This window comes from Frankia sp. EI5c (assembly GCF_001636565.1).
In the GTDB taxonomy this organism is placed as follows: domain Bacteria; phylum Actinomycetota; class Actinomycetes; order Frankiales; family Frankiaceae; genus Parafrankia.
Genome location: NZ_LRTK01000031.1, coordinates 56875 through 114545, shown reverse-complemented (window position 1 = coordinate 114545; position 57671 = coordinate 56875). Strand labels below are relative to the sequence as shown.

The window sequence follows — 57671 nt, the reverse complement described above, 5'->3', positions numbered from 1 at the left end:
AAGCCGGCGAGCCCCGCCCCGGAGGCGGGGAAATGAGCCGTCCGCCGCTGCCGCCGACCGCGCCGTCCACCGGCGGCGGCGTGGACGGGCGGCCCGGCGTGGACCGGGTGGCCGGCACGGACCAGGGCCACGGCCTTGGTCTCGGCCCCGAGACCGAGGTTGTACGTCGGCAGCTCGGGCGGGAGCCGCGGGCGGTCCTCGGGGTGGCCCACCGCTGTTCCTGTGGGCTGCCCGACGTCGTCGAGACAGCGCCGCGGCTTGCCGACGGTACCCCGTTCCCGACGCTGTTCTACCTCACCTGCCCGCGGGCGGCAGCCGCGATCTCGCGGCTTGAGGGCGCCGGGGTGATGCGTGAGATGACCGCGCGGCTGAGTACCGACCCCGAGCTCGCCCGGGCCTACATGGAGGCGCACCGCGACTACCTGGCCCGGCGGGACGCGCACGGTGTCCTCACCGGGCATCCGAGCGCGGGCGGGATGCCGGACCGGGTCAAGTGCCTGCACGTACTGGTCGCGCACAGCCTGGCGACCGGGCCCGGGACGAACCCGTTCGGTGACGAGGCTCTCGCGGCGCTCGGGGACTGGGGGGCCCGCGGGCCCTGCGTCGAGGTTGGCGGCGCATCCTGTGCGGAGGAACCTGGTACTTCGCGCGGCCGTGCGGCGGGCGCCGGCCTGGGACGAGAGGAGACCGCCGGATGAGCCGTGTCGCCGCGATCGACTGTGGCACCAACTCGATCCGTCTGCTGGTTGCGGAGATCGACGAAGGCTCCGGGGGGTCGGGAGGGCGGCTGCGCGAGCTGACCCGCCGGATGGAGATCGTGCGACTGGGCGCCGGCGTGGACCGCACCGGCGAACTGGCGCCGGATGCCCTGGCCAGGACGCTCGGCGCGCTGCNGGACTATGCGGACGAGATCGACCGGCTGGGCGCGACCCGGGTGCGCATGGTCGCGACGAGCGCCACCCGGGACGCCCGCAACCGATCGGAGCTGGTGGACGGCGTCCGGGCGATCCTCGGAGTCGACCCCGAGGTGATCACCGGCGACGAGGAGGCGGCGCTGTCCTTCGCCGGCGCGATCGGGGATCTCGGCACGGTGGCCACCNCGATTCTGCTGGCGGACATCGGTGGCGGCTCCACGGAGCTGGTGCTGGGGGACGCCGGCGGGGTGCGTGAGTCGATCTCGGTGAACGTCGGCTGTGTGCGGATGGCCGAGCGGCACCTCCACGACGACCCGCCCACTCCAGCCCAGGTCGCGGCGATCGTGGCCGATGTCAACGCCGCCTTCGACCATGCCGAGCGGACGGTGCCCATCACCACCGCGGCCACCCTGGTGGGTGTGGCCGGCACGGTGACCACCGTCGCGGCGCTCGCGGCCGACCTGCCCGCCTATGACGCCGACCGCCTCCATCTGATGGTCACCTCCGCGGACGACGTGGCAGCGGTGACCGCCCGGCTGGTCGGGATGACGCATGCCCAGCGCGCGGCGCTGCCGGTGATGCATCCGGGCCGGGTCGATGTCATCGCGGCGGGTGCGCTCGTTCTGCGGACCCTCGTTGAACGGTGCGGAACCTCGGCTGTGATCGCGAGTGAACGGGACATCCTGGACGGCATCGCGCTTTCCCTCGGCGGTGTGGTCGGGTCGGGCGCGCGGTGACCAGGGTCTGCCGGTGGGCGCGATACCGGACCCGGTGACGCCGAGCGGCGCGTGAGCGCGGCGGGTGGCGCGTGAGCGCGGGCGGCGCGTGAGCGCGGGGCGCGCCGGTCCGGCTTCCCCGGGCGCCGGGTGGCCGGCGGATCCGGCGACGGCCAGCACTCCGGTGGCCCGCACCGCGCCGGAGGTCCACCAGCTGGCCGTCGCGGCGGCGGACTGCGCCGAGCTCGACGCACGGGTTTCGGTCTGCCGGGCCTGCCCGCGGCTGGTCGCGTGGCGGGAGGAGACCGCCGCCGTCCGGCGCGCCGCCTTCGCCGACCAGCCTTACTGGGGCCGGCCGGTGCCCTCGTTCGGTCCGCCGGACGCGCGGCTGCTGATCGTCGGGCTGGCCCCGGCGGCCCACGGCGGGAACCGCACCGGCCGGATCTTCACGGGCGACCGCAGCGGCGACTGGCTGTTCGCCGCGCTGAACCGCGCGGGACTCGCCCGGCTTCCGACCTCGGTCGCGGCGGACGACGGCCAGCACCTGATCGACACCCGGCTGGTGGCCGCGGTCCGGTGTGCCCCGCCGGCGAACCGGCCGACGCCGCAGGAGCGTGACACCTGCCGGCCCTGGCTGGTTCGGGATCTGCACCTGCTGCGACCGGGGCTGCGGGTGATCGTCGTGCTGGGCGGGTTCGCCTGGACGGCACTGTGGCCGGCGCTGGGCGCGGCGGGCTACCCGCTGCCGCCGCGCCGCACGCCCTTCGGGCATGGCGCGACGGTGGACCTGGCCGGACTGAGCATCATCGGGTGCTACCACCCGAGCCAGCAGAACACCTTCACGGGCCGGCTGACGGCCCCGATGCTCGATCAGGTCTTCGCCGAGGCAGTCGAGCGGCTACGCGAGAGCCACTGAAAGCGGCGTCGGCCGCGGGGCGACGGTGCGCGGATTCGTCGCCGGTTTGTTCCGTCTTCGGATGTTCCGGTACTCGAAAGACAGTGGGATAGGTCACGTTCGTGTCGGCCGCGTCCGTGCGACGGAGCGGCGGTCCGTGTGACTGTCCGCCGGGTTCGGGGCGGTCCCGGCCCTTTCGGCTGGATGCTTCGCCGCGGGTGTGGCGCGCGTTTTTCTCGGTCCGGCGAACGGTTGACGTCTGATTTCATTGTTCAGACGGATTGCGACCAATGAAGTCTTCGGGCGCGGATCCATGTTCGGCCTGGTGGGGGTGCTGTCCGCCGGCAGGCTCCGGGGCGCCCGCCCCGGGTGCCCCGGAGCCTGCCGGCGGCGGTGGAGGAGGGCTGGCCGGGCTGCCTCTGGCGACGGCGTCCCCGGCGTTCACGTTGTGGCCGGGTAGTTGTCCAGTTGACTTCGTGTTCATGTGTGGTCGACGTCACCTGGGTGACGAACCCGAGGATCCTCCCCAGGTCACCTCGGGGCCCCGCGCGGGCCGTCGGCGCGGGCTCGGCCCGACTCGGGTGTCGCCGTCCGGCGGGCTCCGGTCGGCCCGGTCGGCCCGGTCGGTCAGAAGGCTGCACCTCCGCCGGCCGCCGCCGGCCGGCCCGGGAAACGGCCGGGCCGGCGGCGCCGCCGGCTGAGTGGACCGTTCGTCCGTATGGTGCCGGTCGGACGCCTACATACGGTTGGAAGGCGCCTGGAAGGAATCACCGGCCCGAATTCTCCGATTCCGGTTTCCGGTGCGATCCCAGCCTTTTCCGGTTTCTCGTGGAGCTCGCTCCGGGACGTCGTCCCGGTGGGGATCCCGGCACGTCGGTTGATACGGCCCGGCGGCGTGGCCGACGAATTCCGTTGCCGCCGGGACGGTTTCTGTTGTTTGCCCGGGCGGTGACGGGGCGCTCCGCTCGAGTGCCGGCTCCGGCGGCCGGCGGACCCGTTCCGTCACCGGCCGGTCGCCGGTGGCGGAGCCGGCCCCGGCCTCCCGGTGAGCCGGACGGGCCGCGGCGCGTCCCGATGCCGGGCGGCGGTGCCGCGGGCGCCCGCGGTGTGGCATCGCCCACCGCGCCGGCCGCCGGGCCGTCGCCCGCGTCGGGGCTGAGGTGGCCCCGGGCCGGCGGGCGCCGCGGGCATCCCGCCGCGACCGGCGGCTCCGAGAGTGGTTCCCGGTGGGTACGGGGGGGTGGTGACGTCGGGCAGATCCGTCGGTCGGGCGTGGGTTCCGGCAGGTGAAGGGCCTGTAACCGTAGCCGTCGCAGTGGTTGTGCGGCCGGCCCGCGACCCGGCCGCCGATGTTGGCCTCGACCGCTGCGACGTGCGGGTCCGCTCGCCCGAGTGATCCAGGTGACACCGGTCGGCCCGCGGCCGGGCACCTCGGGCGATTCGGTATTCTTGATCGTTGGTCGTCCGGGAGGGTGAGATCCGCGCGCTACCTTGCGCACCGCCGGGCCCGACCGGCCCCCCTCGGATTCGAACCGGCAGGTGACCGCTCGGCGCGAGACGACGGCAAGTGCGTCGCTGTCGTCACCAGGAGTCACGAATTCGTCCGGCTCGGCCGGTCCGTACGACTTTTCCTGCGGTGCGTTATTCCCAGACCCTACGTAGCGTGGTAGAAACATCAGCGATGTGCACGAGCCGGTGTATCCCAACAGGTAGAGGAGGCTGTCCTAAAAACAGCTCGAGTGTCGGTTCGACTCCGACCACCGGCACCTATCAATGTCGGCCGTCCGCCTCGTATTGCCCCTGAGGCTGGCGGCCGCTGGGCGGTCGACGGCGCCAAAGGTCGCTTTGTCGGAACGTTGATCGCCTGTTCTCGTATGCGACGAGGCGGATCTGCGGCTCGGTTGGATCCCCGCCCGCCCCGTATGCCCCTTTTTGCGCTCTGGGTCGATCACTGAACAGCTCGTCGTGGCCAGGTGGGCACCNCGTGCACCCGGGGCGAGCAGTCCGTGCATTCGAGGCGGGCACCCGGCGTGCCTGCGCGGAACGGTGCGGTGGCGGCGGGCGTTGTACTGTGCGATCACCACGCGGGGCGGTTCCCGTGGGCAGGCTGGGGAGGTCCAGGTCGATGGCGGAACTGCATTCGTCCAACCCGGCGTTCACCCGGAGCGGCTTCGGGCAGACCCGTCCGCCCGCGCCGCCCGCCCCGCCGGCGGGTTCGTGGCAGCCCGGAGCGTGGCCCCAGGGGCCCGGATACCCGCCGCCACCGCCGCCCATTCCGGTGCGGGACAGGCTGACCTACGACGACGTCGTCATGCACACGCTCGGCGTGTTCGCGGTGATGTTGGTCGGTGCGGGCGTCGGCTGGTACCTCTCGCCTGACTCGCCGGGCATCGCCCTCGGCGCCGGGGTCGCCGCGCTCGCGCTGAGCTTCGTGATCTCCTTCCGGGCGCGCATCAGCCCGCCGCTGGTGGTGGTGTTCGCCGGGCTGGAAGGCCTGCTGGTCGGCGGAGTCTCCCGCTTCTACGAGTCCGCCTTCTCCGGAATCGTGTTGCAGGCCCTGCTCGGAACCGCGCTGGTCTTCGTCGCGATGCTGGTCGCCTACCGCAGCCGGCGTCTGCGGGCGACCCCCCGCATGGCCAGGATCGTCACCGGGGCGCTGCTCGGCGTCGTCCTGCTCGGCATCACCGATCTCGTCGTCAGGGCCGTCTCCGGCAGCCATCTTCCGGTGATGAACGACCCGTCGCCGCTCGGCATCCTGTTCAGTGTCGCCGTGCTGGCGGTGGCCAGCCTGCAGTTCATCCTCGACTTCGACTTCATCGAGCGTGCCGTCGCCGCGGGAGCCCCGCGTGAGGAGGCCTGGCGGGCCGCGTTCGGCCTGCTCGTCGGCTTCGTGTGGGTGTACCTGGAGCTGCTGCGGCTGCTGTCCAAACTCCGCCAGTAGCCCGGGTCCACGCCCCGGCGGTCCGCCCCTGGGTCACCCTGGCCCGCGGGTCACCCGGAGCGGTCCGGGCCGGCGGCCGTGGGCGTCACCCTGATCACGCACCGCCGTTCCCGCTCCATCGCGGCGCGGTAGCCGTCCCAGTCCGGATGTTCGCCCGAGATCTGCCGGTAGTAGGCGATGAGCAGGTCAAGGGCCTCGGGCAACCGGACGATCTCGGCGGTACCGGCGATCTGGACCCAGGGCCCGAAGAAGCCGTCCGGCAGGACGCAGAGGTGGACGCGTGGCTCGCGGGCGATGTTGGCCACCTTCAGCGCGGTGGTGCGGGTGCTGATCAGCAGCGCGTCGTCCTGGCCGGCGCCGACCAGCACCGGTGACATCTGCGGCGTGCCGTCGCGGCGGGTGGTGGCCAGCACCGCGTGGTGATGGTCTCGGACGAAGGCACGGGCGGCTGCGAGGTCCACCGGTCCATTCTCGTCCGCGACCGACCTGCCGGCGGGCGGTCAGACTTGGATCGCGTGCCGGCGCAGGTCCGCCTCCTGCACCACGGCGGCGGCGAACCGGTGGGGTAGCCCGTGCATGTCCCGCAGCCAGCCGACCCGCTCCGAGAACCGGAGCAGCCCCGGGCCCTCGTTGAGCCGGGCCAGCCAGTGGCCCAGATCGTGCCCCGTCGCCTTGGGGATGCGCTCGATGAGGCTCTGGTGGGTCTGCGGAGAGAGATACGGCGACATGCGCGCCTCCAGACGACTGGGCGGTGACGTCAGCGGGACATGAGGCAAGCGTGCGCCNCACCGCGGACCGGAGCAAGGCGTGGCGTGGCGGACCGCAGGTATCCTTACCGGATGTCGGATTCGCTCCGCGAGGTCGCCCGGCAGACCAGCCTCCTGGTCTCCAGGGCCCGAGGCTGGACGGGTTCGGCCTGGGATGTGCGGGTCACCACGGGTGGGACGAGAGCCGACCGCCTCCGCGCGCTGATCGACGAGCTGGCCCTGCTGGGCGGGCAGGCCGGCAGTGGCGCGCCACCCGGGGTCCGTCCGCCGCGGGTCGCCGATCACGCGTTGCCCGATCAGCTCATCGTGCTGGCGGACGACTTCCTCGCCGCGATCGCGGCCGAGCCGGCGGCCAGCCCGGCCGCGGGGCGCACCGGTGCCGGCAGGCATGCGGCGGGGCTGACTGCGCGGGCGCACGCGGCGGTGACCGCCGCCAGGGCCGATCTCGACGGACCCGGTTTCGGATTCCGGCCGCACTAGGCGGCTTTTCGTGGATCAAGGTCAGGCGTTCGGGGCAGGATGCCGGGGCTTGACCCGAGGCCGGGTGCCAGTGGGGCGCCAGGCCGAGTTTCGGGCGCCTGGCCGGCGCGGTGCCAGGCCGGGCTGCGGGGCCGCGTCGAGCGTTTCGGTGACATGGCTGTCTGATCGGCGTGATTTCGCGGTTGTTGGGGTGGCCGTGGGGTGCGGTGGGTGGCGGCTCCGGGCTGGTGCGGGGACCGCGTCGTGCCGGCTGTTCGATGTCCACGATCCCGTCGGTGGACGTCTGGGCTGGTGAAGATCCCGCCGCGGTGCGGTCATGGGGCTGCGGGCATGGCGCGGGACAGCGCGGTAATGGGGCTGCCTGGGCTTTCAGCGCGCCGGCAGGCGCCGCGGCAGCCGTCGCCCACCCGTGTGGCGCGGGTCCGGGAGGATTCGCCGACGGCGACTGAAGGGCTCCTTGTGTCCTTCGTTCGCAGGGGTTGCGGTGCCTGCGTCGCCGTGGTTGTCAAGGCGTCTCGGTGGGAGACACAAGAAGCTCTTCAGGTGCGGGATCGGCACTGCCGCGCTCGTGCTCGAAATGCTGACCAGCATCGTCAGATCACCGAACGCACCCTCCGCGCCTCCGCCCGCGCTCCCGCCGGGAACCCGCCCGCACCTCCGCCCGCGCTCCCGCCGGGAACCCCCCCGCACCTCCGCCGAGCGCACTCGCCTGCGCCGCTCCCGCTCCCGCGCCCACGCACGCCTGCGCCCGCGCCTGCGCACGCCTGCGCCTGCGCATCAGCGCAGGTGCCAGTCCTCCTCCAGGGTACCGAGCACGGGACCGGCGGCGATCCGGGCTCCGTCCAGGGTCAGGTGCACACCGTCACGAGTGCGGATCAGTACGGAATGACCGCCGGCGTCCGTGAGGTAGTCGGTGTACTGGCCGCCGTTCGACAGCGCCGGGGCCAGGTCGAGGAACCGAGCCCCCGGGATCTGCCCGACCGCCGCCCGGGTCGACTCGTTCATCCGCGCGAAGTAGCCGTTCAGGGTGGTGGACCGGGCGGGTGGCAGACCTAGCCAGTAGACCCGGCGGTTGCCGCCGTCCGACCAGATGCGCATCAGGACGATGGCCCGCCGGCGGTACTCCGCCGCCCATTCGTCCGTGCCCGGGGGCAGTATCTTGCCGTCCGGGAGGGTGATGCCCTGCCCGTCGTTGCCGCCCNTGATGGCCACCACCGCCTCGGGGTTGCGGTCAGTGATCTGCTGGCGGGCGTGGGTCGCCCNGTCGAAGAAGTCGGGGCGCACGAGCCCGGTGCCGAAGCGGGTGTCGGTCTCGGCGTGGATCGCGGCCGGAGCGGTGTTGGTGATCGTCGGGCCCAGTGACTCGGTCAGCGAGTCACCAGTGACCAGCAGCCGCAGCGGCGCGGCCGCGGTCGGTGTTCGTAGCGGGGCGGCCTGGACGGCGGGGGCCGGCTTGGCGTCCCGGCTGCCGCCGCTCGCGGCCGACGGTTCGGCCAGTGCCGCCGCGGCGGCGAGTTCGGAGCTGTCCGCCTTCGCGGCGCCGGGATCCGGGTGCCCGAACGCCCGGGTCAGCATCCGGTCGGGCCGGTCGAGGAACAGCGTGGACGTGATCCGGTCGAGCGGGCGGGCCACACCCAGCACCAGATCTCGGGTGGTGCCAGGAGGCATGCCCTCTCCGGCGTGCACCATCGCGGACGTGCGCAGGACCGCCAACAACCCGAGGCAGGCGGCCACCAGCACCAGCGCGCGCCGGGCCGACATGGTCGGCGTCCGCCGCGCCGGCGCGGCCCCTTCTTCGGCGGTGCCCGCTGCCTGTTCCGCGGAGGGAACAGACAGCGCATGCGGGCGGAGCTGGCTGGTCTCGGCGCCCGCCTCCGCTGCCCGCCGTGTCTCCTGCCGGGGTGGTGTCTCCTGCCGGGGTGGTGTCTTCGCCGGCCCGTCGGCATCTCGGCGTGGAGCAGGCGCGGAAGGCGCCGAAGCCGTCGGCTCGTCGCGCTGCGTCATGACCTCTCTCCGCCGTCCTCGGGATTCTGCGCTCGGGTCATTACTTTAAGTGATGATCCTGAATGGTGCTCCCCGAACTGGGACCGAACCCGGTTCGGGGCGATTGTCACTGCTGCCGAGCCAATCCCCACCGGCCACTGGAGTGGGGTTGCCCGAAGTGGTGGCTGTCGGGTTCAAGGTCCGGGAATCACCAGCTGATCTGTTTCGTCTCGTCACCGGCCGGTGAGCCGAACACGTGCGTGTTCGGACCTGAAATCCGTTCAGAACCGGAAGTATATGAAGGGCGCGACGTCCTGTTGGCCGACGAATGCGTACATGACCAGCAGGAACGCGACCACGGCGACGATCTGCGCCCCCAGTCGACGGGCCGCGAACACGTCCTGGGCGCGAATCCACCACCAGCGCGGGACGGCACTCGCCCCCAGGCCGACNGCGATCGCCACCAGGACCGTGGTGGTGACCAGCGGCGACGGCCCGCCCGCGGTGAACAGGCGGGTGAATATTTCGGTGGCCGTTCCGAGGTCGGGGGATCGGAACAGGACCCAGGCCACGCAGACGAAGTGAAAGACGATGATCCGGGAGATCCAGGTCCGAGGACTCCAGGCCGGGACAGGTATCGGTGCGGGAGCCGGTGCGAGGGTTGTCGCCGTTTTCACGCCCGCTGGTTCGGCGATCTGGGCGGCCAGCCCGGCACCGAGGGGGTCCGCCTCTCCCGACGGAAAGGCCGGGCCGGTCAGTGTCGCCGGAGCGGACGGATTCCCGGATCCCGGCTGGCTGCCCGGAGCCCGTGGGGATTCCCGCGAGGGCGTGGGCAGCGGTACCTGGGGCACGACCGCGGGCCCGGTGGCGCCGGCCGGCCCGGCGCCTTTCGGTGGGCCGGTGCGGCGACGTGCCCGCCAGGCGCGTTCGGCCGCGAGCCCGCCGCCGTGCAGCGCGCCCCAGATGACGAACGTCCAGGCCGCGCCATGCCACAGACCACCGAGAACCATGGTGATCAGCAGGTTGACGTATGTCCGCCGGCGACCCCGGCGGTTGCCGCCCAGCGGCAGGTAGACGTAGTCCCGAAGCCAGCGGGACAGCGTCATGTGCCAGCGGCGCCAGAAGTCCTGCAGGCTGACGGCGGCGTAGGGCCGGTCGAAGTTGTCGGGGAACCGGAAGCCGAGCAGCAGTGCGACCCCGATCGCTATGTCCGAGTAGGCGGAGAAGTCGCAGTAGATCTGCACGGCATATCCGTAGACGGCGACCGCGATCTCCCCGGACGAATGCTGGCCGGGCGCGTCGAAGACCGGGTCGACGATCCTGGTGGCGAGCAGATCGGCCAGGACGACCTTCTTCACCAGGCCGCCACCGATGAGAAATATCGCCCTGGTCACCTGGACCTGGCTCGGGTCGCGCGGGCTGGCGAGCTGGGGAGTGAACTCNCTGGCCCGCACGATCGGCCCGGCGACCAGATGCNGGAAGAACGCCTCGTACACCGCGAAGTCGACAAGTGATACGGGACGGATGTCCCCGCGCCACACGTCGATCACATAGGAGATGGCCTGGAAGGTGAAGAAGGAGATTCCGATGGGCAGCGCCACCTGTAGCAGCGGCAGCGGGGCGGGAAGTCCCACGTCCTGTAGCGCGCGGTCCACGGACAGGGCGAAGAAACCGTAGTACTTGAACCAGCCCAGCAGGCCGAGATCGCACACGATGGCGGCGATCAGGATCCGCCGGTCCCGCCAGCGGTGGATCGCGACGGCGGCGGTCTGGTTGATCAGAGTCGATGCGATGATCAGCAGTACGAACCGGGCGTCCGCGTAGGAGTAGAAGAAATAGGAAGCGCCCAGGATGAACGGTTTCCACAGTGCTGGTATCGGCATCAGAAGCCAGGAGACGGCCATGACGATCACCAGGAACGCGGCGAACTCGATCGTTGGAAATACCACGCGTAACCGTCCCGCGTCTGCTACGGAGAGAGGATCGTCGACTACTGAAAGTAGTTGAAGGGCGGCCGGCGCGCTTCCCGACGTGCCTTCGACACACGTCCTGCCCCGGAATCGGTACGAGACGACCGGGACGACCCCTCGCGGGCCGGGGCCAGCCGGGCGTCCCGCCCCGGCCGCCCACCGGCCGGGGTTACCGATGGGGGTGACCTGAAGCCGAATGCGTGGCCGTGTACTGACGAGACGGCCATGGGGTCGCTACCGTCCCGGTCATGAGAATCGTTCCGGCCAACGGCATCGAGCTGGCCGTCGAGACGCACGGTGATCCTGACGGCCGGCCGCTGCTGTTGGTGGGCGGGCTCGGGCAGCACCTGGTCGGGTGGCACCCCGACCTGGTGGCGAGCATGGTCCGGCGCGGCTACCACGTGATCGCCTTCGACAACCGTGACGTGGGACATTCGACCCACCTGGACTGGCACGGGCCGCCCGATCTGGTCGGGATCGTGTCGGGCCGGACCGAGCTCGCGCCCTACGGCCTGGAGGACATGGCCGCCGACACCCTCGGGCTCCTGGACGCGCTCGGCCTCGACTCGGCCCATGTGCTGGGGGTCTCCCTCGGTGGCATGATCGCCCAGCTGCTGGCGCTGAACAGCCCGGAGCGCGTGCGCAGCCTGACCTCCGTGATGTCGCACCCCGGCGACCACAGCGTGAAGCCGTCGGAGGAGGCCGTCGCGCTGCTGCTGCGGCCCAGCCCGAGCAGCCTGGAGGAGTTCATCGGCCGCGCGGAGGAGTCCGCGAGGGTGATCGGCTCACCCGAGTTCGCGGTGGACGTCCCCTGGCTGCAAAGCCGTTCAAGGGTGCTCTGGGAGCGACGGCAGAACCCGGCCGGGGTCGCCCGGCAGCTGGCGGCGATCCTGGTAGCCGCGGACCGCTCGGAGGCACTGCGGGGGCTGCGGGTGCCGACACTCGTCGTGCACGGCAGTCACGACCCGCTGATCCCCGTGCGCGGTGGGCGCCTCACGGCGGCCGCCGTCCCGTCCGCGGAGCTGCTGGAGATCGACGGGATGGCGCACGATCTGCCGCGCGAGATCTGGGCGCGCCTGCTGGACCGGCTCGACGACATCGCCCACCACGGCGAATCGCTGCGCTCGGCGCTCAGGACCCCGGTTTCACCACCATGAGGACGATCACCAGCACCCAGCAGGTGACCGCGGTGGCGGCGCCGATCGTGATCAGTGGGAGGTGGCGGTGCGCGTCGCCGCCGCCCTCGATCTCCTCGATGGCTCGCCGCAGCCGCGGGGACACCACGGCCAGGCTGACCGCCACCGCGACGAGCCACAGCGTGATGGAGGCGGTGAGCCAGGGATCGCTGATCCGGCGGACGCTGCCGAAGGATCCCTCCCGCAGGATCACCAGCCCGAACAGGGCCACCAGAACGGTCGCGGGCGGGTAGTACCGGGTCGAGCGGGCCGCCGCCCGCAACCGGGGCAGGCCGGCGGGCCCGGCCAGTACCAGCCGGGGCGCCGCGGCCGTCGTCACGCAAAGCGGACCGACCAGCAGGACGGCAGACAGGACATGCAGTGTCAGGACGAGTCCGTAGCTGCCCGAATGAGGCATGACCAGACCGTATCGACCGCGCGGCGCGGTGCGGAGACGGGGCCGTGCCGGGTGGGCCGGCCGAGTTCGGCTGCCTGTCAGAGTTCGGCTGCCTGTCAGAGTTCGGCTGCCTGTCAGAGTTCGGCCGCCTGTCAGAGTTCGGCCGACTGGTAGTAGAGGAGTTCGATCGCGCGGCCGAAGTAGGTGCCGTAGATCGTCTCCGCGTCCCCGGCGTAGGCGTAGCTGACGACGCTGTCGACCCAGCCGACACCCGGCCCGGCCCGGCCGAGCCCGACCATCAGCGGGCCGCCGCTGGCCCCGCCGGTCATGTCGCAGGCCAGGCCCAGCGAGGCGGTGCCGTAGGGGTCGGCCGAGGGCGAGCCGGCGCAGTAGATCAGCCGCTCGCCGTCGTACTGCCCGATCCGCGGGTAGCCGAAGGCGTACTGGGCCGAGGTCCGCGGCTGGTTGAAGGCGATCCGCTGGGCGCCGACGACGTCCTGGATGTGGCGCCCGCCGCGCGTGTTGAACAGGATGAACCCGGCGTCGTAGTCGAAGTCGCCGCGCAGGCCCCAGGCCGGGGTGACCGTGATGCGGCGGGCCGTCCACAGTCCGTAGGGCAGCGAGCCGTCGGCGTAGCCGGGCATGAAGGCCACGTTGGTCGAGAAGACCCCGCCCGCGCCCTCGTGCAGGCAGTGACCCGCGGTCACCGCGAGATCACCTCCGAGGCTGGACACCACGGTCGCGGAGCAGGCGTAGTCGATGCCGCGGATCGTGGTGAACAGGCGGCCCACCGTCCGGGTCACCAGACCGCCGTGGGTGTACGGGGCTCCGGTGCTCGCCGGTGGGGGGCCGGTCGGCCGCTGGGCCCGGTCCGTCGCGGTCGGGCCGTCCAGCCGGGAGGGGCGCGGTTTGTCGTCCCGTCCGGCCGGGACGGCGGCCTGGGCGCGGGTGCGCCGTTCATAGGACCAGTACGCGTGGATCCGGGCCTGCTCCTCGTCGGTCGAGGCGACCGGGGCGGACAGCGGCTCCGCGTACGGGGGCGCCAGGGGCACGGAGTAGCGGCCCGAGAAGGGCCCGGGCAGTTCCCGGGTGAGTACGGATCCGGTCCTCGGCTGCGTCGTGGGCTGGCCGCTTCCGGTGGCAGCGGCCGCCAGCGAGGGGATCGACGCGAGGGTGCAGAGGATGACGGCGGCCGCGGCGGTGCGGCCGCGGCGGCCGGGACTTCTCCCCGGCCGCAGCCTGCCGCCCGGCGGCCGCCGGTGCCTGCCGGGCCGGCCTCGATCAGCTTCATGATCGTCAGTGTGCTCGCACTCTGCCACCACGAGCGCGCACAGTAGCACCTCTATAACTGATAGTGCTGGCCTCGGTGGCTCAGCGAGCCACCCTCCCGGCACCGCGGGAACGCAGGTAGTCCCGGATGACGTAGTTGCCGAGCGCGTCCGGATCCGGCGAGAGCACGCGGCCGCCGTTGCGCCGGGCCATCTCCTCGACGAACCGCACGAGCCGCGGCTCGTCGTCGAGCATGAAGACGTTGATCGTGACTCCGCGCCGGGTCAGCCGGTCGACCTCCGCGAGCGTCAGCTCCAGGGTCTCGGGCATCGGCGGCCAGGAGAAGGACGTCGTACCGTCGCGTTGCAGATGCGCTGTGGGCTCACCGTCCGTCACGACCATGACCACGGGCTCGGCGTCCGGGTAACGGCGCAGCAGGCGGCCCGCGATCAGCAGCGCGTGCTGCAGGTTCGTGCCCTGCACCATCTCGGAGTCCAGACCGGCGAGCTCGACCGGGCGAAGCTCCCGGGCGTAGTCGGAGAAACCGATGATGTGCACCTTGTCCTGGGGGAAACGCGTGGTGACGAGCGAGTGCAGCGCGAGCGCCGTCGACTTCGCCACCCCCCAGCTGCCCCGCAGCGCCATGGAGTAGGACAGGTCCACGAGCAGGCAGACGGCGGCGCTGGTGCGCCGCTCCGTCTCGGCGACCTCGAAGTCGTCGACGGTCAGCCGGATCCGCCGGCCCGGGCCGGGCGGGCCGGCCCGCAGCAGCGAGTTGCGCACCGTGCGGACCACGTCGATCGGCTGGGTGTCGCCGAACTGCCAGCGCCGCGAGGTGCCGAGGAGGTCTCCGGCGGAACCCGCGTCGGTGTCGGTGTGATCGCCGCGCCCGCGGGCGGTCGTGTCGCGGAAGATGCGGGCCAGCGCCGTCTCGCCGATCCGCCGCACCGCCCGGGGGGTGAGCTCCAGGGCGCCGGCGCGCCGGGTGATGAAGCCCTGCCGCTCCAGCTCCCGCTCGACCTGCTGAAGCTGGCGCAGGTCGTCGACGGCCGTCCGGCCGAGAGCCCGCGCGACGGCCTCGGGGTCGACGTCGTCCAGTGAGGCACCGGGGTAGTCCTGGCCGAGCGCGGCGGCGAGCTCGTCGAGTTCCGCGAGCTCCTCCAGGGCGCTGGTCGCGTCGCCGAGGCCGAGCGGCTCACCGCCGTTCATCGCGTCGGAGAAGCGCCCGCGGCCGCGGCCGCGCCCGCGCCCGCCCCAGTCCAGCCCCGGGCGGGCGGAGCGCAGCGCCTGGGACAGCCGGGACATCTCCCCGGCCAGGCCCAGGTCCTCCATCGCGGTGGCCATCAGGTCGGCGAGCTCCTGGCGCTGGGCGGGGGTCAGCCCGGCCAGCAGCCGCTGGGCGGCGGCCGCCCGGCGGGCCAGCGCGTCGATCAGCTCCTCCAGGTCCCGCGGGTTCTCCGGGAAGAACTCGCCGTGCCGGCGCATGAACTCCTCGAAGCGGGCCTGGGTGTCCTCACCCCGGCCCCGCGCCTCCAGCAGATCGTTCAGGTCACCGACCATCTCGCGGACCCGGGCCAGGTCCCGCGGCGAGGCGCCCTGCAGCGCCTGCTTCATCCCGCGGAACTGCGCGTCGAGCACCTCGCGGCGCAGCAGGTCGGAGATCTGCTCGTAGGTCTCCCGGGCCTGCGGCGAGCGCCAGTCGTAGTCGGCCAGCTCCCGGACCGCGCGGGCCGCGTCGGACGGCAGCGCGTCCAGCTCCGCCTCGCGCATCCGGGCCTCGTCCCCGGGGTCGGGGAACAGGGCCGCCCGCTCCTGCCCGACCGCGGTGTCGAGCAGCCGGCGGACCTCCTCCAGTGTGCCGTCGAGCCGGCCGCGGGAACGGGCCTCCCGGCGACGCCGCTCGACGGCGCGGCGCAGGTCGTCCAGCCCGCGGCGGCCCGACATGCCGCGGCGCAGCAGGGCGTCCAGCGCCTCCCGTGGCGTGCGGCCCTCCAGGATCTGGTGGGACATCTCGTCGACGGCATCCGTCGCGGAGAAGGGAGACGCCAGCGGGTCGGCCCCCCCGTCCCACGGGCCGTATCGGAACAGTCCGGAACTCACCGGTGCCTCCTGCGTGGCCTACCGCTTGCTGGATGTCCTCTGGCGGGGTGGCGGCTGCTCGTCCGGGACCGGTGCCGACTGGTCAGCCTCCGTACACCGTCCGGCCGGGCAGCTCCTCCTTGGCGAGCCGGCGGTCGAGGTAAAGGCCCTCCATCGCCAGCTCCAGGGCGGCGGCGGCCAGGCCCGGGGACTCGGCGCCGTCGACGTCCAGGCGGGTGAGGATCGCCGCCAGGCCGGGCACCGGCCCGACCCGGCGCAGCAGCTCGGCGGCCGGCACGAGATCACCGGTCTCCACCGTGCCGCGCTCGAAGCGCTGCTGCAGGCCCGACAGGTCGGTGCCGGCCAGCCTGGCGCGGAAGGTCTCCGCGAGCGCCCGGCGCAGCATCAGCGCCAGGATCTCGTCCTCGCGGCCCTCCTCCAGCTGGTCGAACTCGACCTTGCCCCGGACGGCCGGGACGATGGCGGCCAGGTCGACGACCCGCGCGGTCGCGGTGTCCTCACCGGTCAGCGCCGCCCGCCGGACGGCGGAGGCGGCGACCGTCTCGGCCGCGGCCACCGCGAGCCGGGCCGAGACCCCGGAGCGTTGGTCGACCTGCGGGGCGTCGCGGACCAGGCGGGTGAAGCGGGCCACCACCTCGACCAGGTGGTCGGGCAGCTCGGGGGCACCCAGCGGCGAACCGGCCCAGGAGATCACGGCCTCCTGGCGGATGAGCCGCAGCTCGTCGTCCAGCCGGAGCGGGTAGTGGGTGCGGACCTCGGCGCCGAAGCGGTCCTTGAGCGGGGTGATGATGCGGCCGCGGTTGGTGTAGTCCTCCGGGTTCGCCGAGGCGACCAGAAGCAGGTCCAGCGGCAGCCGAAGCAGGTAGCCGCGAACCTGGATGTCCCGCTCCTCCAGCACGTTGAGCAACGCCACCTGGATGCGTTCCGCCAGGTCAGGCAGCTCGTTCACGCTGAAGATGCCGCGGTTGGTGCGGGGCACGAGCCCGTAGTGCACCGTCTCGGGGTCGCCGAGCGTGCGGCCCTCGGCGACCTTGACCGGGTCGACGTCACCGATCAGGTCGCCGACGCTGGTGTCGGGGGTGGCGAGCTTCTCCCCGAACCGCTCGGCACGGTGCCGCCAGGTGATGGGCAGCCGGTCGCCCACCTCGGCGAGCAGGAGTCGGCACCGGCCGCAGACCGGGGCGTACGGATGGTCGTTGATCTCGCAGCCGGCCACGGCCGGCGACCACTCGTCGAGCAACCCGACCAGGGTCCGGATCAGGCGGGTCTTGCCCTGGCCCCGCTCGCCCAGGAACACGATGTCGTGCCCCGCGAGCAGGGCCCGTTCCACCTGCGGGAGGACGGTGTCGTCGAAGCCGACGATGCCGGGGAAGCGAGGCTCGTCGGCCCGCATCCTGGCAAGGAGGTTCTCGCGCAGCTCGGCCCGTACCGAGCGGTGACGATGGCCGGATAGGCGCAAATCAGCGAGGGTTGTCGCGCTCGGCGGAGAGCTGGGCGCGGACAGCGCGGACGCGGTGGGAACCGCCGCGCCGGCGGCGGGGGACTGCGTCGAGGGCGTGGACGGACTGTGCGGAGCCGGCGGATCTGCCACCAGCAGACGGTACGTCGACACCGGCCGCCGCGCAGCGGACCGGAGTGTCGTCCGCTTATGGCGTAGTGGTCCGGTTTGCCGGGCGCGCCGCCCGCGCGGGGGTTATCGGGCGCCCGCGCGGGGCCTGTCGCCGGCCGTCGGGCCGTCGGGCCTTGCGGCGCTTACGGCACGTAGGGCGCGATCGCGACGATCTCCACCTTGGCCGAGCGCCCGTTCGGCAGCGTGTAGCTGACCGTCTCGCCGGCCTTGTGGCCGGTGACGGCGCCGCCCAGGGGAGAGGCGGGGGAGAACACCTCGATGCTCGCGCTGTGGTCCTCGCGGGAGCCGATGAGGAACTTCTCCGTCTCCCGCTCGCCGGGGAACCTGATCTCGACGATCATCCCGGGCCCGGCCTCGCCGGAGACGGGGGCGGAGGCCTCGCCGACCTGCGCGTCCCGGAGCAGGTCCATCAGCTGGCGGATGCGGGCCTCCTGCTTGCCCTGCTCCTCCTTGGCAGCGTGGTAGCCACCGTTCTCCCGCAGGTCGCCTTCCTCACGGGCGGCCTCGATCTTCGCGGCGATCTCGGTACGCCACGTGCCCGTGAGGTAGTCGAGCTCGGAGCGAAGTCGGTCGTAGGCCTCCTGGGTGAGCCAGGTCTGCTGCGTCAACGCGTCACGCTCCTCGAGGGATACCAAAGTTCTTACTTTATCGGAGGGGAGCATTGCTCCCGGTGGTTCGACCACGACGGCCCTCAGCCCGTGGAGCACCCGAGCGGGGCAGCCCAGGCCGCGCCAGCCGGCCCGAATCGGGCCGAGCGGGGATCGGGCCACCCCGACACCGTTCCACAGCGCGCGGGGCCGTCGTGGTTGACAAGCGCCGCGACCGTGAGCGATGGCCGCCCTGGCCGGACCGACGACGATGTCGGTCTGCCAACGATGTCAGTCCGTCAAACGCCTGGCTGCCCGGTTGCGATCTTGGGTCTGCAGGTGTACGCGGACGGTGTATTGTGCCACGGCGCAGGGTAACTTTTCCAGATCGAAAGTGAACTGGGTCTCGTTCGTCGCATCCCGCCGCCGCGTGCTCTCGCCGGAGTCGGCCGCGGCGCTTCCCGCGTCCGCCGCAACGCTCCCGGCGTCCGCCACAATGGGCTGCATGCTCCCGGCCGAACAGGAGCGTGGCCTACGGCTCATGGCCGTCCACGCGCATCCCGACGACGAGTCCAGCAAGGGCGCGGCGACGATGGCCCGCTACGCCCATGAGGGCATCGAGGTGCTGGTGGCGACATGTACCGGGGGCGAGGCGGGCAGCATCCTCAACCCGGCCATGGACTCGCCCGAGGTCCTCGCCCGCATGCCGGAGGTCCGGCGTGAGGAGATGGAACGGGCGCGGCGGATCCTCGGTGTGGGCCACGAGTGGCTCGGCTTCGTCGACTCGGGACTACCCGAAGGTGACCCGCTGCCGCCGCTGCCGGAGGGGAGCTTCGCCACCCTCCCACTCGCCGACGCGGCCCGCCCGCTGGTGCGCCTGATCCGCCAGTTCCGCCCGCAGGTCGTGACGACCTATGACGAGAACGGCGGGTACCCGCACCCGGATCACATCATGACCCACCGGATCACCGTGGAGGCGTTCGAGGCCGCGGGTGATCCGGCGCGCTATCCGGAGGTCGGCGTCGAGGCGGGGCTGGAACCCTGGCAGCCGCTGAAGCTCTACTACCACCTCACCTTTCACAAGGAGCGCATCCTCGCGCTGCACCAGGGCATGCGCGCCGCCGGCCTGGAGTCGCCCTACGCCAAGCGGCTGGACGAGTGGATCGACCGCGCCGAGGACGCCGGCCGGCTGACCACCCGGGTGCGCTGCGAGGAGTGGTTCGAGGTCCGCGACCGGGCGCTGCTGGCGCACGCGACCCAGGTCGACCCGGATGGTCCGTGGTTCCGGGTGCCGCTCGAGCTGCAGCGGGAGTCCTGGCCGACCGAGGACTACCAGCTCGCCCGTTCACTGATCGAGGTGGGCACGCTGCCCGAGGACGATCTGTTCAACGGGATCCGTTGAGGATCGGGCGCGCCGCGTANGGTCGAACGAGACCGGGTACGGGCCGGCGGAACAACTGGCGGAACAACTGGCGGAACGGCCGGTGGAACAGCCGGAAACGGACAGCCGGAACGGATGGGAGGTGTCGGTCGGTGGATGACAGGTCAGGCGGACTGCGGCTGGCCGCGGAGATCGGCACCGGTACCAGTGGTGCCCTCGTGGTCTTCGCGCTGATCCTGGCGTCGGCCGGGCTCTTCGTGTTCCTCTCGAAGAGCCTGCGCCGGATGCGGATGAACGTCGCCAGTGGCGAGTTCGGCGCGGCCCACGGGGTGAAGGCCTCCCGCGGGGCCTCGCCCGACGCGCCGGTGGGGGGCGCCGGCGCCGTGCGTTCGACCGCCGGTGCGGCGGGCGCCGCGGAGCAGGGCGGGCCCGGCACCGAGGCGGGCGGGAAGCTCCCCCGGCAGCGGGCCGGGAAGAAGACCGAGCAGGACGCGGGGCCCGACCCGGCCTGACCGGATCAGGCCAGCGCAGGTCGGTCGTCGGTTCGACGCGCCCCGGTCGGTAGTCGGCCGGGGCGTGTCTCGGTCACGTGTCTCGGTCACGCGCCGCGGTCAGTCGTCGGCGCCCGGGTGCCGGCCGCCGCGCCCGCGTTTGACCTGCCCGCGGAGCTTCTTTCCGGCCAGGCGCCGCTCCACCGAGCCGCGGCTCGGCCGGGTCGGCCGCCGCGGCCGCGGCGGTGGGGCGGTGGCCTCCCGCAGGAGGGCGGCCAGTCGTTCCAGCGCCGCCTCCCGGTTCCGGAGCTGGGAGCGATGCTCGGACGCGGCGAGGGTCAGCACCCCGCCCACCAGCCGCCCCTCGAGGCGAGCCAGCGCCCGGGCGCGCAACTGCTCGGGCACGGAGGGTGCCCCGGCCACATCGAAGGACAGCTCCACCCGGCTGTCCGAGGTGTTCACCGACTGCCCGCCGGGGCCCGTCGAGCGGGAGTAACGCCAGCCGAGCTCCCCGGCCGGGATCTGAAAACCCGGCCGGATCACCAGTACCTCCGGCAGCATCGTCACATCGTTTCAGCGCTTCGGACGGCCGTCAGCCCAACGCGATGTTGACGATCCGGCCCGGGACGACGATCAGACGCTTCACCGTCCTGCCGGCGGTGTGCCGGGAGTAGTCGGGGTGGGCTTCCAGCACCTGGCGCACGGCCGCCTCGTCCGCGTCGGGCACGACATCGATCGTGAAGCGGACCTTGCCGTTGACCTGCACCGGCAGCCGAACGGTGGAGGCGGCGGCCAGGGACTCGTCGCCCTCGGGGAAGGGCACGGTGGAGACCGAGCCGGTGTGGCCGAGCCGGGCCCACAGCTCCTCGGTGATGTGCGGTGCCAGCGGCGCCGTCATCAGCACCATCGCCTCGGCCAGCTCCCGCGGCGGCCCGGCGAGGCCGGCGCCGAAGTGCTTGCTGGCCAGGTTCGTCAGCTCGATCATGCGGGCGACCGCGGTGTTGAACCGCAGCTCGGCGTAGTCGGCCCGCACGGTCAGGATCGTCCGGTGCAGGGCTTGGGCGNCCTCGTCGTCCAGCGCGACGTCCCGCACCCGGGGCTCGCCGGTCTCCTCGTCGATGATGTTGCGCCAGAGCCGCTGCAGGAAGCGGTAGGAGCCGACGATGTCGTCGGTGCGCCAGGGGCGGTGGGCATCCAGGGGCCCCATCGCCATCTCGTAGACCCGCAGCGTGTCGGCCCCGTAGCTGTCGTACATCTCGTCCGGGCTGACGCTGTTCTTCAGGCTCTTGCCCATCTTGCCGGAGCGCCGGTTCACCGGAACTCCGTCGTGGGTGTACGTCCCGTCCTCGCCGCGGACGACCTCGGCGGCGGCGACGTACATGCCGCGGGAGTCGGTGAACGCGTCGGCCTGGATGTAGCCCTGGTTGTACAGGCGCTTGAACGGCTCCCTGGTCGAGACGAGGCCCAGGTCGTAGAGCACCTTGTGCCAGAAGCGGGCGTAGAGCAGGTGCAGCACGGCGTGCTCGACGCCGCCGACGTACAGGTCGACGCCGCCGTCGCCGGCGGGCCCGCGGTCGGAGTGCATCCAGTAGCGCTCGACGGCCGGGTCGACGAAGCGCTCCGAGTTCGTCGGGTCCAGGTAGCGCAGGTAGTACCAGCAGGAGCCGGCCCACTGCGGCATCGTGTTCGTCTCGCGTCGGTACTGGCGCGGGCCGTCACCGAGGTCGAGGGTCACCGTGGTCCACTCCGTGGCTCTCGCCAGCGGCGGGACGGGCTCGCTCTCGTCGTCGTCGGCCATCGCCCGTGGCCGGAAGTCGGTCATCTCGGGCAGTTCGACCGGCAGCAGGTCCTCGGGCACCGCGACCGGCAGGCCCTCGTCGTCGAAGAGGATCGGGAACGGCTCGCCCCAGTACCGCTGGCGGGAGAACAGCCAGTCGCGCAGCCGGTAGGAGCGGGTCGCCCGGCCGCGGCCGGCATCCTCCAGCCAGCCTACGGTCGTCTTGATCGCCTCGTCCTTCGACAGGCCGGCCAGCACCGGCCGGTCCGGCGGGCCGGGCAGGTAGGCGCCCTCGCCGGCGAAGGACTCGGGCCAGGACGAGGCGGGTGCCCCGGCGGGCAGCCCATGCTCGGCCAGCCAGGCCTCGCCGGGCTCCAGCACCGCGGTGACGGGGAGGCCGAACTCGCGGGCGAAGGAGAAGTCCCGCTCGTCGTGCGCCGGCACCGCCATGATCGCCCCGGTGCCGTAGCCGAGCAGGACGTAGTCGGCCAGGAAGACCGGGATCTCGCCGCCGCCGACGGGGTTGGTCACGTACGTCCCGGTGAACACGCCGGTGCGGTCGATCTCGGCGCCGCCGCGCTGGCGGTCGCTGCGCCGGCCGGCGAAGACCCGGTAGGCGTCGACGGCGGCCCGCGGGTTCCACTCACCGTCGGGCGTGCCGGCCGGGCGCTCCTGCTCGAACCGCCAGGTGGCCGGGGTGCCCGCCGGCCAGGCGGCGGCGGTCAGCGCGTCGACGAGCGGGTGCTCCGGGGCCAGCACCAGGAAGCTCGCCCCGGGCAGGGTGTCGGGCCGGGTGGTGTAGACCTCGATGTCGACCGGGGACCCGGTACCGGTACCGGTACCGGCGCCGCTCGCGGCCGGGGTGGTGGAGAAGCGCACGGTGGCGCCGTCACTCGGCCCGATCCAGTTGCGCTGCATCTGCTTGATGGAGTCGGGCCAGTCGACCAGGTCGAGATCCGACATCAGCCGGTCGGCGTAGGCGGTGATCCGCATCATCCACTGGCGCAGCGGGCGCCGGTAGACCGGATAGTTGCCGATGTCGCTGCGGCCCTCCGGCGTGACCTCCTCGTTGGCCAGCACGGTGCCCAGGCCGGGGCACCAGTTCACCAGCTCCTCGGAGATGTAGGTGAGCCGGTGGGCGTCGATGACGCGGCGCCGCTGGGCGGGGGACAGCTCGGCCCACTCGGCCTGCTCCGGGTTCGCCTCCAGGGTTCCCGGACCGGCCGCGGACCGGCGCCCGCTCTCGAGCTCCTCGACCAGCTCCTCGATCGGCCGCGCCCGGCCGGCGGCCTCGTCGTACCAGCTGCCGAAGATCTTCAGGAAGATCCACTGAGTCCACCGGTAGTAGTCGGTGTCCGTGGTCGCGATCTCCCGGCGGGTGTCGTGGCCCAGGCCCAGCCGGGACAGCTGCCGCCGCATGTTCGCGATGTTCGCCTCGGTCGTCACCCGCGGGTGCTGGCCGGTGTTGATGGCGTACTGCTCGGCGGGCAGCCCGAAGGCGTCATAGCCGAAGGTGTGCAGCACATGGCGGCCGGTCATCCGCAGGAAGCGGGCGAAGACGTCCGACCCGATGTAGCCCAGCGGGTGGCCCACATGCAGACCAGTCCCGCTCGGGTACGGGAACATGTCCAGCACGTAGAACGGGTCCCGGCCGCGAACGGCGTCGAAGCCCTCGGACAGCGGACCGGTCGGGTTGGGCGACTCGAAGGTGCCCTCGGTGAGCCACCGCTGCTGCCAGCGCTTCTCGATCTCGGCGGCGAGCCGCGAGTCGTAGCGGTGGGGCAGGTCGGCGTCGCCGCCCGCGGGCGCCGCGGGCGTGTCGCGTCGGGTGGGCTCGTTCATCGCAGGTCGCATCCCAAGACATCGATCACTGTTGATCCGTTCCCGCTCGCGCGCCCAGGCCGACGACGGGCGGCCGCGCGCCCGCGGGGGTCGCGGCGGGGATGGCGGTCGTGGACCGGAGCGGGGGAACGGTGTGGATCACTCCTGGCTTCCAGCGTATCCGTGCCGCGGCAGTCGCTGTCGGCAGTGTCGCGGTGGCATGGTGGTGCGGTGCCCAACAAGCTCGCGGAGCAGACGTCCCCCTACCTGCTGCAGCACGCGGACAACCCGGTCGACTGGTGGCCCTGGGGGCCCGAGGCGTTCGCCGAGGCCACCTCGCGCGGTGTGCCGGTGCTCCTCTCGGTCGGCTACGCCTCCTGCCACTGGTGCCACGTCATGGCGCACGAGTCGTTCGAGGACGAGCAGATCGCCGCGTACATGAACGAGCACTTCGTCAACATCAAGGTCGACCGGGAGGAACGCCCCGACGTCGACTCGGTCTACATGGACGTCACGGTCGCCCTGACCGGGCACGGCGGCTGGCCGATGACGGTGTTCCTCNCCCCCGCCGCGGAGCCGTTCTTCGCCGGCACCTACTTCCCACCCCGCCCGCGTCCGGGCAGCACCTCGTTCACCCAGGTGATGACGGCGATCGTGGATGCCTGGACCCAGCGCCGGGAGGAGATAGAGGAGGCCGGGGCGGACATCGCCCGCCGGCTGGCGGAGGTCGTCGCGCTGCCCGGCGGCGGTTCCGGAGCCGACGCCGCCACGAAGGTCACCGCCGAGCTGCTCGACGGCGCGGTCGCCGGGCTGACCAAGCGGTTCGACGCCCGGCACGGCGGTTTCGGGCCGCGGCCGAAGTTCCCGCCGTCCATGGTGGCCGAGCTGCTGCTGCGCCACTGGGCGCGCGCCGGCGACGACCACTCGCTGGAGATGGTGCGCACGACCTGCGAGCGGATGGCCCGCGGCGGCATCTACGACCAGCTCGCCGGCGGCTTCGCCCGCTACAGCGTCGACGACACGTGGACCGTCCCGCACTTCGAGAAGATGCTCTACGACAACGCCCAGCTGCTGCGGGTCTACCTGCACCTGTGGCGGGCGACCGGCTCGCCGCTGGCGGAGCGCGTGGTGCGGGAGACCACCGAGTTCCTGCTCACCGATCTGCGCACCCCCGAGGGCGGCTTCGCCTCCGCGCTGGACGCCGACGCCGTGCCCGCCGGGCAGCCCGGCGCGCACCCGGAGGAGGGCGCGAGCTACTCCTGGACGCCCGCCCAACTGGTCGAGGTCCTCGGCCCCGACGACGGCGCCTGGGCGGCGCGGGTGCTGGCGGTCACCGAGCCCGGGACCTTCGAGCACGGCACCTCGGTGCTGATGCTGCCGGCCGATCCGGACGACCCGGCCCGGTTCGCCCGGGTCCGGAGCGCGCTGGCCGCGGCCCGGGCGCTCCGGCCGCAGCCGGCCCGGGATGACAAGATCGTCGCGGCCTGGAACGGGCTCACGATCGCTGCCCTCGCCGAGGCGGGCGCACTGCTGGCCGAGCCCGGCTGGATCGCCGCCGCCACCCGGGCCGCCGAGCTGCTGCGGGACGTCCACCTGCACGAAGGTCGGCTGTGGCGGACCAGCCGGGACGGGCGGCGCGGGCCGAACGCGGGCGTCCTGGAGGACTACGGGTGCGTCGCCGAGGGGTACCTGGCGCTGTACCAGGTGACCGCCGACCAGCAGTGGCTGACGCTGGCGGGCGAGCTGCTCGATGTTGTGCGGGCGCGCTTCGCCGCACCCGACGGCGGCTTCTTCGACACCGCCGACGATGCGGAGGCGCTGCTGCGGCGGCCGCGGGAGGCCTCCGACTCGGCCACCCCGTCCGGGCAGGCCGCCGTGGCGGGGGCGCTGCTGACCTTCGCCGCGCTGACCGGCTCGGCGGAGCATCGTGACGCCGCGGAGGCGACGGTGGGGCTGCTCACGCCGTTGCTGGCACGGGACGCCCGGTTCGCCGGCTGGGCAGGAGCGGTCGCGGAGGCGGTGCTGGCCGGACCCGCCGAGGTCGCGGTGGTCGACCGGCCGGACCTGGAGCGGCTGGCGCGGCTCGGCACCGCACCCGGAGCGGTCGTCGTCACCGCCGGCCCGCTCGCCGCCGGCCGGGACGAACCTGCCGTGTATGTCTGCCGTGACTTCGTCTGTGAGCTTCCGGTGACGACGGCCGAGGAGGTTCGGGCGAAACTGGGCGTTCGGATTATGTTGTAAGCATGTAATCAGGGTGGCTGTGGCGGTAGCGTGGGCCGCGGCCCGCCCGGGGGCCGGCCGCTCGGTCGGGGCCGTGTCCTCGCCCGGCAGGCATGTCGTCCGACCAGTGAGGGGACTGTCATGGCCGGTCTTCGAGGACGAGGGCCCGCCCGGGGAGGCGACCGGGATGACACCGCCTCCGCGGACGACGTCGCGGAGTGGTTCACGGCCCGGATACCCGACGGCTGGTTCACCGGCCCACCCAGAGTGACGGTCGATCGGGACGAGATCATGGTGGTCGGCGCGCTGGGTCGGGCCGACCCGCCGGCCCCATCCGACCCGCCGGCCCCATCCGACCCGCCGGCCCCATCCGACCCGCCGGCCCCATCCGACCCGCCGGCCCCTTCCGCCTCGCCGGCGCCGCCTGCCCGCCCGCTCACCCCGGCCGGTCTGTCGGCCGCGGGGGGTCCGACGCCCGGATCAGCCGTGGCGGACCCGGGCGGCCGGGTCCGCCACTTCCGCGAGGAGACCAGGGACCTGCGGATCGGCCTGGCGCGGGAGGCCGAGGCGCGGTTCGGGCGCAAGGTGGCCTGGGGCGTCACCCTGGGCGGTACCACCGAGCTGTTCACGACGCTGTCCGTTCCGGTGATGACACGACTGCGTCAGCCGGAGCGGCAGGNCCTGGACACCCTGGTTGATTCCGGGGTTGCGCGCAGCCGGAGTGAGGCGCTCGCCTGGTGTGTCCGGCTGGTGGGGGAGAACGCGGACACCTGGCTCGCCCGACTGCGGGAAGCGATGGAAAAAGTCGAGCAGATCCGCGCCGAGGGCCCGGGAATTTAGGCGTCCCGGCGACCTGATCGCCGATATCGGTCGGCCCGGGCCGGACGATCCCAAACCGTGCCCTCGGCCGGCCGCCGGCCAGCCCCGCGCCGGCCTCCCGTACACCCTCCCGTACATCCGTGAATGTGCGTTTGCCGGCCGCGGAACTTCGTCACCGACGGTGGCCGCGACCGAGGCCGGGCAAAGGATGCGCGTCTGCGCAGATGCGGCTTTGCGCAAATGCGGATGCCGGCGAGCGGGCACCGGCGAGTGGATGGCGGGCCGATGGCTCTCGCGCGCGGGTAGTCACCGGGCGAGTGGCCGCCGGCCGGGCATGGTGATCATCCCGACCGGGCATGTTGTCGGGTGTGGGAGTCAGCCGCGCATTGCGATCATCAAAGCGATGTAGTGGCAGCTGGCCGCGACCAGGGTGAAGGCGTGGAACACCTCGTGGTAACCGAACGTGCCCGGTGCGGGGTCGGGGCGGCGGGCGGCGTACACCAGCGCGCCCAGGCTGTAGCCGGCCCCGCCGACCACCAGCAGCACGAACGCCGCGACCCCGGCCTGATGGAGCAGCTCGGGCATGACGAAGACAGCGACCCAGCCGAGCGCGATGTAGAGCGGCACGATCAGGAAGCGCGGCGAGTGCAGCCACAGCATGCGCATCAGCACCCNCAGTGCCGCGCCGCTCCACACGACGACCAGCACGACTCCGGCGGTGCGCTCGGGCAACGCGATGAGCGCGAAGGGGGTGTAGGTGCCAGCGATGAACACGAAGATCATCGAATGGTCGAGGCGCTTCATCAGCGAGCNGGCGCGTGAGGTGGACCACATTTTACGGTGATAGAGGGCACTGGTGCCGAACAGGGCCGCAATGCTAAGCGCGTAAACCCCCATCCCGATGCGAGCCCTCAGTGTCGGGGCGAGTGCCACCGCAATGACGCCGAGTGCAAGGCTGACGGGGAATGCTCCGGCATGTAGCCACCCCCGCATGCGCGGTCGCACCAGGTCACGCGGATGCGCGTTCCGTGCTGCATCGTCGGTGTCCAGGGTCTGCCGTGCGAGGGACGCCACGCCTGAGCACGATATCCCCTCCTCGTGTGAGGTCACGAAGCGGAGCGGGTCGGCGCCGGTCGGCGCCGGTCGGTCTGTCCCCGTGCGTGATGGATCCTACGTTTCCGCGCACTGCCTACCGCGCGACTCTGCACCGAAAGCGCGGTACAGTCTAATGATCCTGAACGCGGCCTCGAACTGCCCCGTTTCCCGCTGGTTTGTACCTGGGTGTCTGGTGGTGTTCGGGTGCGAACGCGGCACCTGGCTGAGGGCACTCGCACACGGGACGAGAACGCGACAGGTCAACTCGACCGGAGGTGTGAGCTGTGACGACCGCGGCACAGATTCCCGGGCTGGACGCCGCCCCGACCAAGCACGCCAGGCTGATCGCCTGGGTGCGCGAGATCGCCGAACTCACCCAGCCGGACCGTATTGAATGGTGCGACGGCTCGGTGTCCGAGTTCGATCGGCTGACGACGCTGCTCATCGAGAAGGGCACGCTGGTCCGGCTTGCCGACGACAAACGTCCGAACAGCTTCTATGCTGCCTCGGACCCCAGCGACGTCGCCCGGGTGGAGGACCGGACATTCATTTGTTCGGAAAAGGCGGAGGACGCCGGCCCGACGAATAACTGGGTCGATCCCGCGGAGATGCGGGTAAAGCTGGGTGAGCTATTCGCCGGCTGTATGCGGGGGCGGACGATGTATGTCGTCCCGTTCTGCATGGGCCCACTCGGGTCGCATATCTCGGCGCTCGGCGTGGAAATCACCGACTCGCCATATGTCGTGATCTCGATGCGCACGATGACCCGTATGGGGGCGCCGGCGCTGGAGCAGCTCGGCGACGACGGGTTTTTCGTTCCGGCGGTGCATTCGCTGGGTGCCCCGCTGGAGCCGGGGGCTACTGATGTCCCGTGGCCGTGCAGCGAGACGAAGTACATCACCCACTTCCCGGAGACCCGCGAGATCTGGTCCTACGGGTCCGGCTACGGCGGCAACGCCCTGCTGGGCAAGAAGTGCTACGCCCTGCGTATCGCCTCGGTCATGGCGCGTGACCAGGGGTGGCTGGCCGAGCACATGCTGATCCTCAAGCTGACCTCGCCNGCGGGGAAGGTCCACTTCGTGGCCGCCGCCTTCCCGTCCGCGTGTGGCAAGACGAACCTCGCGATGCTGATCCCGACGCTGCCGGGCTGGAAGGCCGAGACCGTCGGTGACGACATCGCCTGGATGCGGTTCGGCGAGGACGGCCGGCTCTACGCCGTGAACCCGGAGGCGGGCCTGTTCGGCGTCGCGCCGGGCACCGGCGAGGAGACGAACCCGAACGCGGTCAAGACCCTGTGGGGCAACGCCGTGTTCACCAACGTCGCCCGCACCGACGACGGCGACGTCTGGTGGGAGGGCCTCACCCCGGAGAAGCCCGCGCACCTCATCGACTGGAAGGGCCGGGACTGGACTCCCGCGTCCGCGGAGCCGGCGGCGCACCCGAACGCCCGGTTCACCGTGCCGGCCAGCCAGTGCCCGACCATGGCGCCCGAGTGGGAGGACCCGGCGGGCGTGCCGATCTCGGCGATCCTCTTCGGCGGGCGCCGCGCGACGGCCGTCCCGCTGGTGACCGAGGCGCCGGACTGGCAGCGCGGGGTGTTCTTCGGCTCGATCGTGGCGTCGGAGACCACGGCCGCCCAGGCGGGCGCGATCGGCAAGCTGCGGCGTGACCCGTTCGCGATGCTGCCGTTCTGCGGCTACAACATGGCGGACTACTTCGCCCACTGGCTGAAGCTGGGCAAGAACGCCGACCCGGGCAAGCTGCCGAGGATCTACTACGTCAACTGGTTCCGCAAGAGCCCCGAGGGCCGCTACCTGTGGCCANGGTTCGGCGAGAACAGCCGGGTGCTGGCCTGGATCGCGAGCCGGCTCGACGGCGAGGCGAANGGTGTGGAGACGCCGCTCGGCATCCTGCCGGCGCCAGGCGAACTGCCCACCGAGGGTCTGGACGTCTCAGCCGAGGACCTGGCGACGCTGCTGTCCGTCGACTCCGAAGTGTGGCGGCAGGAGGCCGAGCTGATCCCCGAGCACTACAACACCTTCGGCGACAGCCTGCCGGAGGAGCTGTGGGCCGAGCACGAGGCACTCACCAAGCGGCTCAACGGCTGACGTCCGGGCGGCCGGTTCGCGTGCCCCGCGCGCCGGCCCGCCTTCCGACGCCGGCTGTCGTCACGTTTCGTAACGCTTCGTCAGCCCGAACCGGCGCCCGCGCTTCCGCGCGGGCGCCGGTTCGCGTTGTGGGCTCGGGCATCGCGGCCGAGCCCGGACGGGGTGGCCGGATCTCCGTGTCGGACCTCTGTGCCGGGCGCGGGTGGCGAGCGTCTCACCGGCGCGGGGTGCCGGATCTCAGCCATCAGGTCATCTGAGAAGAACCAGTCGGTTTCGTACCGTGAGATTCTTCGCAGAAGGTGACTACTGGCCGGCCATGGCCGAGCATAGACCACGAAGGGCACACAAGAACTAGCGAAGCGTGTTGTAAGAAGTTGGTCGCCATCTTGCGGGGTGACGGCTAACGTGAGAGCCCTAGCGTCTCAAGTCGTGGTCGACATCGGGTCGGCCACTCGGGAGGCCCCTCGGTGCCGCAGCTGCGACAACGTCAGGAGGCCGGTGCCCGGCCTCTGCACAGGGGCCCGGTCCCGGATACCTCCGAGTAGGCGGGTGGGCGTGTGCCACGAACGCATGTCGTCGACACAAGCGTGCTGCTCTCTGATCCTGGCGCGCTGTTGCGGTTCGCGGAGCACAATGTCGTGCTCCCCCTGGTTGTCATAGGGGAGCTGGAAGCCAAGCGGAACCATCCNGAACTCGGCTGGTTCGCCCGGGAGGCCCTGCGCATCCTGGACGACCTCCGGATCCGCCACGGGCGGCTTGATCAGCCGCTGCCCCTGGAATCCGGAGGAACACTCCGGGTGGAACTTAACCACACCGACCCCTCGGTGCTTCCACCGGGGTTCCGCGTGGGCGACAACGACTCCCGGATCCTCTCCGTGGCCCTCAACCTCGCCGCCGAAGGCGCCGATGTCGTGCTGGTCACGAAGGATCTCCCGCTGCGGGTGAAGGCATCCGTCGTCGGGCTCGCCGCGGAGGAGTACCAGGCGCTGTCCCCGGTGGACAGCGGGTGGAGCGGCATGGCGGAGCTGACCGTGAGCCAGGACGATCTGGACCGGCTCTACGCCAAGGAGCTCGTCGAGATTCCCGAGGCGGCCGACCTGCCCTGCCACACCGGGCTGGTGCTCACCGCCGCCGGGGGCAGCGCGTCCGCGCTCGGCCGGGTCACCGCGGACAAGTCCGTCCAGATCGTGCGAGGTGACCGGGACGCCTTCGGCCTGCACGGCCGCTCCGCGGAGCAGCGGGTGGCCCTCGACCTTCTCCTCGACAACGAGATCGGCATCGTCTCCCTCGGTGGCCGTGCCGGGACGGGCAAGTCCGCCCTGGCGCTGTGCGCCGGCCTGGAGGCGGTCATGGAGCGCCGCCTGCACCGCCGGGTCGTCGTCTTCCGGCCGCTCTACGCCGTCGGCGGGCAGGATCTCGGCTACCTGCCGGGCAGCGAGAACGAGAAGATGGCGCCCTGGGCCCAGGCCGTCTTCGACACCCTGGGTGCCCTGGTGTCGCCCGAGGTCATCGAGGAGATCGTCGACCGGGGCATGCTGGAGGTCCTGCCGCTCACGCACATCCGCGGCCGCTCGCTGCACGACGCCTTCGTCATCGTGGACGAGGCCCAGTCGCTGGAGCGCGGGGTACTGCTGACCGTGCTGTCGCGGCTCGGCCAGGGCTCGCGGGTGGTACTCACCCACGACGTCGCCCAGCGTGACAACCTGCGGGTCGGCCGGCATGACGGGGTCGCCTCGGTGATTGAGACACTCAAGGGCCACCCCCTGTTCGCGCATGTCACCCTCACCCGGTCCGAGCGGTCGCCGATCGCCGCGCTGGTAACGACCATGCTCGAGGACCTGGTCATCTGAGCTGGTCGGATCGGCCGAACTGGCCCAGTTCGGCCTAATTTCACAACTGCACACAGCGATGGCCTCGTCGCCGCTAGTGGCGGGCGGCGAGGCCGGGCGCGGCCGGCCATCGATCATCCTCCGTGGGGTGGGGCCCGGCCTTTCCGCCGGGGCGGAGCCTGGTCCGGATTCGCCGGGGGAGCGCGGGAACGACCAGCCGCCCGCGGTGGTTGTGTGGGTGAAAGCACGGAGGTGGTTAGTCATGTTCTTCGGTCGCCCCAAGACCGCCCTGCCGACCGCCGAGCAGGCCCTGCCCGGCCGCACCGCACCGATCTTCAGCGGGCCCGACCGCCACGCCGTCCTCGGGACGCCCCTGCTCGGCCCCTTCCCGGAAGGGCTCGCGACCGCGGTGTTCGGTCTGGGCTGTTTCTGGGGCGCCGAGCGGAAGTTCTGGCAGGTCCCGGGTGTGTACTCCACCGCGGTCGGCTACGCGGGCGGGTTCACGCCGAACCCGACCTACGAGGAGACCTGCTCCGGCCTGACCGGCCACACCGAGGCCGTGCTCGTCGTCTTCGACCCGGCGAAGGTCGGCTACGACGAGCTGCTCCGTGTCTTCTGGGAGAGCCACGACCCGACCCAGGGCATGCGCCAGGGCAACGACGTGGGCACCCAGTACCGCTCCGCGATCTACACGACCAGCGACGAGCAGGCCGCCGCCGCGCTCGCCAGCCGGGACGCCTTCCAGCGGGCGCTCGACGCCGCCGGATACTCCCGGATCACCACCGAGATCGCGCCGGCCGGCCCGTTCTACTACGCCGAGGAGTACCACCAGCAGTACCTCTCGGACAGCAAGAACCCCAACGGCTACTGCGGCCTCGGTGGCACCGGAGTCAGCTGCCCCGTCGGTCTCGCGCCCGCCGAATCCTAGGGGATCGTCAGCCGCCCGGTCCCGGCCGGCGGGAGAGCGGCCAGGCCGGCGCGCACGGCGGCGGCGGTCTGGCCGAGCTCGGCCCGTTCGCGGATCCGCCAGTCGGCGTCGATGCGGAAGGAGTCGCCGGCGAAGCGGGGGAACGGGGCTCGGGTTCGATCAGGAGCCCGCGATCGGGATGGTCGTTTCCGCGGCTGGTGTGATCCGTCGCCAGGTCGTCTCCGTGACGATCACGTGGTCCAGGAAGCGCAGGCCGACGACACCGGCTGCCTGCTGGATCCGCCGGGTCACCTGACGGTCCGCGAGGCTCGGCTCGGGGTTGCCGTCGGGGTGGTTGTGGGCGAGCCCGAAGGCGGCGCCGCCGCTGCGCAGGACGTGGGCGAGCAGCTCACGCACGCTCAGCGGGCTGTGGTCGGACGACCCCTGGCTGAGCGGGCCGACCCAACGGACGGCGGCGTTGCCGTCGCAGACGATCAGGATGACCCGCTCGCTGCGCAGGCCCCGCAGGTGCGGCGCGGCGACCGCGGCGAGGGCCTCGGTGCTGCTCACCGGCGCCGCCGCCGACGGCGGGCGGGTGCGCCGGCCGAGCTGGAAGGCCGCGCAGACCCGGGCGGCCTTCGCCGGGCCGACGCCGACCTGCCGGACCAGCTCCTGGGGTCCTGCCCGGGACAGCTCGTAGAGCCCGCCGTACCTGGCGATGAGCCGCCCGGCGAGGTCGACGGCGTCGGTGCCGGGGGCGCCGGAGCCCAGCAGCAGCGCCAGCAGCTCCNGGTCGGCGAGGGCCTCGACGCCGGCCGCGAGAGCGCGCTCCCGTGGCCGTTCGTGGGTGGGGAGGTCCTTCAGGCGCATTGCCGCTACCCCGCTTTCCGGTGTGCCTGACCAGGGAGCCTTATGCCCTGGTTGTGCCCGTGTGGTCCGGGTGTGCGACTNCGGTAGGGGCCGGGTACGACAGGTTCCGCGTCCGAGCCGCCCGCCGTGCCGCAACGTCGGCGGTCGTTTGCGCGTCTGCCTTGTGTGCACNCCTCGGCGCGTGGGAGATCAAGTGACACGCCGTAACCACACCGTCGCCAGTGGCGCCGGTCGCAACCTCGGTAACTACGAGCACCGCAGCTACGAGCACCGCAACTACGAGCACCGCGCCCGCGGGCGCGCCCGTGGCGGCGGTGTCCGGACCTGGGATGAGTTCACCCGGGAGGAACGCCGTACCGGGCTGACCGTGCTGGCCGCGATCGGGATCGTCGCCGTGGTCGCGGTGTGGCTCCTCATCGGCAACGAGACGAGTGTGAGTGCCCGGGCGGGCGCGGCGGCACCGCCGACCGTCGACGTCGGCGCCGAGCTGAACGCCTGGTACGACTCCACCGCCGCCGTGCGCACCGAGGTCGCCCGGGTGGTGTCCGATGTACGGACCCACATCGCGGCGGACGACGGCACGTCCCTGCGGCCGGCCTGCGTGGCGCTGGACACGGCCGCGCTGTCGGCGGCCGGAGTCGCCGCCGCGCCGGTGGAGACGGCGCGGAAGGCATGGTCCGACGGTGCCGCCGCGTACACCAGCGCGGCGAAGGCCTGCGGCAACCTGTTCGACGGTACGGCGGAGCCGGTGGCCACACTGCTCGCGCGCACCACCACGGCACTGGACACCGCGGACGGTCTGTGGACCCGGCTCGGCTCCGACCTGCGACAGCCGGCCCAGACCGCTCCGTGACCTGAACATCGCCGTGACCTGAACATCGCCGTGACCTGAACATCGCCGTGACCTGAACATCGCCGTGACCTGAAAAGCGCCGTGACCTGAAAAGCGCCGTGCCCTGAACGTCGCCGCGGGGCCAAGCACGGGCTTCGGGCGGATGATGCTGCGAGACTCTGTGCGATGGGCTACCCAGCAGAGTTGGAAGCGCACGCCGACGCACTTCTCACGACCGCGCTGCGTGATCTGGGCGCGCCGGTCCCCAGCTGCCCGGGCTGGGACTGCCGCCGCCTGCTCTCCCACGTCGGGCGGTTGTTCGCCGTGACCGCGGCGCATCTGCCGAGAGGCGTGACCGACGAGCCCGAGCGGGTGCCGGTGCCGCCGCAGGGCGACGCCGCGCTCGCCGACTACTTCCGGAACACGACCGCCGAGATCGTGGCCCTGCTGCGGGAGGTCGACCCGGAGCTTCCGGCCTGGACGCTCACGAACCACATCACTCCCGGGGTGGCCGCGTTCTGGCCGCGCCGGCTGGCCAACGAGACGCTCGTGCACGCCTGGGACGCGGCCGGGGCCTTCGGCGAGTCGCCGGAGTTCGTGCCGGAGCAGGCCGCGGACGCCATCGACGAGCTGCTGACGTCGCTGCTGCCGGCGGCGCGGGCGGTGGGGATCTCGCCGCCCGGCGAGGGAACCGTCCACGTGCATCTCACGGATGTCCCCGGCGAATGGCTGGTGCGGCTGGAGGGGCCGGCGGCGCGGGTGGCGAAGGAGCACGCGAAGGGAGACGCCGCGCTGCGCGGCCCGGCCGGTGCCGTCCTGCTCGCGGTGTGGGGGCGGATCGACCCGACGGATCCCGGTCCCCGCGGGGATGGGCTCGCCGTCCACGGGGACGCCGCGCTCCTACCGGCCCTGCGTAACGGGCGATGATCTCGGTGGGCCCGCGAGCCGGGGTGGCTGCCTCGGCGGTCGGGGTGGCCTCCGCGGCCGGGGTGGCCTCGGTGGTCGGGGTGGCCTCGGCGGCCGGCGTGGTCCGCGCGGCCCGGGAGTCGGACATCGAGGCGATGCGGTTCGTCGAGCAGGCGGCCGGCCAGCTGTTCCTCCAGGTCGGGATGCCGGAGGTGGCGGCGGATCCGCCCTTCGCGCCGGACGTGCTGCTCGGGTACGTCCGGCGTGGTCAGGCCTGGGTCTCGCCGGCGGCCGGGCTCGGCGCCGGCGGTACCGGGGGCGGGCCTGATCCGGGCGATCCGGTCGGTTACGCGCTGGTCGATCTGATGGCGGGCAGCCTGCACCTCGAACAGCTCTCGGTGCGCCCGGACCACGGCCGGTGCGGTCGGGGCGCCGCGCTGTTCGCGGCGGTGTGCGGACAGGCCCGGCTGCTCGGGTATCCCCGGGTGACGCTGTCGACCTTCCGCGACGTGCCGTGGAACGCGCCGCTCTACGCCCGGTGGGGGGCCCAGCCCCTGGCCGCCGCGGAGATCGACGTCGAGCTGGCCGCGGTGGTCGAGCGGGAGCGTGCCCACGGCCTCGACCCGTCCGGTCGGCTGCTGATGGCCGTCGACCTTCCCGGCCGGGCGCCCGCCGGTCCCGCCTGATCGGCCTCCGCCGGCTGTCGGCGGGTGTCGCCGGGGGGGCGGCGGCGGCTGTCGGCGGAGGCCGGCGGGTGTCGCCGGTGGTTCAGGAGGTGCCGGCGGCGGGGCGGAAAAGCGTGGCCGTGGGGGCTGCCGCGGTCAGGGTGGCCTTGGCCGGGGTGAAGAGGAAGGACTCCTGGGGCAGCCCGTCCGGCCCGAGGAAGAACGCCTGCTCGATGGAGTCGATCTGGACGCGGGCCCCGGTGTCGGCCCCCTGGCCGACCACGCGGGTCGCCTGGATCGACGCGATGTCCTCGGCGACGGTGCCCGGGGGGAGCGCGATCGCGGTCTGCGCGGGAGTGTCCCGCTCGATGGACCACGCCGAGTACACCTGGTTGGAGCGGAACGTGTTGGGGTTGCCGGAGAGGCGCACACCCACCGACACCCCGACCCAGGCCGAATCGGTGTTCGGCGTGCTGGTGGTCTTGCGGATCACCAGGTACAGGTAGTTGCGCGGGTCGCTGATCTGTGTGCTGGACGACGGGTCCGGGGCCTCGGTGACCTTGCCCTCGCGGTTGACCTCCTGGCCCATCACCCAGTAGGTCCACGGGTTGCGGTCCATGATCCGTTCCCTGGCCTCGTTCACCGGGTCCAGCGGGTCGCCGACGGCGAGGAAGAAGCGCATCTGGCCGTCGGTCTGGTCGCAGATGCCGTTGTTGAGTGTGCAGGTCTGCAGGACGGGGTGGGTGCCCTCGAACTTCCCGGTGAACGGGATGTCCGCGTGCTCGGGGCCCTGTACGACCGCGCTGCCCGGCACGGGTTCGCCCGAGCCGTCCACCTCGACCTTGTAGACCCACTCGATGTCGGTGGTGCGGCCCCAGCGAGCCATCAGCGCGGGCGTGGACGTCCCGCCGTCCTCGTTGCTCCAGATCATGGAGTAGGTGAGCAGCCGGTGGCCGGTGACCGCCGTCGCCGCCTCCGAGTAGAACGCGACGAGCGGCGAGTCGGTGAGCGCGTTCTGGTAGGGCCCGGTCGCCGGGGTGCCGGGGAGCAGGTCCGGGTTGGGGACCGTCCGCCCGTACAGCACCGGAGCGTTCCGGGCCGCGGCGTAGTGCGTGTCGCCGGGCCTGATGGTCCGGAAGGCGAACTGGGACAGTTTCGCCCGCGCGGATCCCTGCGGCGAGCGGTCGTCGGCGAACCGCAGGCGCAGATCGTGGTCGCCGGCGGTGAGACTGCCGAGAGCCAGGTTGCGCCGGATGGGGAACGATGCGGGGATCACCAGGTCCGTCGTGTACGTCCCGTCGACGAACAGGGAGACCACGGCGGACTCGGAACCGACGGTCCCCCAGGACACGCCCGGGGCCTCGGTCGTCACGTCGAGCACCACTTCGCCGTCGGCCTCGACCTCGAAGGGGAAGGTCGTCTCGGCCGCGCGGTCCAGCACGACCTCGGCCGGCGGGGCTGCCGTCTTCTCGTCGGAACCGCAGGACGCGATGGTCACGGCAAGCAGGGCGGCGGTCAGCCCGCCACCGAGCAGCCGGCGAAGTTCCCCAGACAACCGACACTCCTTCGTGTGATCCGGGAGTCCCCACCGCGTCCGCGGCCGTCCCACCCGTCCCGAATCGTCACGCGATCCCGCGCGGTTCCATCCTGACGTGCACGTCGCACTCGGTTGCAGCCGGCTCCCCGCAATGGCCCACGACGTCCGGTAGATGCAGGTACGCGGCGTGGCGGTGGTGACTCGCGGTAGTTGCACCGGTGTCATCGGAACGTGACCCACGGGGGCACCCGGGTGCTCGAAACGGGCACCCCCGGGCGGCTGGCGGCGGCCGGCGGCGGAGGGTGGCAGTGTCGGGCGGCGGCGGGTGGCAGTGTCGGGTGGCGGATGTCGCGTTCCCTCGTGGCGGGAAATCCATCCGAACGTGCCCGCCGGTCACCCGGGGTCGCAGCCCTGTCCGGCATGATTCTTGGGGGTGCGTGTCAGGGGGACACGCCAGCGCCTGGAACCCACTCCCGGGCCGGAGGCTCGCACCCATGGCGCCCATCGGCAGCCAGAATTCCGGCTCCCAGGCCGTGCCGTCCCGTCCCGCGCCGTGGTCGGGCCGGCCGGCCGGTCGGGCGGGCCGGGGGCACCTGACCACAGGCTGACCACAGGCCGTCGAGCACGCGGGGAGGCATCCGTGCGCAAGTTCGTGATCATGGGCGTGCAGGGCAGCGGCAAGGGCACCCAGGCGAAGCTGATGGCCGACGAGCTCGACCTGGTGCACATCAGTGTCGGTGACGTCTTCCGCTGGAACGTGCAGAACCATACGAAGATCGGCGCGCAGGTCCGGCGGATCGTCGCCAGCGGGCACCTGGTGGGTGACGACCTCGTCGAGTCGGTGGTGCGGACCCGGCTGACCGAGCACGACTGGAACTACGGGTTCATCATCGACGGGTTCCCGCGCAATGCCCGGCAGGCGGAGTTCTTCCTGGAGAGCTACGACATCGACGGTGTCATCTACCTCGACCTGCCCGACGAGGAGGTCGTGCGCCGCGTCCTCGCTCGCCGGCTGTGCTCTCGCTGTGGGCTCGACTACAACCTCATCGCGAGCCGGCCACAGGTCGAGGACACCTGCGACGTCTGTGGAGGCGCACTGGTGACCCGCTCCGACGACAACCCCGAGGCGCTGGCCGTCCGGCTCTCCGAATACCACGCGAAGACCCGGCCGGTGATGGAGATCTTCCAGCGCAAGGAGCATGTCGCGGTGGTGGACGCCCGCCGCACCGTGCTGGAGGTACAGGCCGAGATCCGCGAGCACTTCGACCTGCCCTCGCCGCGCGCGCTGGCGGCGCGGGCCGCCAACGGGCGCTCGGCCGGGCATCCCGGCGGGCTGCCCGGTGAGCGGGTGGCGAACCGGCCGGAGGAGCAGCCGACCGGCGCCGACCGGTCCGCCGGCTGATCTTGGCCGGCCCGCCGCCCGGCCCGGCGGGTCACTGCTTCTCGAACACCGCCGCGATCGCGTCCGCGGAGCCGACCCCGGCGGCCGCGATGGTCCCGGTCACGCCGTGGCCCCTGAAGGCGAGCGAGTTGGCGATCCCGGCGACGCCGACATCCGAGGTGATCTCGTATCCGGCTTCGGGGAGCGCCCTGCGGTAGAAGGTCCGGGCGGCGTCGGCGTCCACGCCGCGCATCGTCAGCGTCGAGCGGCTGCCCGCGGTGGCGCCGACCTCGACGGTGGCCCCGGGCGGGACCGGGAAGCCGGGCGGGATGTTCGTGCCCTTCAGCGCATCCGCTCCGGTGGCCGTGTCGACGGTGCCGATGCCCGGCAGCGAGGTCGGCACGGATGTCGGCAGCAACGACGTCAGGGCGGTGGGCAGCGCGGTGCGCAGCGCGGTGGACAGCTCGCCGGGCGGGGTCGGCCGTGGCGACCGGGTGGGGAGGTCGTCGAGGGCGTCGTCGCCGCCGCAGCCGGTGAGTGTGCCCATGGCGATGGCCGCTCCCGCGAGGCCGCCCACGACCAGGCGCGTTCCCCGCCGCCGCCTGCCCCCGGTGACCTGCCTCGCCTGGGTGCGGGTGATGTGCCGCATGCCCGGTCCCTCCCCTGCTCACGATCGGTGCGTTGGTCGGCCGCCGTCCGCCGGCGTGCTCTGGTCACGCATGATCAGCCGAGGCACACCCTAGCCGCGGATCCGCCGATGTCGTTTGATCGTGTCATCAAGGCGACGACGCCGGCTTTGGGCGGTCGGGACGGTCTCACGTCGGCGGCCCGCATCAATGATCGTTAGGCCGGGTAGGCATTACCTTTTGCTCGAATATGTCGCCATGTGCACCCATTGTCGACCCGTGGGGGTGGTGGGCGCATCGGGGTGCGCCGGCGGCCGGCGTCGCCCCCGCGGCGGTACCCCGGGCATCTTGTGGCTGTACGTTCCTTTTGTGGCGGTCACGAACAACGCGGTGATCGGTATGGCTCTGCGATACATCGAGGCCAACCCCGAGGAGAGGGACGTTCTGCGTTCCCTGATCGTGTTGGCGCTGCACGGCCCGCCGATCGTCACTCCCACCACCACCCCGGCCCACGTGACCTGTCGAGCCGCGCTCGTCTCACCGGACTGGCGGGTGCTGCAGACCAGGGGGCGCGCCGCGCGTGACTGGCGGCTCCCCGGCGGCCACGTCGACGCGGCGGACCAGTCCCTGCTCGGCGCCGCGCTGCGCCATCTCGCCACCCAGGCCGAGGTCGAGGCGAACGCGCTGATCCCGTTCAGCGTGCTGCCGGTGGACGTCACTCCGCACCCGGTCGAGGCGGTGCCGGCGCGGGACGAACCGGAGCACGTTCACTACGAGGCCACGTTCCTGCTGCGCGTCGCCGACCGCGCGCTGGGCCAGCCCACCTCACCCGGCGTCGCCTGGCGATGGGTGAGCGTCGCCGACCTGCGGGGCAAGCTCGGCGACAAGCTCCGCTCGGAGGCGAAGGCGTGAACACGATCCCCATCAGGTTCGTCGACGACCACCTGGTGGTGGACATCGCCGAGTCGTTGTCCACGCTCCGCGCCGACGGCCGGCACCTGTGGCTCGGCGGCGACGAGACGGTGACGATCGAGCGAGTCACCCTCAACCAGGCCGGTGACGCCTTCGAGGGGCATGTGAGCTTCCCGGTCGGGGAGTTCCTGCCGCTGCCGGAGCCGGCCGACGACCGCGGTGAGGTCCCGGAGATCGACATCGAGGGCCTGGACCTCGCCGGCGGGTACCTGTGGTTCACCGGGTCGCACGCCCGGACCCGCAAGAGGGTGCGGCCGGATCACGCGACGGAGGCCGCGCTCGCCCGGCTCGCCAAGGTCAGCAACAACGGGAACCGCCATATCGTCGGACGGATACCGCTGCTGAGTACCCCGGGCGGCCCGGTGCCCGCAGCGTCAGCGCCCGACCCCGCCAACCCGGGCGCGACCCTGACCGCCGCGGCGCTGGGGCTGAGCAAGGGCACCAGGCTCACCCGGGCCCTGCGGGACGACCCGCACCTGGGCCCGTTCCTGCGGATCCCGAGCAAGGACAACGGCCTGGACATCGAAGGCCTGGCCGTCGTCGGTGAACGGATCTACCTCGGGCTGCGGGGACCGGTGCTGCGCGGCTGGGCCGTCGTCCTCGAACTGCGCGTCGACGGAGCCGACGGCCAGGACCTGCGGCTCGCGCCGTTCGCCGACGGGGCCGTCTACCGCAAGCACTTCCTCGATCTCGGCGGGCTCGGCGTGCGGGACATGACGGCCTACGGGGAAGATCTGCTCCTCCTCACCGGCCCGACCATGGATCTGGACGGCCCGGTGNGGATCCACGCCTGGCGCGGCGCGGTGCGCGCTGAGACGTCCGTCGTCGTGCACGACGAGGCGATCGAGAAGGTCCTGGACGTTCCCTACGGCGACGGCGTGGACCACGCCGAGGGGATCGCCCTGATACCCGACCCGGCAGGCTCCGGCCGGCCCGCCCTGCTCGTCGTCCACGACAGCCCCGCACCCGAGCGGCGCCGGCACCGGCACGAGATCATCGCGGACATCCTGCCGCTGCCCGCGCCCGCCGGCTGACCGCAACGGAGCCGACCGGACCCACCGCGCCTCGCGGCCCGGGCCACTGATCCGGGCCATCGATCCCGGGCCCACGCCCGCTCCGCGCGGAGATCCCGGCCTATCGCCCGGAGATCCGGGCGACCGCCCGCATCTTGTTCATGGCGTCGAGCGCGGCGACCTTGTACGACTCGGCGAGGGTCGGGTAGTTGAAGACGGTGTCCACGAGGTAGTGGACCGTCCCGCCGCAGCCCATCACGGCCTGCCCGATGTGGACCAGCTCGGTGGCACCGGTGCCGAAGACGTGGATGCCCAGCAACCGGCCGTCTTCGGGGCTGACGAGGAGCTTCAGCATCCCGTAGGAATCACCGAGGATGGCCCCGCGGGCGAGCTCGCGGTAGCGGGCGATGCCCACCTCGAACGGAACCGCCCGCTCGGTCAGCTCGTCCTCCGTGCTGCCGACGTAGGAGATCTCCGGGATCGTGTAGATGCCGATCGGCATCAGCTCCGCCCGCATCCCCGTCGTCGGTTCGCCGCACGCGGCATAGGCGGCCAGCCGCCCCTGCTCCATGGACGTCGCCGCCAGCGCGGGGAAGCCGATCACGTCGCCGACCGCGTAGATGTGGTCCACCTCGGTCCGGAAGTCCGGGCCGACGAGGATCCGCCCGCGGTTGTCGGCGGAGAGCCCGGCGTTGGCGAGCTGGAGAACCTCGGTGAGGCCCTGCCGGCCGGCGGAGTACATGACGGTGTCGGCGGGGATCTTCTTTCCGCTCTCCAGCAGGGTGAGCGTGCCGCCGTTGTGGCGCTCGACCGACACCACGGACTCGCGGAACCGGAAGGTCACCGCGAGATCGCGAAGCTGGTATTTCAACGCCTCGATGATTTCCAGGTCGCAGAAGTCCAGCATCCGGTCGCGCCGCTCGACCACGGTGACCTTGGTGCCCAGCGCCGCGAACATCGAGGCGTACTCGATACCGATCACCCCGGCGCCGACCACGACCATCGAGCCGGGGATGCGGTCCAGGTCGAGGATCTGGTCGCTGTCGACCACCGTGCGGCCGTCGAAGTCGACCGAGTCGGGCCGGGCCGGCCGGGTGCCGGTGGCGATAATGATCTTCGTGGCGCGGACCTGGCGCTCCTCGACCCCGCCCGGGCCCCGGACGCTCACGGTGTGCGGGTCGATGAAGGTGGCCAGGCCGGAGAGGACCTGGACCCGGTTGCNGGTGAGCTGGCTGCGGATCACGTCGATCTCACGGCCGATCACGTGCTGCGTCCGCGCGGAGAGGTCCGAGACCGTGATCTCGTCCTTGAGTCGGTAGCTCTGCCCGTACACCTCGCGCTGGGCCAGCCCGGTCAGGTACATGACCGCTTCGCGCAGGGTCTTGGACGGGATGGTGCCCGTGTTGATGCAGACGCCGCCGATCATGTCCCGCTTGTCGACGACCGCGACGCTGCGCCCGAGCTTGGCCGCGGCGATGGCGGCCTTCTGCCCGCCGGGCCCGGAACCGATGACAAGGACATCGACCTCATGCACGTCGTTTCCCCCTGTCATTTGTCGTGTCGGGCCGAGGCTATCCGCCCAGCCGGCCCGGAACGACGGTTGATCGGTGTTGTTACGCTCTTTTCCCGCACACGTCGAGTCATCGACACATCTGTCGTGCCGTGTCGGTACGTGCGTGTCCATGGTCACACGCGGTGCCGGCTGGATCGGGTGGTCCCTCCGTGCCCACCCGGGTGCCGGTGGGCGCCGTCGGAAATCCTTCGGCGGAGGCCGTAACGAAATTCCCGCCGCCTCGTTGGACAGGGCGTCGGGGGCCGCGGGGTCGTGGAGGCAGGCTGGGGGGTCTTCCACGGCTGCCGCGGCGGTGGTGCCGACCCGCCCGGGAGGACGGGATCGGTGAGGACCCGGCTCCCGGGCAGTCCGGGAAGCCGGGTCCACTCACCGCGAGCCGCGAGCCGCGAGCCGCGAGCCCGACGAGCGCCTGGCTCGCGTGGCTCGCGTGGCTGGCGGCCCCTACGGGTGGGTCATCGACAGCACGTCGAGCGCGCTGTCGAGTTCCGCCTCGGTGAGCTTGCCCGCCTGGATGTAGCCGCGCTCGAGCACGACCTCGCGGATGGTCTTCTCCTCCGCGAGGGACAGCTTGACGACCTTCGCCGCCTCCTCGTACCCGATGTACTTGTTCAGCGGCGTGACGATCGACGGCGAGGACTCGGCGTACCGGCGGCAGCGCTCCTCGTCCGCGACGATGCCGTCGATGCACCGGTCGGCGAACAGCCGGCTGATCGTCGACAGGATGTGGATCGACTCCAGCACGTTGCGCGCGATGACCGGCAGCATCACGTTGAGCTCGAAGTTGCCGGCCGAGCCGCCGAAGGCCACCGCGGCGTCGTTGCCGACGACCTGCGCGACGACCTGGCAGACCGCCTCCGGGATGACCGGGTTCACCTTGCCCGGCATGATCGACGAGCCGGGCTGCAGGTCGGGCAGTTTGATCTCGCCCAGGCCGGCCCGCGGGCCCGAGGAGGCCCACCGCAGGTCGTTGGAGATCTTGTAGAGCGACAGCGCGATCACCCGCAGCACGCCGGACGCCTCGACGAGGCCGTCCCGGGATGCCTGGGCCTCGAAGTGGTTGCGCGCCTCGGTGAGGGGGAGGCCGGTGGTCGCCGCCAGCTCGGCGATGACCGCCGCCGAGAACCCGGGCGGGGTGTTGATGCCGGTGCCGACCGCGGTGCCGCCGAGCGGCAGCTCGCCGACCCGGGGCAGCGCGCCGTTCAGCCGCTCGACGCCGAGGCGGACCGCGGCCGCGTAGCCGCCGAACTCCTGGCCGAGGGTGACGGGGGTGGCGTCCATCAGGTGGGTGCGCCCCGACTTGACCACGCCGGCGAACGCGGTCGCCTTGCGCTCCAGCGAGGCGGCCAGGTGGTCGAGCGCGGGGATCAGCTCGTGCACGATGCCNTGGGTGGCCGCCACATGGATCGACGACGGGAAGACGTCGTTGGACGACTGCGAGGCGTTCACGTGGTCGTTCGGGTGAACGGCCCGCCCCAGCCGCTCCGAGGCGAGCGACGCCAGCACCTCGTTGGTGTTCATGTTGGACGACGTGCCGCTTCCGGTCTGGAAGACGTCGAGCGGGAACTGGTCGTCCCAGTCGCCGCGGGCGACCTCACCGGCGGCCTCGGCGATCGCCGCGGCCACGTCACCGTCGATCACGCCGAGCTTGGCGTTCACGGTCGCCGCGGCGGCCTTGATCCNGGCGAGCGCCGCGATGTGGGCGCGGGAAATCCGCTGGCCGGAGACCGGGAAGTTCTCGACCGCCCGCTGGGTCTGCGCGCGCCACTTCGCCGCGGCCGGCACCCGCACGTCACCCATGCTGTCGTGCTCGATGCGGTATTCCTGCTCGCTCATGACTCCTGCTCGCTCATGCGCCGATCTCCCGAGATGTCCGTCAACCTTGATCTGGCCTGTGGTGCTGGCCTGACGCCGACCCGGCTACCCGCGAAAGACCTCCGCGGCGCTGGCCAGCCACTGCCGACCCTAGGACATCGGGAGCCGCTGCCGCCTGGGCCGAGGTGATCGCAGGCCATCGTCACACCGGCCGCGGCTGCGCTGGCCGGGCACGGCGCCGGCGTCGTGCCCGGCGGCGCGACCTGAGCGGTCGCGGTGGCACTCGCCGCGGCGGCGGGTGCGAGCGGGGCGCGGGGGCCCGATCGTGCTCCGGCTCGGCCGCCCGGAAGACCCGAGCGGTCAGACGCCCGGGGTGGTCGGGCAACCGGAAAGAGAACCCGGGAACGGAAAAGCGCCGGATCCGTTCCAGCCGCCACCGTGTGAGCGGCCGGAACGAACCCGGCGCGGAGTTGAAGAGTGCGTCTCAGCCTGCGGCCCGCTCCTTGGCGCGCATGTCTCGACGCAGCTCCGGCGGGAGTGCGAACAGCAGGTGCTCGTCCGCCGAGGTGACTTCCTCGACGTCGTTGAACCCGCGCTCGGCCAGCCAGGCCATGACGCCCGTGACCAGTTCCTCGGGAACCGAGGCGCCGCTCGTCACGCCGACCGTCTCGACACCGTCGAGCCAGCTCTCGTCCACCTCGGTGGAATCGTCCACCAGGAAGGACTTGGGTGCCCCGGCATCCAGGGCGACCTCGACGAGCCGGACCGAGTTGGAAGAGTTCGGTGAGCCGACGACGATCAGGAGGTCGACCTTCTCGGCGATCTCCTTCACGGCGACCTGGCGGTTCTGGGTTGCGTAGCAGATGTCGTCGCTCGGTGGACCCTGCAGATGCGGGAAGCGCTCACGCAGTGCCTTCACCGTGGTCATCGTCTCGTCGACGGACAGCGTTGTCTGCGAGAGGAACGCGACCCGCTTCGGGTCCCGGACCTTCACCGCCGCCGCGTCTTCCGGACCGTCAACCAAGTGGATGCGATCCGGCGCCTGGCCGGTGGTGCCCACCACCTCCTCGTGGCCCTCATGACCGATGAGGAGGATGTCCAGATCCTCCTTGGCGAATCGGCGAGCCTCGGAGTGGACCTTGGTGACGAGAGGGCACGTCGCGTCGATCGTGCGGAGCTGACGCGAGGCTGCCTCCTCGTGGACCGTCGGTGCCACGCCGTGCGCCGAGAACACCACCGTGGCGCCATGCGGCACCTCGTCGGTCTCGTCAACGAAGATCGCGCCCTTCGCTTCCAGCGTCTTGACGACGTGGGCGTTGTGCACGATCTGCTTGCGTACATACACCGGCGACCCGTACAGATCGAGTGCCTTCTCGACGGTTTGGACCGCGCGATCGACACCCGCGCAGTAGCCGCGCGGCTTGGCCAACAAGACCCGCCCCATGTCGCAGCAGTCTACGCGGGCGTCGCCTGGCGCCAAGGGGCGCCGAGCGGTGCATCACCGGATGCGCGCATCGTCCGACCGGCGGTGACCTTCCAGTCGTAGGTGGGCCGTACGGTGCCCGGGTGGCACTCTCCTCGACCCCCGNCGAACCGCTTCCGGTGCGGACGATCTCCCGGGCGATGGGCGACTGGATCTCCCGGCTCGGCCGGGTCTGGGTCGAAGGTCAGGTGACGGAGATCTCCCGGCGGCCCGGCATGGGCACGGTCTTCATGACTCTGCGCGACCCCGTCGCCGACGTCTCCCTGCGGGTCACCTGCCCCCGCGCGGTGTGTGAGGCGGTCGGGCCCGGGCTGGTCGACGGGGCCCGGGTCGTGGTGTGGGGCAAGCCGTCCTTCCACCCCGGTCGGGGCACGTTGGCCCTTGCGGTGACGGAGATCCGGCCACTCGGCGCGGGTGCGCTGCTGGCTCGGCTGGAGCGGCTGAAGGCCACGCTGGCGGCGGAGGGGCTGTTCGCGGCGAGCCGGAAGAAACGGCTCCCGTTCCTCCCCGGCGCCGTCGGGCTGATTACCGGCCGTGCATCCGCCGCGGAGCGGGACGTCGTCGAGAACGCCCGCCGCCGGTGGCCGGCCGTGCGCATCGAGCTACGCGAGGTGGCCGTGCAGGGNCCGCTCGCGGTGGCCCAGATCCTCGACGCGCTGGCCGAGCTGGACGCCGACAGCACCGTCGAGGTGATCGTCATCGCCCGCGGCGGCGGCTCCCTGGAGGACCTCCTGCCGTTCTCGGACGAGGCCCTGCTGCGTGCGGTTGTCGCGGCCCGGACACCTGTGGTGTCGGCAATCGGACACGAGCAGGACACACCTCTGCTCGACTTCGTGGCCGACGCGCGAGCCTCCACGCCGACCGACGCGGCCAAGCGGGTGGTTCCCGACGTCGCCGAGCAGGCGGCCGGTGTGGACGCCCTGCGCGGCCGGGCGCGGCGCGTCCTCGTCCACCGGCTCGACCTGGAGACCCGCCGGCTGGCCGACCTGCGGGGGCGTCCCGTCCTCGCGGCGCCGCTGCGCGAGATCGAGCACCGCGAGCAGGGTGTCGAGGCGCTGCGGACCCGGTCGCGGCGCTGCGTCGCCCACGCGGTGGATGTCGCCGAGCGTGACCTCGTCCACGCCGCGGCGCGGATGCGCGCGCTGTCTCCCGCCGCGACGCTGGAGCGCGGCTACGCCCTGATCCAGAAGCTCGACGGCCAGGTCGTACGCTCCCCGGCCGACGTGGCGGGCGGGGAGATGCTGGCGGTCAGGGTCGCCGGCGGTAGCTTCGCGGCCAGGGCGCAGGCCGCCGGCGCGACCGGCGCCGGCGCGGGCGAGGGTGGCGCAGGCGAGGGAGACTCCGAATGACCGATCTCGACCGTCAGCGGGTGCCCGTGGACGGGAGCCCGCGCGGCGCCGGCGGGCACGGCGACCCGGCCTCGCGGGGGGCGGGGGCTCCGGTCACCTACGAGGCGGCCCGCGCGGAGCTGGAGGAGGTCGTCCGCCGGCTGGAGGCCGGGGGGTGCTCGCTGGAGGAATCGCTCGCGCTCTGGGAGCGGGGCGAGGAGCTCGCCGCCGTGTGCCAGCGGCTCCTCGACGGCGCCCGGGCCCGCCTGGCGGGGCAGCGCCCAGCCGAGCCCGGCACGGGCGGCTCACCCGACCCGGCCAACCCGCCCGGCTCCTGATCGGCCGGCGCGACCGGCCTCACACATCGGGTGGCACCGACCGGGGCGACCGGGGCGGGGCGGCCCGTAGTGTCGGGTGCGCGGGGTGGTGGCTGAGAGCCACCCGGCCGGTGACCTCGTCGCACCGGTCCGGCCGCCGGATCTGGAAGATGAGAGCGTGGCGCGTCAACGCGGTCAGGAAACAGTTCGGGACATGGTGCTCTCGCTCGCCGTGGTGCTGGCGGGGGTCGCGGTCTTCTTCGTCTTCGTCATGCCGCACGGGAGTGATGACCCCGAGGTCAAGGTCGTCGAGAACATCGAATCGACGCTGACGGCCTACGCGCGCCAGGCGCCCTACCCCGCCTCGGCGCCGGCCGGCCTGCCGGACCTGTTCAAACCGACCTCCGTGCGCATCACGCTGCCCTCCGGCGGGACCAGCGACGGCGACACCGCCCGCCTCACGATCGGCTACGTCGTGGACCGGCCGGGCGACCGCACCTTCACCCGGTTCCTGCAGAGCAACGCGGCCGACGCCGTGCAGGCGATCCTCGGCGACCGCCCGGTCACCGGCTCGGTGGACGTGGCCGGCGAGTCCTGGGACGAGCGCCGGGACGACCGCGGCCACCTGGCGCTCTCCCGGGAACAGGGCGGGGTGACCACGATCATCGACGACGGTGGCGGCCCCGGCGGTGCCGAGCAGGCTGACCTGGTCGCGCTCGCCGCCGCGGTCCGCCCGGTGAAGGTCGGCGCGGTGGAGGTCGGCGCGGCTTCCGCCGGCCCGGCCTGAGCGACAGCCGACGCCGGCGGGGCAGGTCGACTCCCCGCGGCGGCCCGTAGGCCCTGGTGGCGGACCGTACCTCCCGGAAAAGCAGCGGGTGGCCGTCACGCCCCCTCCGCGTGACGGCCACCCGTATCGCCATGTTTGACGCGGCCCGCCCGGCGAAGGTTGCGTGCCTTTCGAAAGTTTTTTCCGGCGGTCCGATCGCGGTGGCGCGGGGCGGTGGCCCAGCCGGGGCCGGCTGTCGGGGCCGGTCGAGGGCGGTCGCGGACGGTGGCGGCGCCGGTGGCGGGCCGCTACCGCCGGCACGCGGCGCGGCGGCGAACTACGCTCCATCCCGTGGCTGACACCGCTTCCGTACCCGTTTCTCTCGCCGTCCAGGGCCAGGCGCCGGACCGGAACCTCGCACTCGAGCTGGTCCGGGTGACCGAGGCCGCGGCGCTGGCCGCCGCCCGCTGGGTTGGGCGCGGTGACAAGAACGGCGCCGACCAGGCCGCCGTCGACGCCATGCGACGGCTCGTCGGGACGGTGTCGATGCGCGGCGTCGTCGTGATCGGCGAGGGGGAGAAGGACGAGGCCCCCATGCTGTTCAACGGCGAGGAGGTCGGCTCCGGGGAGGGGCCGGAATGTGACGTCGCCGTCGACCCGGTCGACGGGACCACGCTGACGTCCAAGGGCATGAACAACGCGGTCTCGGTGATGGCGGTCAGCGAGCGCGGGTCGATGTACGACGCCAGCTCCTGCTTCTACATGGAGAAGCTGGTCACCGGGCCGGAGGCGGCCAGCGTCGTCGACATCGACGCCTCGGTGGAGGACAACATCCGCGCGGTCGCGAAGGCGAAGGGCATCCTGCCCCGCGATGTGACGGTGGTGGTCCTCGACCGGCCGCGGCACACCGAGCTCGTCGACAAGATCCGCGCTGCGGGTGCCCGGGTGAAGCTCATCTCCGACGGCGACGTGGCCGGCGCGGTCATGGCCGCGAGCGCGGACACCGGTGTCGACCTGCTGCTGGGCATCGGCGGCACCCCGGAGGGGATCATCGCCGCCTGTGCCGTGACCTGCATCGGCGGTGTGGTCCAGGGGCGGCTGTGGCCGCGGGACGACGCCGAGCGGGCGAAGGTGCTGGAAGCCGGGCACGACCTGGACCAGGTGCTGCACACCCGGGACCTGGTCGACAGCGAGAACGTCTTCTTCGTGGCGACCGGCATCACCGACGGCGAGCTGCTGGCGGGCGTCCGCTACCGGCCGGGCGGGGCGAGCACGTCGTCCCTGGTCATGCGGTCGCGGTCGGGCACCATCCGGCGGGTCGACAGCCAGCATCAGCTGACCAAGCTCCAGGCGTACTCGACCGTCCCGTTCTGATGAGCGGCCGTGGCTGACGTCGCTCCGCGCGCGTCCGCCGCGCCGGGCGCGGCTGCCACTCCGGGCGCGGCTGCCACTCCGCGTGCTTCCGGCGCGGCCGCCACTCCGCCGGTCCGCCGGTGGCTCCCGGCCGGTTCCGCGGCACCGGCTGCCCGGCGGCGCCCCGGCCCGGGATCGCTGGGGCGGGCGGTGGCGCGGCTTGACCGGCCCGGGCCGCACGGCAGCGCGGCCGAGGTGCGCACCCTGCCCGCCGCGCTGCGGCGTTTCCTGTCCCACCCGCGCCCACCGGTGCTGATCGGCGCGGTCAGCGCGGTTGCCGCCGCCAGATCAGCGCGTGGTCCGATCCGCCGCCGGGATGTCGGCACCGCGGCGGCCTGCCTGTGCGCGCAGCCGTTCGTCGAGTGGGCGGTGCACCGCTTCCTGCTGCATGCCCGGCCGGGTGGTCCGCTCGGGTCCGTCGGCTACCAACTGGCCGGGTTCGGCCATGAGCTGCACCATCGCGACCCCGCCAACCTGGACACCATGTTCCTGCGCCCCCGGGAGGTGACGGCCGGCGCGGCGGCGGCCGTAACCGTGGCCGCGGTGGCGCCGCCCGCCGTCGGCACGGTGGCGGTCTGCGTCGGCCTCGGCGCGTTGGCCTACGACTGGACGCACTTCCTCATCCACACCTCGGTGCGGCCGTCGCACCGTTACTACCGGCGCCTGTGGCACGGCCACCGCCTGCACCACTACCGCAACGAGCGGTACTGGCTCGGGGTGACGAGCCCGGTCGCGGACATCATGCTGGGCACCTCGCCGACCGGGGCCGAGGTGCCCGTCTCCCCGACGGCGACCGGCGCCGCCCGTGCCGCCGCCCGTGCCGCCGCCCGCGCCGCCGGGGAAACCGAGGAGGCCGTCAGGCGGACCTGAGCCGACGCCCGGCGGCCCGGTCCAGCAGCCCGGCCGGGTCGGCGCACAGCGTCTCGACGGCCTGCCGGACCCGGGCCGGGTCGAAGGTGCTCGCGTGGAACGAGGCGCTGACCTGCAGCCGCCCCCGCAGCTGGGTGATCGCGAAGGTGACGAGCTCGGGGGCACCCGGCGTGCTCGCGGTGATCAGCCGGGGCTCCTGCCCGGCGAGCCAGGGCAGCCCTTCCAGCTCCCGCAGCCGGCCCAGGTAGTTCAGGGCCATGGCCGGCCGCGGCGCGAGCGGGGCGCTGGCCGGCAGGGTGGTGGGCCGGCGGCGCTGGGCCCGGGCGGTGACCAGCGCCATGGTCGCCAGCGGGCGTCCGGCGCCGAGGCCGCGGTCGAGCGTCTCGGCGATCGACGCCGGGTCCAGCGCGTCCGGTGGGTCCAGGTGGACGCCGACCGAGAAGTTCCCCGCGAGCCCCGCCAGACCCGTCGCGGCGGCCGCTCCCGGCAGGTAACGGCGGTTGTCCACGAGGACGTGCAGGCCGGGGGACGGCGCCAGGCCGGCCTCGACGAGGGCCGCCCGCGCCGCCGCGAAGAAGACCGCGGTCCGGGTCACCCCGGGCGCGTTGTGCGTCCGCCAGCGGTGCAGCCGGGGCAGGAGCGTGGGGTCGCTGGTGACGCTGACGGAGGCGAGGTCCGGGTGCCAGGGGCCGGCGCCCGCCGGCCCGCCGTGGGCGGCTGCCTGGTCGACGTTCGCCCCGGCGCCGGTCGTCGCGGCGCTCTCAGCCCTCTCCGCCCTCTCAGCCCTCTCCGCCCTCTCGGCCCTCTCCGCCCTCTCGGTGGAGGCGGTGCGGTAGGAACGCAACGTCGCCGCCAGCCGGCGCGGATCGCGGCCGAAGTGGTCGGCGAGCGCCAGCGTGAGCGGATGGCGCGGTCCGCCGCTGACCAGCTCGGCGGGGAGCGCGCCGTCGAGCGACCGGCCGGTCAGGCCCGCCAGCAGCGAGACGACCGGCCGGCCGTCCAGCAGCGGGTGCGCGACGGACACGGCGACCGCGTTGTCCCCGGTCAGGAAGCGGAACGGCAGGCCGGGGTCGGCCTGGGTGTGCAGGTGCTTCTGCAGGGCGTCAGGGTCGTCCAGCAGGTCGGCCGACACGTCCAGGGGCAGGACCATCCGGTCGCAGAACTCGGCCAGTTCCGGGCGAGGGACCGGGAACCAGCGGGTCATCGCTGCCGCCGCGGTGGAGTCGGCCTGGCCGCCGCCGGGGGAACCCTCTCCAACCCTTCCCCGCAGGGTGCCGGGACGCTGGAACAGCCGGTGCTCCGGCGCCAGGGCGGCGAGCCGGCGCAGGGTGGCCCGTACCGCGTCGGGGGTGGGCGCTTCCAGCCCGGTCAGCAGGACGGTGGTGTGGGTGCCGCGCCAGGCCCGGTCGCGGCCGGGCATCCGGGTGCCCAGATGCTCGCGCAGCCGGCGGACCGCGGCGTTCGTGGACGTCATGGCTGTCCTTTCTGGGACGCTTCGTGGGGCACTACCGGCAGTGAAATCCGGGTGGTCCTGATCCGGGACGCCGAAGGCGACCCGGCGGGACGTCCGACCCGCTCACCGAAGAGGACGATCACCGCGCCCAGGCACTGCGAGCCGGCCCAGGCCAGCCCCACCCCGGTCAGGCCGAACCGGTCGCCCAGGAGGAGGGCGCTGCCCGGCACGACGAAGGCCAGCAGCAGGTGCATCCGGACGATCCAGCCGATCAGCAGCTGGGCCCGCGCGGCACAGATCGCCAGCGTGATGACGCTGCGCGCGAGGCTGCCGATCAGCAGCAGGCGCAGGACGTTCGCCCCCTCTTGGGCGTACTCGCCACCGAAGACGCGCAGGATCAGTGGGGCGCCGAGCACGGCTACGGCTGTGACCAGGCCGAGGCCGGCGACGGTCCGGCGGCGCATCGCGCGGTGCATCGAGCCGATGTCCGTGCCCGCCCGCGACCCCTCCACCACCAGCGAGCTGCCCATGGCGATGACCATCGCGTCCAGCGCCTGGACGATCATCCAGGCGAGGCCGAACGGGGCGGCGGTCGCCGGTCCCACCAGGGCCACGACGAGCACCGGCAGCAGCGTGACGCCGATCTGGTCCAGCACCATCGCCGTCGACTCGCCGGCCAGGAAGCGGCGGAAGGCCGGTGCGTCGGCCCCCGGCTCCGGCTCATCGGTGGTCGGCAGCACCCGGGTGAACAGCAGGTAGGCAACCGGCACGGCCGCCACGGCGGCGGGGACGACCCAGGCCGTCAGCAGCGCCGCCGCGGTGCCGCCGATCGCGACCAGCACGCCGAGCTTGGCCGTGTTGTAGACGGCGTTCTTCAACGGAACCCAGGGCGCCTTGCGCATGCCGGTGAGGGCGGCGTCCTGCAGGGCGAAGACCGACCAGATCGCGACGGCGAGCACGAAGCCGATCGCGGGAAGCGGTCGTTCGAGGGTCTGGAAGGAGTCGGAGACCCGCGGAGCCGCCAGCACGAATCCCGCGCCCAGCACGAGGCTCAGCCCGGCCGCGGCGGCGGTGCCCCCGGCGACCAGGGCAGTCCTTCGGTGCCCGGCCCGCGGCAGGAACGCCGCGAGCGCCGGCCCCAGGTTGAGCTGCCCGAGCATCGACAGCGCCATCATCGCGGAGACGAGCGCGGTCGCCTCGCCCACCGCCGCGCGCGGTGTGGTGTGGGCGGCCGCGACCCAGAACCCCGCGCCCAGCAGGGCGGAGATCAGGCCGCTCAGCGCGAGCGCCGCGCCGTTGCGGTACAGCGTCGCCTCGGCCGCCCCGGTCTTGCTGGCTGTCATGGGTGCTTCGGCCGTCCCGCCGGGGTTGGCCCGGCCGTTCACGAGCCCGCCTGGGCCGGCCGGGCGGCTGCGCCCGCCGGCTCGGGGGCCTGGTAGTGGTAGATCCGGGTGTTCGGCGTCGCATACCAGCGGCTGAACTGTCCGGACTCCACCAGCGCGGTCTCCAGCGAGCGCAGCGCCCCGGGCGGGACGAGCCGGTAGATCTCGGCGTAGGTCTCCTGGGTCGAGCCGAAGACCAGGTAACCCTCGCGGCCGTAGCGGTTCATGACCGTCGTGACGGCGTCGACGTCCGCGGCACCGAGCGGGCGGTCGCGCAGCTGCGGGTTGTCCAGCAGCGAGGGGACGTTCTGTTCGTCCGGGCCGAACTCGTCGTAGTTCCCGGCGAGCTTCACCGGGAAGTCGGGCGCGGCGGTCNCGATCGCGGAGCCGGGCCGGCCCGCCCGGTAGAGGTACTCGGCGGCGCTCACCTCGTCCGCGGGGATGATGTTCATCGCGGCCTGGCCGGTGAAGGCGGGCACGAACAGCGCTGTGAGCAGGGCGGTGACGGGCAGGAGCACGAGGGCGCGGCGTGGCCGCCAGCCGCCCGGGCCGGGGGCCAGCGCCCGCGCGGCCAGGATCGCCGACCACGGGAGGGAGAACAGGACCACGCGCAGCACACCCTCGCCGCCGTAGTTCTGCCCGAGGATCAGGGAACCGGCCGACAGGACCAGGACGACGGGGATGAGCACCCGCCCGTCACCGAGCGGGAGCCGGGCGTGCCCGGTCGTCTCGGCGCCGGCGTCGGGGCGCGAGCTTGGCGGGGGAGCAGCCGCCGCGGGGGCGGGGCCGCGTGCCCAGCGGACCGCACCCACCGCGCCCAGCAGCCAGATCGCCAGGCAGAGCAGCTGGCCGGTGAGGCCGTTGAAGTTCTTGCCGGGCATCGGGTCGGTCTGCGCCAGGCCCTGGGTCCTGGTGTTGGCCAGCGGGTCCAGGCCGGTGAACAGCCCGAAGCTGCTCTGGACGTAGGAGAAGTTGGGCAGCAGGTAGGCCGCCGCCACGACGGCGAGCGTGACTACCACCCACCAGGGGCGCACCAGGCCGAGCACCGTCAGCGCGGCGACGCCGAGCACGAGCATGTACGGGGTGAGCTGGTGGCTCGCCACCACGGCGACCTGCAGGAGCACGATGAGCGCCGCGACGGCGGCGCGTGGCGGCTGCCGCCGGCCCACCTCGACCGGAGCGGCGGCCCCGGTCTCGGCTCCGGCCCCGGTCTCGGCTCCGGCCTCGGTTCCGGCCTCGGTTCCGGCTCCGGGCAGCGGCCCGAGGACGAGCCGGCGGCGCGCCAGCGTGCCGCAGGCGCGCAGGACCAGCCGGCTGACCAGGTTCTCCCGGGGTTGGGTGAAGTGGTCGAACAGCAGGATGAAGATCCCGAGCGTCAGGGTGAAGGCGAACGCCTGCGGCGCGAAGTAGCTCTGGCCCACCCAGTTGGTCAGCACGAAAAGCAGCGCGGCGAGCTGGCCGAGGCGGGCGTCGCCGAGCAGCCGGCGGCCCAGGGCGGCGACGGCCGCCGCGGCCACGAGGGTGAAGAAGACTTCGGCCCAGCCGGCGTAGTCGACCGGGTTGCCCCGCCCGGCCAGCCAGGAGAAGGCGGCGCTGACCGCGAAGAAGCCGGGCCAGCGGTGGTAGATGTCGATGTTCGGGGAGACCGAGCCGTGCAGCTCGATGTACTGGGTGACCCCGATGTGCTTGTACACCCAGAAGTACTGCGGCGTGTCCGACACGGCGGGGACCGTCCCGTACAGCGTGACAACCAGCGCCGCGGTCGCCAGCGCGATGAGACCGGGCCGGGCGCGGCGTCGGCAGGCCGCCGACGCGGCGGCCCCGAGCAGCAGCGCCACGGCGGCGAACCAGAGCGCGGGCAGCGCGGGCAGCAGCCCGTAGTCGTCCGTCCGGCCGAGGTCGATCTGCCCGAGCGAGACCACCCACAGCAGCAGGCCCGTGACGGTCAGGCCCACCGGCAGCGCGACGTCCGCCCGCGGCCGCGGCACGGCCCAGGACACGGTCCGTGTCCGGCGGGAGATGATCGTGCTCATTGTGCTCACGGCGTCCCTCCGCTGCCGGCCGGGGAACGGGCCCGGTCCCGCGTGCGGGAGTCCACCCGCAGGCGCAGGACGAGGGAGGCGGCGGCCGCCGTGCCGACAACGCCGGCGGCGACCTCCGGGTGCCACCACCGCAGCCAGGTCATCGCCAGCGCGAAGACCGTCTCGGCGGCCAGGCTGAGCCCGCAGGCCAGCGCGAACCAGGCCGTGAAGTCCCGCCGTGGCAGCCAGGCGAGCACCGCGGCACCGGGGAGCAGCGCCGCGGTGACGACCGCGGTGACCGGGCGGACCGGGCCGACGTAGCCCACCGCGACCATCACCGCCGTCACGGCAGCCATGGTGAGCAGCGCGACGTGCGTCATCCGATCCAGCCGGCGGTCGGTCATAGCGCGGTTGCCTCCCGGCGGCGCAGCGACCGCGCGTAGATCACGGGGCCGGCGAGCAGCCCGATCCACTCCCGGGCGGCGAGTGCCAGCCCGAGCGAGGGCACCCGCTCCGGCTGGTCCTCGCGGCGCTCGCCGGCGGTCCCGTGCCCGCGGATGGTCAGCGCGCTCAGATGCCGGGCGGCCGCCGGTACCTGGCGGATCATCCGCCGCCGGCTCCGCGGGTCGGTGAGGTGCTTGGTCAGATAGGCGGACAGGCCCGTCCCGTAGCCGAAGAGCTGGCGCCGCAGCGCGTCGACGTCGGCCCGGTGGCCGTGCCAGGCCAGCGCGGACGGCTCGTAGGCGAGCGCGTGGCCGGCCAGCAGGACCCGCAGGAAGAGGTCGAGATCCTCACCGCCGCGGGTGGGCGTCCCGGCGCCGAGCGCGGGGTCGAAACCGCCGAGCTCGCGCAGCACGGCCGTGCGCACGGCGAAGTTCGCCCCGGTGCCGTACAGCCCGGCGGCGAAGGGATGCAGGGCGGACGGGCCGGAGGTCGCGTCATAGACCCGGGGCTGACAGCTGGTACCCCAGCCCACCCGGGCGTCGAAGTACCGCTCGGCCGCGCTGTCGAGCGCCGCGGCGGGGACGAGCCCGGTCACGCAGGCGACGTCGGCGCGCCGGTCGAGCCCGCGGACGAGACCGGTGACCCAGCACGGGTCGACCGCGACGTCGTCGTCGGTGTAGGCGACGACCGTGCCGGTCGCCGCCGCGAGCCCGCGGTTGCGCGCGTGGGAGAGCCCGGGGGTCTCCTCGCGCACGTAGCGGAAGCGCGGATCGGTGCCGACGACCTGTTCGAAGGCGAGCCGGGTGAGCTCGTCCGACGGCGCGTTGTCGACGATGATGACTTCCAGGTCGGTGTACCGCAGTGCGCGCAGCCGCTCCAGGCACGCGGGCAGGAGCGAGGAACGGTCGCGGGTGCACACGACGACACTCACCCGTTCGGTACTCGCCCGTTCGGTACTCGCCCGTTCGGCACTGCCCCGTTCGGTACCGTCCGGTTCGGTCAGCGGGCCGAGCCGGTCGACGTCCGCGCGCACCCGGGCCAGTTCGCCGGCCAGTTCGCGCTCGGCCACCGACCGCACCGTGGCCGTGGTGGGTGCCGATCCGGCCATGCCCAGCTCGACGAAGCCGACGGGCACGCCGTGCCAGCGCACGAGGATCCTGGCGCGCCGGTACTCCGGGGGCGCGGTGTCGGCGAGCGGCCAGGTCGCGGACCAGCCGGTGGCGACCGGGCGGCGGGGCGCCGCGGTCGGGTCGGCGAGGTCCAGCTCGCCGGTCCACACGGCGTCCACCCGGGCCGAGGCCGGGGCGGGGGTGGCTCGCCGCGGGCTCGGCCGGCGCGGGCTGGTGTCGCCGGAGCCAGTGTTGCCCGGGCCGGTGCCAGCGCGGAGCCGGCCGTGGGCGTAGCCCGCGGTGGTGAACGCGAGGCCGGCGACGATCGCCGCGGCACGGCGCCGGTTCCCCTGCCGGCGCAGGTCGCGCGCGACCGCGCGGGGCAGCACCGAGCGCACGTAGGCCCGTTCGGAGGCGAGCCCGCGGACGGTGCCCACCCGGGCGCTCACCGTGGCCTTGGACAGGCCCTCGGCGTAGCACCGGGCGCGGAAGTAGCCCCAGGTCGCCCGCTGTGCCGTGACCTGGTGTGTCACGACCGCGTCCGGGACGTGCAGCACCGTGGCACCGGGAACGTCACGGCGGATGCGGATGTAGAGGTCGGTCTCCTCGCAGCCCAGCGGCCTGGT

Annotated in this window: 40 protein-coding genes, 1 tRNA gene and 28 pseudogenes (2 of these 69 only partly in view); 35 read left to right on the top strand and 34 right to left on the bottom strand. The window is 72.7% G+C overall.

Annotated features, from left to right (window positions below):
- The 8 genes and pseudogenes from UG55_RS16600 to UG55_RS16575 form a co-directional block, all read left to right on the top strand.
- On the top strand, positions 1-36 hold the 3' portion of the coding sequence (locus UG55_RS16600) for a septum formation initiator family protein (RefSeq protein WP_066069717.1). 366 nt of this gene lie to the left of the window's left edge; 36 of the gene's 402 nt are visible here — the last part of the coding sequence; its start codon lies beyond the left edge, outside the window; its stop codon occupies positions 34-36.
- The gene (locus UG55_RS16595) at positions 33-698 is read left to right on the top strand and encodes a DUF501 domain-containing protein (protein ID WP_083986882.1); all 666 of its coding nucleotides are present in this window, start codon (positions 33-35) and stop codon (positions 696-698) included. Before UG55_RS16600 ends, UG55_RS16595 begins: the two co-directional genes overlap by 4 nt.
- Positions 695-893, top strand: a pseudogene (locus tag UG55_RS38145) (exopolyphosphatase); the annotation flags it as partial. The gene UG55_RS16595 and the pseudogene UG55_RS38145, both read left to right, overlap by 4 nt.
- A 1-nt stretch (position 894) precedes the next feature.
- Positions 895-1099: pseudogene (locus UG55_RS38140) on the top strand (exopolyphosphatase); the annotation flags it as partial.
- Position 1100: 1 nt separating this feature from the next.
- Positions 1101-1651 (top strand): annotated as a pseudogene (locus UG55_RS38135) (exopolyphosphatase); the annotation flags it as partial.
- A gap of 88 nt (positions 1652-1739) precedes the next feature.
- Complete coding sequence (locus tag UG55_RS16585) at positions 1740-2546, top strand: uracil-DNA glycosylase (RefSeq protein ID WP_066069703.1); 807 nt, start codon at positions 1740-1742, stop codon at positions 2544-2546.
- Between the two features lie 1670 nt (positions 2547-4216).
- Positions 4217-4291: transfer RNA gene (locus UG55_RS16580), tRNA-Leu, on the top strand.
- Positions 4292-4650: 359 nt separating this feature from the next.
- The gene (locus tag UG55_RS16575) at positions 4651-5466 is read left to right on the top strand and encodes a Bax inhibitor-1/YccA family protein (protein WP_066069610.1); all 816 of its coding nucleotides are present in this window, start codon (positions 4651-4653) and stop codon (positions 5464-5466) included.
- A gap of 50 nt (positions 5467-5516) precedes the next feature.
- Here the strand turns inward: UG55_RS16575 and UG55_RS16570 are convergent, their stop codons facing one another.
- Both UG55_RS16570 and UG55_RS16565 read right to left on the bottom strand, forming a co-directional pair.
- The gene (locus UG55_RS16570; RefSeq protein ID WP_066069608.1) at positions 5517-5927 is read right to left on the bottom strand and encodes a PPOX class F420-dependent oxidoreductase; all 411 of its coding nucleotides are present in this window, start codon (positions 5925-5927) and stop codon (positions 5517-5519) included.
- A gap of 39 nt (positions 5928-5966) precedes the next feature.
- A complete protein-coding gene (locus tag UG55_RS16565; protein WP_066069605.1) occupies positions 5967-6194 on the bottom strand; it encodes a DUF4287 domain-containing protein in 228 nt (75 codons plus the stop codon).
- Between the two features lie 111 nt (positions 6195-6305).
- Here UG55_RS16565 and UG55_RS16560 point away from each other — a divergent pair, with 111 nt between their 5' ends.
- The gene (locus UG55_RS16560) at positions 6306-6713 is read left to right on the top strand and encodes a hypothetical protein (RefSeq protein WP_066069602.1); all 408 of its coding nucleotides are present in this window, start codon (positions 6306-6308) and stop codon (positions 6711-6713) included.
- Between the two features lie 777 nt (positions 6714-7490).
- On the opposite strand, the pseudogene UG55_RS38130 reads toward UG55_RS16560, so the two are convergent.
- The 6 pseudogenes from UG55_RS38130 to UG55_RS38100 all read right to left on the bottom strand — a co-directional run.
- Positions 7491-7914: pseudogene (locus tag UG55_RS38130) on the bottom strand (DUF459 domain-containing protein); the annotation flags it as partial.
- Between the two features lies 1 nt (position 7915).
- A pseudogene (locus UG55_RS38125) lies at positions 7916-7975 on the bottom strand (hypothetical protein); the annotation flags it as partial.
- A gap of 1 nt (position 7976) precedes the next feature.
- Positions 7977-8717: pseudogene (locus UG55_RS38120) on the bottom strand (DUF459 domain-containing protein); the annotation flags it as partial.
- A 260-nt stretch (positions 8718-8977) separates the two neighbouring features.
- Positions 8978-9148, bottom strand: a pseudogene (locus UG55_RS38115) (MBOAT family protein); the annotation flags it as partial.
- Between the two features lies 1 nt (position 9149).
- Positions 9150-10138, bottom strand: a pseudogene (locus UG55_RS38110) (MBOAT family O-acyltransferase); the annotation flags it as partial.
- A 35-nt stretch (positions 10139-10173) separates the two neighbouring features.
- Positions 10174-10645, bottom strand: a pseudogene (locus UG55_RS38100) (MBOAT family protein); the annotation flags it as partial.
- Positions 10646-10914: 269 nt separating this feature from the next.
- On the opposite strand from UG55_RS38100, the gene UG55_RS16545 reads away from it, so the two are divergent.
- The gene (locus UG55_RS16545) at positions 10915-11823 is read left to right on the top strand and encodes an alpha/beta fold hydrolase (protein WP_066069594.1); all 909 of its coding nucleotides are present in this window, start codon (positions 10915-10917) and stop codon (positions 11821-11823) included.
- On the opposite strand, the gene UG55_RS16540 is transcribed toward UG55_RS16545, so the two are convergent.
- From UG55_RS16540 to greA, 5 genes are all read right to left on the bottom strand, one after another.
- On the bottom strand, positions 11798-12259 hold the full coding sequence (locus UG55_RS16540) for a DUF2269 family protein (RefSeq protein WP_066069591.1): 462 nt from the start codon (positions 12257-12259) through the stop codon (positions 11798-11800). The genes UG55_RS16545 and UG55_RS16540 overlap by 26 nt on opposite strands.
- Positions 12260-12390: 131 nt before the next feature.
- Positions 12391-13560, bottom strand: coding sequence for a serine protease (locus UG55_RS16535; RefSeq protein WP_242424637.1), 1170 nt, complete (start codon positions 13558-13560; stop codon positions 12391-12393).
- Positions 13561-13609: 49 nt separating this feature from the next.
- The gene (locus UG55_RS16530) at positions 13610-15607 is read right to left on the bottom strand and encodes a VWA domain-containing protein (protein ID WP_066069588.1); all 1998 of its coding nucleotides are present in this window, start codon (positions 15605-15607) and stop codon (positions 13610-13612) included.
- Between the two features lie 82 nt (positions 15608-15689).
- Entirely contained in the window at positions 15690-17111 is a 1422-nt protein-coding gene (locus UG55_RS16525; protein WP_396230933.1) for a magnesium chelatase, read from the bottom strand.
- Positions 17112-17359: 248 nt separating this feature from the next.
- Positions 17360-17845: a transcription elongation factor GreA gene (greA, locus tag UG55_RS16520; RefSeq protein ID WP_066069585.1), complete on the bottom strand. Its 486-nt coding sequence runs from the start codon at positions 17843-17845 to the stop codon at positions 17360-17362.
- A 475-nt stretch (positions 17846-18320) separates the two neighbouring features.
- Between greA and mca the strand changes: the two genes are divergently transcribed.
- Both mca and UG55_RS16510 read left to right on the top strand, forming a co-directional pair.
- Positions 18321-19226: a mycothiol conjugate amidase Mca gene (gene mca, locus UG55_RS16515; protein ID WP_066069696.1), complete on the top strand. Its 906-nt coding sequence runs from the start codon at positions 18321-18323 to the stop codon at positions 19224-19226.
- A gap of 131 nt (positions 19227-19357) precedes the next feature.
- Positions 19358-19717 (top strand): hypothetical protein, encoded by a 360-nt coding sequence (locus UG55_RS16510; RefSeq protein ID WP_066069581.1) that lies wholly within the window; start codon positions 19358-19360, stop codon positions 19715-19717.
- A 99-nt stretch (positions 19718-19816) separates the two neighbouring features.
- Here the strand turns inward: UG55_RS16510 and arfB are convergent, their stop codons facing one another.
- The 3 genes and pseudogenes from arfB to UG55_RS16500 all read right to left on the bottom strand — a co-directional run.
- Entirely contained in the window at positions 19817-20257 is a 441-nt protein-coding gene (gene arfB, locus UG55_RS16505; protein ID WP_066069693.1) for an alternative ribosome rescue aminoacyl-tRNA hydrolase ArfB, read from the bottom strand.
- Between the two features lie 31 nt (positions 20258-20288).
- A pseudogene (locus tag UG55_RS38095) lies at positions 20289-20760 on the bottom strand (class I tRNA ligase family protein); the annotation flags it as partial.
- 1 nt (position 20761) lies between these two features.
- The coding region (locus UG55_RS16500; protein ID WP_242424636.1) for a class I tRNA ligase family protein at positions 20762-23315 on the bottom strand (2554 nt) is incomplete at its 3' end.
- Positions 23316-23525: 210 nt separating this feature from the next.
- Here UG55_RS16500 and UG55_RS38090 point away from each other — a divergent pair.
- From UG55_RS38090 to UG55_RS38085, 3 genes and pseudogenes are all read left to right on the top strand, one after another.
- A pseudogene (locus UG55_RS38090) lies at positions 23526-23855 on the top strand (DUF255 domain-containing protein); the annotation flags it as partial.
- Position 23856: 1 nt separating this feature from the next.
- Positions 23857-25535, top strand: a 1679-nt coding sequence (locus UG55_RS16495; RefSeq protein WP_242424635.1) for a thioredoxin domain-containing protein, incomplete at its 5' end; no start/stop codon positions are given.
- A gap of 120 nt (positions 25536-25655) precedes the next feature.
- Positions 25656-26193 (top strand): annotated as a pseudogene (locus UG55_RS38085) (hypothetical protein); the annotation flags it as partial.
- A 515-nt stretch (positions 26194-26708) separates the two neighbouring features.
- Here UG55_RS38085 and UG55_RS38080 read toward each other — a convergent pair.
- The 3 genes and pseudogenes from UG55_RS38080 to UG55_RS38070 form a co-directional block, all read right to left on the bottom strand.
- Positions 26709-27007: pseudogene (locus UG55_RS38080) on the bottom strand (hemolysin III family protein); the annotation flags it as partial.
- 1 nt (position 27008) lies between these two features.
- Positions 27009-27145, bottom strand: a pseudogene (locus UG55_RS38075) (hemolysin III family protein); the annotation flags it as partial.
- A gap of 1 nt (position 27146) precedes the next feature.
- Positions 27147-27383: hemolysin III family protein (locus tag UG55_RS38070; protein WP_396230932.1), on the bottom strand; the 237-nt coding region annotated here is incomplete at its 3' end.
- A 329-nt stretch (positions 27384-27712) separates the two neighbouring features.
- Here UG55_RS38070 and UG55_RS38065 point away from each other — a divergent pair.
- The 7 genes and pseudogenes from UG55_RS38065 to msrA all read left to right on the top strand — a co-directional run.
- Positions 27713-28488, top strand: a pseudogene (locus UG55_RS38065) (phosphoenolpyruvate carboxykinase); the annotation flags it as partial.
- A 1-nt stretch (position 28489) separates the two neighbouring features.
- Positions 28490-29251 (top strand): annotated as a pseudogene (locus tag UG55_RS38060) (phosphoenolpyruvate carboxykinase domain-containing protein); the annotation flags it as partial.
- A gap of 1 nt (position 29252) precedes the next feature.
- A pseudogene (locus UG55_RS38055) lies at positions 29253-29313 on the top strand (hypothetical protein); the annotation flags it as partial.
- A gap of 1 nt (position 29314) precedes the next feature.
- Positions 29315-29536, top strand: a 222-nt coding sequence (locus tag UG55_RS38050; protein ID WP_242424634.1) for a phosphoenolpyruvate carboxykinase domain-containing protein, incomplete at its 5' end; no start/stop codon positions are given.
- Between the two features lie 557 nt (positions 29537-30093).
- Positions 30094-30224, top strand: a pseudogene (locus UG55_RS38045) (PIN domain-containing protein); the annotation flags it as partial.
- Between the two features lies 1 nt (position 30225).
- Positions 30226-31386: PhoH family protein (locus UG55_RS16475; protein ID WP_242424633.1), on the top strand; the 1161-nt coding region annotated here is incomplete at its 5' end.
- A gap of 241 nt (positions 31387-31627) precedes the next feature.
- Positions 31628-32293, top strand: coding sequence for a peptide-methionine (S)-S-oxide reductase MsrA (msrA, locus tag UG55_RS16470; RefSeq protein WP_066069564.1), 666 nt, complete (start codon positions 31628-31630; stop codon positions 32291-32293).
- Here the strand turns inward: msrA and UG55_RS47395 are convergent.
- The 3 pseudogenes from UG55_RS47395 to UG55_RS45995 form a co-directional block, all read right to left on the bottom strand.
- Positions 32290-32436 (bottom strand): annotated as a pseudogene (locus UG55_RS47395) (HIT family protein); the annotation flags it as partial. The gene msrA and the pseudogene UG55_RS47395 sit on opposite strands and share 4 nt — an antisense overlap.
- A 16-nt stretch (positions 32437-32452) precedes the next feature.
- Positions 32453-33062, bottom strand: a pseudogene (locus UG55_RS16465) (RadC family protein); the annotation flags it as partial.
- A gap of 1 nt (position 33063) precedes the next feature.
- Positions 33064-33142, bottom strand: a pseudogene (locus UG55_RS45995) (DNA repair protein); the annotation flags it as partial.
- A gap of 193 nt (positions 33143-33335) precedes the next feature.
- Here UG55_RS45995 and UG55_RS16460 point away from each other — a divergent pair.
- From UG55_RS16460 to UG55_RS16450, 3 genes are all read left to right on the top strand, one after another.
- Positions 33336-33995 carry a hypothetical protein gene (locus UG55_RS16460; RefSeq protein ID WP_242424632.1) on the top strand — a complete coding sequence of 220 codons (660 nt, stop codon included), beginning with the start codon at positions 33336-33338 and terminating at the stop codon, positions 33993-33995.
- A 165-nt stretch (positions 33996-34160) separates the two neighbouring features.
- Complete coding sequence (locus UG55_RS16455; RefSeq protein WP_066069558.1) at positions 34161-34901, top strand: maleylpyruvate isomerase family mycothiol-dependent enzyme; 741 nt, start codon at positions 34161-34163, stop codon at positions 34899-34901.
- A gap of 5 nt (positions 34902-34906) precedes the next feature.
- Positions 34907-35566, top strand: coding sequence for a GNAT family N-acetyltransferase (locus UG55_RS16450; protein WP_206779380.1), 660 nt, complete (start codon positions 34907-34909; stop codon positions 35564-35566).
- Positions 35567-35648: 82 nt separating this feature from the next.
- Here the strand turns inward: UG55_RS16450 and UG55_RS16445 are convergent, their stop codons facing one another.
- Positions 35649-37100, bottom strand: coding sequence for a hypothetical protein (locus UG55_RS16445; RefSeq protein WP_066069556.1), 1452 nt, complete (start codon positions 37098-37100; stop codon positions 35649-35651).
- Between the two features lie 622 nt (positions 37101-37722).
- On the opposite strand from UG55_RS16445, the pseudogene UG55_RS16440 reads away from it, so the two are divergent.
- Positions 37723-38355 (top strand): annotated as a pseudogene (locus UG55_RS16440) (adenylate kinase family protein); the annotation flags it as partial.
- A 160-nt stretch (positions 38356-38515) separates the two neighbouring features.
- Here the strand turns inward: UG55_RS16440 and UG55_RS16435 are convergent.
- On the bottom strand, positions 38516-39112 hold the full coding sequence (locus tag UG55_RS16435) for a hypothetical protein (RefSeq protein WP_066069547.1): 597 nt from the start codon (positions 39110-39112) through the stop codon (positions 38516-38518).
- Positions 39113-39488: 376 nt separating this feature from the next.
- Between UG55_RS16435 and UG55_RS16430 the strand changes: the two genes are divergently transcribed.
- The 3 genes and pseudogenes from UG55_RS16430 to UG55_RS38040 form a co-directional block, all read left to right on the top strand.
- Positions 39489-40001, top strand: coding sequence for an NUDIX domain-containing protein (locus UG55_RS16430; protein ID WP_242424631.1), 513 nt, complete (start codon positions 39489-39491; stop codon positions 39999-40001).
- A pseudogene (locus tag UG55_RS16425) lies at positions 39998-40840 on the top strand (DUF3616 domain-containing protein); the annotation flags it as partial. The gene UG55_RS16430 and the pseudogene UG55_RS16425, both read left to right, overlap by 4 nt.
- A 1-nt stretch (position 40841) precedes the next feature.
- Positions 40842-41095: DUF3616 domain-containing protein (locus UG55_RS38040; RefSeq protein ID WP_242424630.1), on the top strand; the 254-nt coding region annotated here is incomplete at its 5' end.
- 100 nt (positions 41096-41195) lie between these two features.
- Here the strand turns inward: UG55_RS38040 and sthA are convergent.
- From sthA to UG55_RS16410, 6 genes and pseudogenes are all read right to left on the bottom strand, one after another.
- Positions 41196-42295, bottom strand: a pseudogene (sthA, locus tag UG55_RS16420) (Si-specific NAD(P)(+) transhydrogenase); the annotation flags it as partial.
- Position 42296: 1 nt separating this feature from the next.
- The coding region (locus UG55_RS38035; RefSeq protein WP_242424629.1) for an FAD-dependent oxidoreductase at positions 42297-42608 on the bottom strand (312 nt) is incomplete at its 3' end.
- A 480-nt stretch (positions 42609-43088) separates the two neighbouring features.
- Positions 43089-44030 (bottom strand): annotated as a pseudogene (locus tag UG55_RS16415) (lyase family protein); the annotation flags it as partial.
- 1 nt (position 44031) lies between these two features.
- Positions 44032-44326: pseudogene (locus UG55_RS38030) on the bottom strand (lyase family protein); the annotation flags it as partial.
- Position 44327: 1 nt separating this feature from the next.
- Positions 44328-44480 (bottom strand): annotated as a pseudogene (gene aspA / locus UG55_RS38025) (aspartate ammonia-lyase); the annotation flags it as partial.
- Between the two features lie 463 nt (positions 44481-44943).
- Entirely contained in the window at positions 44944-45903 is a 960-nt protein-coding gene (locus UG55_RS16410; RefSeq protein ID WP_066069535.1) for a 4-hydroxy-3-methylbut-2-enyl diphosphate reductase, read from the bottom strand.
- 145 nt (positions 45904-46048) lie between these two features.
- On the opposite strand from UG55_RS16410, the pseudogene UG55_RS38020 reads away from it, so the two are divergent.
- From UG55_RS38020 to UG55_RS16385, 6 genes and pseudogenes are all read left to right on the top strand, one after another.
- Positions 46049-46567 (top strand): annotated as a pseudogene (locus tag UG55_RS38020) (exodeoxyribonuclease VII large subunit); the annotation flags it as partial.
- 1 nt (position 46568) lies between these two features.
- Positions 46569-47291: exodeoxyribonuclease VII large subunit (xseA, locus tag UG55_RS38015; RefSeq protein ID WP_242424628.1), on the top strand; the 723-nt coding region annotated here is incomplete at its 5' end.
- The gene (locus UG55_RS16400) at positions 47288-47608 is read left to right on the top strand and encodes an exodeoxyribonuclease VII small subunit (RefSeq protein WP_083986877.1); all 321 of its coding nucleotides are present in this window, start codon (positions 47288-47290) and stop codon (positions 47606-47608) included. The genes xseA and UG55_RS16400, both read left to right, overlap by 4 nt.
- Before the next feature lie 157 nt (positions 47609-47765).
- Positions 47766-48374 (top strand): DUF4245 domain-containing protein, encoded by a 609-nt coding sequence (locus tag UG55_RS16395; RefSeq protein ID WP_083986890.1) that lies wholly within the window; start codon positions 47766-47768, stop codon positions 48372-48374.
- Between the two features lie 330 nt (positions 48375-48704).
- Positions 48705-49727: a class II fructose-bisphosphatase gene (gene glpX, locus UG55_RS16390; protein ID WP_083986889.1), complete on the top strand. Its 1023-nt coding sequence runs from the start codon at positions 48705-48707 to the stop codon at positions 49725-49727.
- A gap of 9 nt (positions 49728-49736) precedes the next feature.
- On the top strand, positions 49737-50636 hold the full coding sequence (locus UG55_RS16385; protein ID WP_396230931.1) for a sterol desaturase family protein: 900 nt from the start codon (positions 49737-49739) through the stop codon (positions 50634-50636).
- Here UG55_RS16385 and UG55_RS29160 read toward each other — a convergent pair.
- The 4 genes from UG55_RS29160 to UG55_RS29505 all read right to left on the bottom strand — a co-directional run.
- Positions 50623-52110 carry a hypothetical protein gene (locus UG55_RS29160; protein ID WP_066069526.1) on the bottom strand — a complete coding sequence of 496 codons (1488 nt, stop codon included), beginning with the start codon at positions 52108-52110 and terminating at the stop codon, positions 50623-50625. The two genes, UG55_RS16385 and UG55_RS29160, sit on opposite strands and share 14 nt — an antisense overlap.
- A complete protein-coding gene (locus UG55_RS29155; protein WP_066069523.1) occupies positions 52107-53432 on the bottom strand; it encodes a lipopolysaccharide biosynthesis protein in 1326 nt (441 codons plus the stop codon). Before UG55_RS29155 ends, UG55_RS29160 begins: the two co-directional genes overlap by 4 nt.
- Before the next feature lie 2077 nt (positions 53433-55509).
- Positions 55510-55896, bottom strand: coding sequence for a hypothetical protein (locus UG55_RS16365; protein WP_066069517.1), 387 nt, complete (start codon positions 55894-55896; stop codon positions 55510-55512).
- Positions 55893-57671, bottom strand: the 3' portion of a protein-coding gene (locus UG55_RS29505; RefSeq protein ID WP_199865156.1) for a glycosyltransferase family 2 protein. The gene runs 567 nt beyond the window's last position; 1779 of the gene's 2346 nt are visible here — the last part of the coding sequence; the start codon falls outside the window, past its right edge — the gene reads right to left on this strand; the stop codon is at positions 55893-55895. Before UG55_RS29505 ends, UG55_RS16365 begins: the two co-directional genes overlap by 4 nt.

Coding starts and splice junctions, on each gene's coding strand:
- UG55_RS16430 (WP_242424631.1), top strand. CDS start 39,489: ATGGCTCTGCGATACATCGAGGCCAACCCCGAGGAGAGGGACGTTCTG.
- UG55_RS16540 (WP_066069591.1), bottom strand. CDS start 12,259: ATGCCTCATTCGGGCAGCTACGGACTCGTCCTGACACTGCATGTCCTG.
- UG55_RS29160 (WP_066069526.1), bottom strand. CDS start 52,110: ATGACGTCCACGAACGCCGCGGTCCGCCGGCTGCGCGAGCATCTGGGC.
- UG55_RS16435 (WP_066069547.1), bottom strand. CDS start 39,112: ATGCGGCACATCACCCGCACCCAGGCGAGGCAGGTCACCGGGGGCAGG.
- mca (WP_066069696.1), top strand. CDS start 18,321: ATGGGCTGCATGCTCCCGGCCGAACAGGAGCGTGGCCTACGGCTCATG.
- UG55_RS16400 (WP_083986877.1), top strand. CDS start 47,288: ATGACCGATCTCGACCGTCAGCGGGTGCCCGTGGACGGGAGCCCGCGC.
- msrA (WP_066069564.1), top strand. CDS start 31,628: ATGTTCTTCGGTCGCCCCAAGACCGCCCTGCCGACCGCCGAGCAGGCC.
- UG55_RS16455 (WP_066069558.1), top strand. CDS start 34,161: ATGGGCTACCCAGCAGAGTTGGAAGCGCACGCCGACGCACTTCTCACG.
- UG55_RS16575 (WP_066069610.1), top strand. CDS start 4,651: ATGGCGGAACTGCATTCGTCCAACCCGGCGTTCACCCGGAGCGGCTTC.
- UG55_RS16595 (WP_083986882.1), top strand. CDS start 33: ATGAGCCGTCCGCCGCTGCCGCCGACCGCGCCGTCCACCGGCGGCGGC.
- UG55_RS16410 (WP_066069535.1), bottom strand. CDS start 45,903: ATGGGGCGGGTCTTGTTGGCCAAGCCGCGCGGCTACTGCGCGGGTGTC.
- UG55_RS29155 (WP_066069523.1), bottom strand. CDS start 53,432: ATGACAGCCAGCAAGACCGGGGCGGCCGAGGCGACGCTGTACCGCAAC.
- arfB (WP_066069693.1), bottom strand. CDS start 20,257: ATGCTGCCGGAGGTACTGGTGATCCGGCCGGGTTTTCAGATCCCGGCC.
- UG55_RS16365 (WP_066069517.1), bottom strand. CDS start 55,896: ATGACCGACCGCCGGCTGGATCGGATGACGCACGTCGCGCTGCTCACC.
- UG55_RS16565 (WP_066069605.1), bottom strand. CDS start 6,194: ATGTCGCCGTATCTCTCTCCGCAGACCCACCAGAGCCTCATCGAGCGC.
- UG55_RS16560 (WP_066069602.1), top strand. CDS start 6,306: ATGTCGGATTCGCTCCGCGAGGTCGCCCGGCAGACCAGCCTCCTGGTC.
- UG55_RS16545 (WP_066069594.1), top strand. CDS start 10,915: ATGAGAATCGTTCCGGCCAACGGCATCGAGCTGGCCGTCGAGACGCAC.